At 72.6% G+C, this 54896-nt stretch carries 56 protein-coding genes and 3 pseudogenes (2 of these 59 running past the window's edge); 29 read left to right on the top strand and 30 right to left on the bottom strand.

The features are described 5' to 3' along the window. Together IG99_RS22650 and IG99_RS47750 are read right to left on the bottom strand one after the other, a co-directional pair. Window positions 1-200 carry the 5' end (the start) of a hypothetical protein gene (locus IG99_RS22650; protein ID WP_037676799.1) on the bottom strand. It extends 1207 nt beyond the left edge of the window, so the window shows 200 of its 1407 coding nt (coding positions 1-200); the start codon lies at window positions 198-200; the stop codon falls past the left edge of the window. A gap of 57 nt (window positions 201-257) precedes the next feature. Continuing rightward, window positions 258-725: pseudogene (locus IG99_RS47750) on the bottom strand (hypothetical protein); the annotation flags it as partial. 235 nt (window positions 726-960) lie between these two features. On the opposite strand from IG99_RS47750, the gene IG99_RS22645 reads away from it, so the two are divergent. Together IG99_RS22645 and IG99_RS49645 are read left to right on the top strand one after the other, a co-directional pair. Further along, on the top strand, window positions 961-1452 hold the full coding sequence (locus IG99_RS22645) for a DUF1360 domain-containing protein (RefSeq protein ID WP_037676676.1): 492 nt from the start codon (window positions 961-963) through the stop codon (window positions 1450-1452). Window positions 1453-1470: 18 nt separating this feature from the next. Then, complete coding sequence (locus IG99_RS49645) at window positions 1471-1641, top strand: hypothetical protein (RefSeq protein WP_199815577.1); 171 nt, start codon at window positions 1471-1473, stop codon at window positions 1639-1641. 67 nt (window positions 1642-1708) lie between these two features. Here the strand turns inward: IG99_RS49645 and IG99_RS22640 are convergent, their stop codons facing one another. The 6 genes from IG99_RS22640 to IG99_RS22615 are packed head-to-tail and all read right to left on the bottom strand — an operon-like array spanning window position 1709 to window position 8177. Then, window positions 1709-2200, bottom strand: coding sequence for a hypothetical protein (locus IG99_RS22640; protein WP_037676674.1), 492 nt, complete (start codon window positions 2198-2200; stop codon window positions 1709-1711). Continuing rightward, the gene (locus tag IG99_RS22635) at window positions 2197-4617 is read right to left on the bottom strand and encodes a molybdopterin oxidoreductase family protein (RefSeq protein ID WP_234311920.1); all 2421 of its coding nucleotides are present in this window, start codon (window positions 4615-4617) and stop codon (window positions 2197-2199) included. Before IG99_RS22635 ends, IG99_RS22640 begins: the two co-directional genes overlap by 4 nt. Continuing rightward, complete coding sequence (locus IG99_RS22630) at window positions 4607-5641, bottom strand: glycosyltransferase family 9 protein (protein ID WP_051865773.1); 1035 nt, start codon at window positions 5639-5641, stop codon at window positions 4607-4609. The genes IG99_RS22635 and IG99_RS22630 overlap by 11 nt, the downstream gene beginning before the upstream one ends. A gap of 33 nt (window positions 5642-5674) precedes the next feature. After that, window positions 5675-6637 carry a glycosyltransferase gene (locus IG99_RS22625; RefSeq protein WP_037676673.1) on the bottom strand — a complete coding sequence of 321 codons (963 nt, stop codon included), beginning with the start codon at window positions 6635-6637 and terminating at the stop codon, window positions 5675-5677. Further along, window positions 6634-7638, bottom strand: coding sequence for a glycosyltransferase family 9 protein (locus IG99_RS22620; protein ID WP_037676672.1), 1005 nt, complete (start codon window positions 7636-7638; stop codon window positions 6634-6636). The genes IG99_RS22625 and IG99_RS22620 overlap by 4 nt, the downstream gene beginning before the upstream one ends. Then, window positions 7635-8177, bottom strand: coding sequence for a D-glycero-alpha-D-manno-heptose-1,7-bisphosphate 7-phosphatase (locus tag IG99_RS22615; RefSeq protein ID WP_037676670.1), 543 nt, complete (start codon window positions 8175-8177; stop codon window positions 7635-7637). Before IG99_RS22615 ends, IG99_RS22620 begins: the two co-directional genes overlap by 4 nt. A 279-nt stretch (window positions 8178-8456) precedes the next feature. Between IG99_RS22615 and IG99_RS22610 the strand changes: the two genes are divergently transcribed. Continuing rightward, window positions 8457-9020 carry a hemerythrin domain-containing protein gene (locus IG99_RS22610; protein WP_037676796.1) on the top strand — a complete coding sequence of 188 codons (564 nt, stop codon included), beginning with the start codon at window positions 8457-8459 and terminating at the stop codon, window positions 9018-9020. A 135-nt stretch (window positions 9021-9155) separates the two neighbouring features. On the opposite strand, the gene IG99_RS22605 is transcribed toward IG99_RS22610, so the two are convergent. From IG99_RS22605 to IG99_RS22585, 5 genes are all read right to left on the bottom strand, one after another. After that, window positions 9156-9695: a hypothetical protein gene (locus IG99_RS22605; RefSeq protein WP_037676669.1), complete on the bottom strand. Its 540-nt coding sequence runs from the start codon at window positions 9693-9695 to the stop codon at window positions 9156-9158. A gap of 199 nt (window positions 9696-9894) precedes the next feature. Continuing rightward, window positions 9895-10641, bottom strand: a complete 747-nt coding sequence (locus tag IG99_RS22600; protein WP_037676668.1) for a metallophosphoesterase family protein — start codon at window positions 10639-10641, stop codon at window positions 9895-9897. Then, window positions 10638-10919: a BON domain-containing protein gene (locus IG99_RS22595; protein WP_037676666.1), complete on the bottom strand. Its 282-nt coding sequence runs from the start codon at window positions 10917-10919 to the stop codon at window positions 10638-10640. The genes IG99_RS22600 and IG99_RS22595 overlap by 4 nt, the downstream gene beginning before the upstream one ends. After that, window positions 10916-11578: a nucleotidyltransferase family protein gene (locus tag IG99_RS22590; protein ID WP_051865770.1), complete on the bottom strand. Its 663-nt coding sequence runs from the start codon at window positions 11576-11578 to the stop codon at window positions 10916-10918. Before IG99_RS22590 ends, IG99_RS22595 begins: the two co-directional genes overlap by 4 nt. 111 nt (window positions 11579-11689) lie before the next feature. Next, a complete protein-coding gene (locus tag IG99_RS22585) occupies window positions 11690-13408 on the bottom strand; it encodes a tetratricopeptide repeat protein (RefSeq protein WP_037676665.1) in 1719 nt (572 codons plus the stop codon). A 93-nt stretch (window positions 13409-13501) separates the two neighbouring features. Here IG99_RS22585 and IG99_RS22580 point away from each other — a divergent pair, with 93 nt between their 5' ends. The 6 genes from IG99_RS22580 to IG99_RS22560 all read left to right on the top strand — a co-directional run bounded on the left by IG99_RS22580 (window position 13502) and on the right by IG99_RS22560 (window position 18753). Further along, the gene (locus IG99_RS22580) at window positions 13502-14281 is read left to right on the top strand and encodes a maleylpyruvate isomerase family mycothiol-dependent enzyme (protein WP_037676664.1); all 780 of its coding nucleotides are present in this window, start codon (window positions 13502-13504) and stop codon (window positions 14279-14281) included. An 18-nt stretch (window positions 14282-14299) separates the two neighbouring features. Continuing rightward, window positions 14300-14542 carry a DUF6055 domain-containing protein gene (locus tag IG99_RS49640; protein ID WP_051865767.1) on the top strand — a complete coding sequence of 81 codons (243 nt, stop codon included), beginning with the start codon at window positions 14300-14302 and terminating at the stop codon, window positions 14540-14542. A 31-nt stretch (window positions 14543-14573) separates the two neighbouring features. Continuing rightward, entirely contained in the window at window positions 14574-14897 is a 324-nt protein-coding gene (locus tag IG99_RS49635; RefSeq protein WP_051865764.1) for a hypothetical protein, read from the top strand. Between the two features lie 435 nt (window positions 14898-15332). Beyond that, window positions 15333-15998, top strand: coding sequence for an LAETG motif-containing sortase-dependent surface protein (locus tag IG99_RS48820; RefSeq protein ID WP_158973223.1), 666 nt, complete (start codon window positions 15333-15335; stop codon window positions 15996-15998). Between the two features lie 375 nt (window positions 15999-16373). Next, window positions 16374-18080: a C40 family peptidase gene (locus IG99_RS50425; protein WP_037676662.1), complete on the top strand. Its 1707-nt coding sequence runs from the start codon at window positions 16374-16376 to the stop codon at window positions 18078-18080. Between the two features lie 139 nt (window positions 18081-18219). Next, a complete protein-coding gene (locus IG99_RS22560; RefSeq protein WP_037676661.1) occupies window positions 18220-18753 on the top strand; it encodes a DoxX family protein in 534 nt (177 codons plus the stop codon). Here IG99_RS22560 and IG99_RS22555 read toward each other — a convergent pair. Further along, window positions 18746-19933 (bottom strand): MFS transporter, encoded by a 1188-nt coding sequence (locus IG99_RS22555; RefSeq protein WP_037676660.1) that lies wholly within the window; start codon window positions 19931-19933, stop codon window positions 18746-18748. The two genes, IG99_RS22560 and IG99_RS22555, sit on opposite strands and share 8 nt — an antisense overlap. Before the next feature lie 38 nt (window positions 19934-19971). Between IG99_RS22555 and IG99_RS22550 the strand changes: the two genes are divergently transcribed. Next, a complete protein-coding gene (locus IG99_RS22550; protein ID WP_078947835.1) occupies window positions 19972-20565 on the top strand; it encodes a CGNR zinc finger domain-containing protein in 594 nt (197 codons plus the stop codon). 73 nt (window positions 20566-20638) lie between these two features. Continuing rightward, complete coding sequence (locus tag IG99_RS22545; RefSeq protein WP_037676659.1) at window positions 20639-21319, top strand: lipoprotein; 681 nt, start codon at window positions 20639-20641, stop codon at window positions 21317-21319. Window positions 21320-21326: 7 nt separating this feature from the next. Here the strand turns inward: IG99_RS22545 and IG99_RS22540 are convergent, their stop codons facing one another. Further along, entirely contained in the window at window positions 21327-22172 is an 846-nt protein-coding gene (locus tag IG99_RS22540; RefSeq protein WP_037676658.1) for a DUF72 domain-containing protein, read from the bottom strand. Window positions 22173-22380: 208 nt separating this feature from the next. Here IG99_RS22540 and IG99_RS22535 point away from each other — a divergent pair. The 3 genes and pseudogenes from IG99_RS22535 to IG99_RS22525 all read left to right on the top strand — a co-directional run. Next, window positions 22381-23370 (top strand): annotated as a pseudogene (locus tag IG99_RS22535) (GAF domain-containing SpoIIE family protein phosphatase); the annotation flags it as partial. A gap of 99 nt (window positions 23371-23469) precedes the next feature. Continuing rightward, window positions 23470-26190: a SpoIIE family protein phosphatase gene (locus tag IG99_RS22530; RefSeq protein ID WP_078947834.1), complete on the top strand. Its 2721-nt coding sequence runs from the start codon at window positions 23470-23472 to the stop codon at window positions 26188-26190. Window positions 26191-26296: 106 nt separating this feature from the next. Continuing rightward, a complete protein-coding gene (locus IG99_RS22525; RefSeq protein WP_037676656.1) occupies window positions 26297-27661 on the top strand; it encodes an FAD-dependent oxidoreductase in 1365 nt (454 codons plus the stop codon). A 165-nt stretch (window positions 27662-27826) separates the two neighbouring features. Here IG99_RS22525 and IG99_RS22520 read toward each other — a convergent pair whose 3' ends face one another. Next, window positions 27827-28843 (bottom strand): hypothetical protein, encoded by a 1017-nt coding sequence (locus tag IG99_RS22520; protein ID WP_037676655.1) that lies wholly within the window; start codon window positions 28841-28843, stop codon window positions 27827-27829. Further along, window positions 28840-29220 carry a PadR family transcriptional regulator gene (locus IG99_RS22515; RefSeq protein ID WP_037676654.1) on the bottom strand — a complete coding sequence of 127 codons (381 nt, stop codon included), beginning with the start codon at window positions 29218-29220 and terminating at the stop codon, window positions 28840-28842. Before IG99_RS22515 ends, IG99_RS22520 begins: the two co-directional genes overlap by 4 nt. A 326-nt stretch (window positions 29221-29546) precedes the next feature. Here IG99_RS22515 and IG99_RS22510 point away from each other — a divergent pair, with 326 nt between their 5' ends. Further along, the gene (locus IG99_RS22510; RefSeq protein ID WP_078947833.1) at window positions 29547-30692 is read left to right on the top strand and encodes a hypothetical protein; all 1146 of its coding nucleotides are present in this window, start codon (window positions 29547-29549) and stop codon (window positions 30690-30692) included. Window positions 30693-30696: 4 nt separating this feature from the next. On the opposite strand, the gene IG99_RS22505 is transcribed toward IG99_RS22510, so the two are convergent. After that, window positions 30697-31383 (bottom strand): maleylpyruvate isomerase N-terminal domain-containing protein, encoded by a 687-nt coding sequence (locus tag IG99_RS22505; RefSeq protein ID WP_051865758.1) that lies wholly within the window; start codon window positions 31381-31383, stop codon window positions 30697-30699. Between the two features lie 107 nt (window positions 31384-31490). Here IG99_RS22505 and IG99_RS22500 point away from each other — a divergent pair, with 107 nt between their 5' ends. From IG99_RS22500 to IG99_RS22490, 3 genes are read left to right on the top strand one after another with little or no spacing between them, the layout of a single operon-like run. Beyond that, window positions 31491-32027 (top strand): 2Fe-2S iron-sulfur cluster-binding protein, encoded by a 537-nt coding sequence (locus IG99_RS22500; protein WP_037676653.1) that lies wholly within the window; start codon window positions 31491-31493, stop codon window positions 32025-32027. Then, window positions 32024-33016 carry an FAD binding domain-containing protein gene (locus tag IG99_RS22495; protein WP_037676652.1) on the top strand — a complete coding sequence of 331 codons (993 nt, stop codon included), beginning with the start codon at window positions 32024-32026 and terminating at the stop codon, window positions 33014-33016. Before IG99_RS22500 ends, IG99_RS22495 begins: the two co-directional genes overlap by 4 nt. A gap of 23 nt (window positions 33017-33039) precedes the next feature. Then, on the top strand, window positions 33040-35142 hold the full coding sequence (locus IG99_RS22490; protein WP_037676650.1) for a xanthine dehydrogenase family protein molybdopterin-binding subunit: 2103 nt from the start codon (window positions 33040-33042) through the stop codon (window positions 35140-35142). A gap of 49 nt (window positions 35143-35191) precedes the next feature. Here IG99_RS22490 and IG99_RS22485 read toward each other — a convergent pair whose 3' ends face one another. Further along, entirely contained in the window at window positions 35192-36490 is a 1299-nt protein-coding gene (locus IG99_RS22485) for a hypothetical protein (protein WP_051865756.1), read from the bottom strand. 243 nt (window positions 36491-36733) lie between these two features. On the opposite strand from IG99_RS22485, the gene IG99_RS22480 reads away from it, so the two are divergent. The 3 genes from IG99_RS22480 to tgmB all read left to right on the top strand — a co-directional run bounded on the left by IG99_RS22480 (window position 36734) and on the right by tgmB (window position 38442). After that, window positions 36734-37042: a DUF1232 domain-containing protein gene (locus IG99_RS22480; RefSeq protein WP_037676649.1), complete on the top strand. Its 309-nt coding sequence runs from the start codon at window positions 36734-36736 to the stop codon at window positions 37040-37042. Window positions 37043-37247: 205 nt separating this feature from the next. Next, a complete protein-coding gene (gene tgmA, locus IG99_RS22475; protein WP_037676648.1) occupies window positions 37248-37439 on the top strand; it encodes a putative ATP-grasp-modified RiPP in 192 nt (63 codons plus the stop codon). 16 nt (window positions 37440-37455) lie between these two features. Beyond that, on the top strand, window positions 37456-38442 hold the full coding sequence (gene tgmB, locus IG99_RS22470) for an ATP-grasp ribosomal peptide maturase (RefSeq protein ID WP_037676647.1): 987 nt from the start codon (window positions 37456-37458) through the stop codon (window positions 38440-38442). Window positions 38443-38548: 106 nt separating this feature from the next. Here the strand turns inward: tgmB and IG99_RS22465 are convergent, their stop codons facing one another. Then, window positions 38549-39406: an alpha/beta fold hydrolase gene (locus IG99_RS22465; protein ID WP_037676646.1), complete on the bottom strand. Its 858-nt coding sequence runs from the start codon at window positions 39404-39406 to the stop codon at window positions 38549-38551. Window positions 39407-39515: 109 nt separating this feature from the next. On the opposite strand from IG99_RS22465, the gene IG99_RS22460 reads away from it, so the two are divergent. Beyond that, window positions 39516-40061 (top strand): TetR/AcrR family transcriptional regulator, encoded by a 546-nt coding sequence (locus tag IG99_RS22460; protein WP_234311919.1) that lies wholly within the window; start codon window positions 39516-39518, stop codon window positions 40059-40061. A gap of 109 nt (window positions 40062-40170) precedes the next feature. Here the strand turns inward: IG99_RS22460 and IG99_RS47740 are convergent, their stop codons facing one another. Both IG99_RS47740 and IG99_RS47735 read right to left on the bottom strand, forming a co-directional pair. Continuing rightward, window positions 40171-40728 carry a hypothetical protein gene (locus IG99_RS47740; RefSeq protein ID WP_037676789.1) on the bottom strand — a complete coding sequence of 186 codons (558 nt, stop codon included), beginning with the start codon at window positions 40726-40728 and terminating at the stop codon, window positions 40171-40173. A 66-nt stretch (window positions 40729-40794) separates the two neighbouring features. After that, window positions 40795-41286 (bottom strand): annotated as a pseudogene (locus IG99_RS47735) (ATP-binding protein); the annotation flags it as partial. 249 nt (window positions 41287-41535) lie between these two features. On the opposite strand from IG99_RS47735, the gene IG99_RS22450 reads away from it, so the two are divergent. Both IG99_RS22450 and IG99_RS22445 read left to right on the top strand, forming a co-directional pair. Further along, window positions 41536-41778 (top strand): DUF397 domain-containing protein, encoded by a 243-nt coding sequence (locus IG99_RS22450; RefSeq protein WP_037676644.1) that lies wholly within the window; start codon window positions 41536-41538, stop codon window positions 41776-41778. Window positions 41779-41889: 111 nt separating this feature from the next. Next, complete coding sequence (locus IG99_RS22445; protein ID WP_037676643.1) at window positions 41890-42810, top strand: helix-turn-helix domain-containing protein; 921 nt, start codon at window positions 41890-41892, stop codon at window positions 42808-42810. 9 nt (window positions 42811-42819) lie between these two features. On the opposite strand, the gene IG99_RS22440 is transcribed toward IG99_RS22445, so the two are convergent. After that, window positions 42820-43638, bottom strand: coding sequence for an SAM-dependent methyltransferase (locus IG99_RS22440; protein ID WP_037676642.1), 819 nt, complete (start codon window positions 43636-43638; stop codon window positions 42820-42822). Between the two features lie 291 nt (window positions 43639-43929). Here IG99_RS22440 and IG99_RS22435 point away from each other — a divergent pair, with 291 nt between their 5' ends. Next, window positions 43930-44817 (top strand): Gfo/Idh/MocA family protein, encoded by an 888-nt coding sequence (locus IG99_RS22435; protein WP_037676641.1) that lies wholly within the window; start codon window positions 43930-43932, stop codon window positions 44815-44817. 50 nt (window positions 44818-44867) lie between these two features. Here IG99_RS22435 and IG99_RS22430 read toward each other — a convergent pair whose 3' ends face one another. Beyond that, window positions 44868-46220 (bottom strand): S28 family serine protease, encoded by a 1353-nt coding sequence (locus tag IG99_RS22430; protein ID WP_037676640.1) that lies wholly within the window; start codon window positions 46218-46220, stop codon window positions 44868-44870. Between the two features lie 220 nt (window positions 46221-46440). Then, the gene (locus IG99_RS22425) at window positions 46441-47220 is read right to left on the bottom strand and encodes an NAD(P)H-dependent oxidoreductase (RefSeq protein WP_037676638.1); all 780 of its coding nucleotides are present in this window, start codon (window positions 47218-47220) and stop codon (window positions 46441-46443) included. A 138-nt stretch (window positions 47221-47358) separates the two neighbouring features. Here IG99_RS22425 and IG99_RS22420 point away from each other — a divergent pair, with 138 nt between their 5' ends. Beyond that, entirely contained in the window at window positions 47359-48207 is an 849-nt protein-coding gene (locus tag IG99_RS22420) for a helix-turn-helix transcriptional regulator (RefSeq protein ID WP_037676637.1), read from the top strand. Between the two features lie 25 nt (window positions 48208-48232). On the opposite strand, the gene IG99_RS22415 is transcribed toward IG99_RS22420, so the two are convergent. Beyond that, window positions 48233-48574: a hypothetical protein gene (locus IG99_RS22415; protein ID WP_037676636.1), complete on the bottom strand. Its 342-nt coding sequence runs from the start codon at window positions 48572-48574 to the stop codon at window positions 48233-48235. 285 nt (window positions 48575-48859) lie between these two features. Between IG99_RS22415 and IG99_RS22410 the strand changes: the two genes are divergently transcribed. Beyond that, window positions 48860-49888, top strand: coding sequence for a PP2C family protein-serine/threonine phosphatase (locus IG99_RS22410; protein WP_234311925.1), 1029 nt, complete (start codon window positions 48860-48862; stop codon window positions 49886-49888). Here IG99_RS22410 and IG99_RS22405 read toward each other — a convergent pair. Then, the gene (locus tag IG99_RS22405) at window positions 49845-52112 is read right to left on the bottom strand and encodes an MMPL family transporter (RefSeq protein ID WP_037676634.1); all 2268 of its coding nucleotides are present in this window, start codon (window positions 52110-52112) and stop codon (window positions 49845-49847) included. The genes IG99_RS22410 and IG99_RS22405 overlap by 44 nt on opposite strands. A 236-nt stretch (window positions 52113-52348) precedes the next feature. Here IG99_RS22405 and IG99_RS22400 point away from each other — a divergent pair, with 236 nt between their 5' ends. Continuing rightward, window positions 52349-52555, top strand: a complete 207-nt coding sequence (locus IG99_RS22400) for a hypothetical protein (protein ID WP_037676633.1) — start codon at window positions 52349-52351, stop codon at window positions 52553-52555. A gap of 232 nt (window positions 52556-52787) precedes the next feature. Beyond that, the gene (locus IG99_RS48810) at window positions 52788-52937 is read left to right on the top strand and encodes a hypothetical protein (RefSeq protein ID WP_158973222.1); all 150 of its coding nucleotides are present in this window, start codon (window positions 52788-52790) and stop codon (window positions 52935-52937) included. Window positions 52938-52947: 10 nt separating this feature from the next. On the opposite strand, the gene IG99_RS22395 is transcribed toward IG99_RS48810, so the two are convergent. The 3 genes from IG99_RS22395 to IG99_RS22385 form a co-directional block, all read right to left on the bottom strand. Further along, window positions 52948-53427, bottom strand: coding sequence for a DUF5709 domain-containing protein (locus tag IG99_RS22395; RefSeq protein WP_037676632.1), 480 nt, complete (start codon window positions 53425-53427; stop codon window positions 52948-52950). Window positions 53428-53508: 81 nt separating this feature from the next. Further along, a complete protein-coding gene (locus tag IG99_RS22390) occupies window positions 53509-54189 on the bottom strand; it encodes a Clp protease N-terminal domain-containing protein (RefSeq protein WP_234311918.1) in 681 nt (226 codons plus the stop codon). Window positions 54190-54289: 100 nt separating this feature from the next. Then, window positions 54290-54896 carry the 3' portion of a glycoside hydrolase family 65 protein gene (locus tag IG99_RS22385; RefSeq protein ID WP_037676630.1) on the bottom strand. Its footprint extends 1739 nt past the window's final position, so only the last 607 of its 2346 coding nucleotides appear in the window; its start codon lies off the right edge, out of view; the stop codon is at window positions 54290-54292.

Genomic DNA, 54896 nt, shown 5'->3' with positions numbered 1-54896 from the left:
GCCGCCTCGGCGACCCGGGAGGACAGCGGCGTGCCCACGACGGCGTGCGCGAGCCGGGTCAGACCGGCGGCCTGCGCGGGCTGGGGGCGCAGCAGCCCGGCGACGAGGGTGCGGTCGAAGGCGTCGACGGCCGCGAACGCTTCGTCGAGCCCTTCGAGGGCTTCGGCGGACGCGTCGACACCGTCGCCGGCTTCTCCCACGCCCTCCCCCGCGCCCGATCCGCGCTCCGGCACCGGCACCGGCACCGGCACCGGGATCGACACCGCCCTGGTCGGCGGGAAGAACTGCATCTCCGGCAGCGGTGCGGTGTCCGGGGTGAGTTCGAGGTAGGCGAGGTGGCGCAGGAACCGGCTGAAGACGGGTGCGGCGTCCTTGGAGCCGGCCGGCGACGGGCGGACCGCGCTGATCCTCTGGAGGAGGTCCGGCGCACTCGGCTCCGCGTCCGTCACGTCCACCCGCAACGAGCGGGCGACGCGCTCACCGCCGTACTGGAGCACCGCCTCGGTGACCAGGGCGCGGATGTGGTTGCAGAACCCGCCCCGGGCACCGCCGCAGGGGCGGTTGTTGTTGGTGCTGCAGGCGTACGCGAACGTTCCCGCCGCCACCGACGAGACGTAGACGCGCTCGATGTCGGAGCCGCTGGACACCACGCCCTGGAGGCGTCCGTCGGCCAGTTCGACGAATGGGACCTTGGCGAGTTTGCGCGGCCGAGCGGGTGGGACCACCCGGGCCGTGCTCGACTTCTCCCAGTCCGACAACGCACCATCTCCTTTGCGCCAGCAGGGGTCGCTGAAGAAGCCCTGGAGGGCATCAGCAAGGGGGCGTTCCGTCACACCGGCGGAACACGAACGAACTTACCGGCGACCACTGACAATGCCTCTGACCTGTGGTTTCCTCCGGGTGCGGTGGGGAACTCGGGGCGCGGCGCCCGGTGGGCGCGTGGGTTTCGAGGGAGGTTCCATGACGGCGGACACCGCACGCTACGACGACGAGGACGAGGTGCCCCTGAAGGGCTACGCGGGACTGGCCGCCACCTTCACGGCCGGGGTCGCCGGGTACGCCCTGGTGGCTCGTCGCCGCGGGGTACGGCTGCCCGAGCGGGTTCCGCCGTGGGACCTGGCGCTGCTGGGAACGGCCACGTTCAAGGCGTCCAGGCTGCTGTCCAAGGACAAGATCACCAGCTTCCTGCGGGCGCCCTTCACCGAGCGGGACTCGGAGGGCCCGGCCAACGAGGTGATGGACGAGTCGCGGGGCGGCGAGGCCCGGCGCGCCGTCGGCGACCTGGTGTCCTGCCCATTCTGCACCTCCGCATGGGTGGCCGGCGCGCTGGTCTGCGGCTACGCCTCCGCCCCCCGGGCCACCCGTCTGCTCTGCGTGGGTCTGGGTGCCGTGACCGTGGCGGACTGGCTCCAGTACGCGTGGAGCTGGACGGAACAGTCGGCCGAGAGCTGAAACGGAAGGAGACCCGTCATGAGTGAACACACCTCGTCCCAGGCCGAGGGCGAACCCGAGGAGGACGACACCCGCGACACGACCGATCACCCGTTTCCGAACCACCCGACGCCCTCTCAGGCCGAGGGCGAGCGCGAGGACTCGGAGGACGACACCCCGACGACATCACCTGAACGCGCTGCACGCTGAAGGCGCTGAACGCTGAAGGCACTGAACGCTGAAGGCACTGAACGCTGAGGCTCTAAACGCTGAGGCTCTAAACGCTGGTGAGCAGTTGCGGCGCCAGCTGTTTGATCATGGTGTTGGTCCAGCGGAGCTGGCGCAGCGTGCGCGGGTGGCAGAAGCTCGCCAGGTCGAGCAGGCGCTCGTCGCGGAGGGCCTGGGCCGCCTGCGCAAGCATCTCCCAGTGCAGGGAGTTGCGCGTGGCGGCCAGGTGCAGGTCGCACAGGTCGTGCAGAAGCAGCAGGCCGGTCTCCGGGCGCCTGCCGAGGGCTTCGGCGGCCTTTTGGCGCAGGGTGGCCAGGGCGCCGGGTGAGGAGTGGTCACGGGGGCCCCGGAGGTCGAGGTCGTAGTGGCGGCCCGTCTCGGCGAGCCGGCCGCCGTGTTCGCGGGACCAGCGGGAGAGGTCGATCGCGACGTGGTGGATCTCGTGGTCGGTGCGGTGGCGTTCGGCCGCCGTCAGCAGGTCGTGCTCCAGCGTGCGCTCGCCGTCGTGCAGTTGGCGCAGCGTGAGGGTGACTCCGGTCATGTGCTGCTCCCTGCGGTGTCGTTCGCGGCGCCTTCGGCGCGGTTCTCACGGCGGGCGACCAGCGAGACGCGGGCCGCGCACGTCTTGAACAGCGGCTGTTTGGAGGCCGGGTCCCAGTCACTGATCGTGGTCTCGTTGGCGGCCCGCCCGGCGCTCTCGTCGCCGGGACGCCAGCCGCCGGGGGTGTCCCAGTAGCCGTAGTGGAACGGCAGGAACACCACGCCGTCGCGCAGGGCGGTGGTCCGCAGCCGTGCGCGCACCGCTCCACGCGGGGTACTGACGCGCACCAGGTCGCCGTCGGACAGGCCCTGCGCGGCGGCCTCCGCGGGGGAGATCTCGGCCCAGACGTCCGGCGCGGCTGCGTTGAGTTCGGGGGCGCGGCCGGTCTTGGTCCGGGTGTGGAAGTGGTAGACGGTACGGCCGGTGATCAGCTGGAGCGGGTAGTCCTCGGAGGCGTCCTCGTGCGGGGGCACGTACTCGGCCGCCTTGATGAGGGCCTTGCCGTCCGGGTTGAGCGAGCGGTACTCGACGGCCTCCGTGGACGCCCCAGTGACCAGGTCCTTGCCGAAGCTCTCGCAGGTGTCGGGGTGCGCGAAGTCGAAGCCGTCGGCGTACAGGCGGGCGGTGCCGTCCGGGGCCTGCTCGGTGCAGGGCCACTGGATGCCGCCGCGCTCGCGGAGCCGGTCGTAGCTGAGGCCGGTGTAGTCGCAGGGGCGGCCGGCGCTGCACCGCTGCCAGGCCGCGAACGCGGACGGCGGGTCGTGCCACTTGATCAGCGGGGCGCCGTCCTTGTCCCGGAAGTCCATGCGGGCCGCGTAGTCGAGGAAGATGTCGAGGTCCGAGCGCGCCTGGCCCGGCGGGTCGACGGCCCGCTCCGACAGGTGCACGGTCCGGTCGGCGTTGGTGAGGGTGCCGGTCTTCTCGCCCCAGGTGGCGGCGGGCAGGACCACGTCGGCCATCTGGGCCGTCTCGGTCAGGAAGATGTCCTGGACGACGACGAACAGTCGTTCCTGGGACAGGATCGAACGGATCCGGGACAGCTCGGGCAGGGAGACGGCCGGGTTGGTGCCGGTGATCCACAGCATCCGGATCGAACCCTGCTCGGCGTAGCGCAACATCTGCATGGCGTGCGTGGGCGGCCCGTAGTGCGGGATGGTCGACGGGGTCACGTTCCAGATGTCCGCGAGCTCGGCGACGTGCTGGTCGTTCTGCCAGTTCCGGAAACCCGGCAGGTCGCCGTCCGCGCCGCACTCCCTGGTGTTCTCCGCGCTGGGCTGGCCGTTCATCTGGAGGACTCCGCAGCCGGGGCGGCCCAGCATGCCGCGCAGCAGGTGCAGGTTGTTGACCTGCACGGCGGCCGCGGTGGCCTGGTGGGACTGGTAGACGCCCTGAAGGACGGTCGACAGGAGCCGCTCGGCACCGCCGATGATCTCCGCCGCCCGCTGGATGGCCGGGGCCGGCACGTCACAGATCCGGGAGGCCCAGCGCGGGGTGCACTCCTCGACGGCGGCCGCGAGCTCCTCGAAGCCGACGGTGTGCCGGTCGATGTACTCCCGGTCGATCCGGCCGGTGCGGATGAGCTCGTGCAGCAGGGCGTCGAGCAGGGCGAGGTTGGTGCCCGGGCGGGGGGCGAGGTGCACGTCGGCCCGCCGTGCGACCTGGGTGAACCTGGGGTCGACGCAGACCAGTCGGGGCGGCCGGGGGCCTTCGAGGCGGTCGAGGACCCGCATCCACAGCACGGTCTGCGTCTCGGCCATGTTGTGTCCGAACAGGGCGATGACGTCGGCGTGGTCGATGTCCTCGTACGATCCGGGCTGTCCGTCGCTGCCGAAGGACTGCTTCAGTGCCTCGCCGGCGGTGGCCGTGCACAGGCGGGTGTTGCCGTCCAGGTGGTGGGTGCCGAGGCCGGCGCGGGAGAGCACGGCGAGGGTGTAGTACTCCTCCAGGAACAGCTGTCCGGTGGTGTAGAAGCCGATGGATCCGGGGCCGCGCTCGTCGAGCAGCTCCTTGCTGCGCGTCACGATCCTGTCCATCGCGGTGGGCCAGTCGCACTCCGCCAGGCGTCCGTTCTCGCGGACGAGGGGCCTGGTGAGGCGGTCCGGGGAGTTGTTCCCCTGCCACCCGTAGAGGTCCTTGGGGCCCAGTCGGCCGCGGTTGACCCGGTCGGTGGTCCGCCCCCGTACGCCGACGATCCGCCCCTCCCGGACGGCGATGTCCATCGCGTCGCCGTTGGAGTGCAGCAGCGAGGCGGACCGCGCCCACCGTTCCACGTCGCCCTCGCCGAGCCCGGGTGCCAGGTGCATGTCGGTGCGGGCCGGCCAGGGGGTGCCGGGGGCGTAGGGGGTTCGGGCTCCCCACGGGTTGTCGATACGGTCCGGGCGGTCGTCCGACCCGGAGGGCAGGGGCTCAGCTGACACGAGCGGCATCTTCCCTCGGTGCTTCGGGTCGTGGCGGGGTCGGTCCGGGGCGCGCCCTCAGCAGGCTCAGTGCGGCCGTGGCGACCTCGTCGACCTGGATCTGCAGGAGGCGTGGGTCGGGGGCGCTGCCGTGCGGGTCTCCGGGTGGGCCCGGCTGCCACAGGGCGATGTGCCGGGCGCGGGGCGGTGGACCCCAGAGGCGGGGCGACACCGGCCCGAAGAGCGTGACCGACGGTGTCCCGTGGGCGACCGCGAGATGCGCGAGACCGGTGTCGCCGCTGACGAGGAGCCGGGCCCCGGCGACGAGGGCCGACAACTCGCCGTACGGCAGTCCGCCCCGCAGCACGTCCCGGTCCTGCAGCTCCGCGCGGTCGGCGACGTCCCGCACCAGCGCGTCCTCCTTCGGGCCGCCCGTGACGACGACCCGGTGACCGGCCGCCCGCAACCGCCGGACGACGAGGGCGTACCGTCCCGCCGGCCAGCGGCGGGCGGCGGACTCCGCCCCCGGGTGCACGATCGCGGCGCCCGGCGCCGGGGAAGCCGTGGCCGGTGGCGGCAGGCGGACGTCGTCGGGGTCGGCGGCGATGCCGTACGCACCGAGGAACGCGCACCACCGCGCGCGTTCGTGCACGCCGGGCCGCCACACCGGGTGCGGGCCGGGCACACCGTACGACCCCGCGTACGCGAGCAGGCGGGGCGGCTCCAGGACGGCGAGCGCGTCGCGGCTTGCGGGGCCGTTGCCGTGCAGGTCGACGGCGAGGTCCGGCGGGGGCCCCGGCCAGTGCTCCAGTGACGGCACCGCGCGGTTCGGCGCGGCAGCCGGCAGGACACGGTCCACGGCGCCGGTGGCCAGAGCGGCCTCCGCCAGCTCCGCCGGCACGGCGAGCACCACTTCGTGCCCCGGGAACGCCCGCCGCAGCCCGCGCAGTGCGGGAACCCCGGCAAGCAGGTCCCCCAGTCCCAGAGCCCGCAGCACGAGCAGCCTGGGTCGGTCGCGCGTGGGGCGGTCAGCCGGCGCGGACACCGGGGGCCCCGGGTCGGGGTGGTGGGGCGGAGGTCATCGGGTGGCCTCCTTGATCAAGCGGTCCCAGTCGTCTCGGAAGCGTCGTTCGCCGTAGCGGGCCCGGGCCGCGGTGCGGGCGGCCTCGCCGGTCATCCGGGCGTGGTCGGCGTCGGCGAGGAACCCGCGCACGGCCTCCTGGAGGACGTCGAGCCGGTTGGAGACGACACCGGCGCCCTCGGGGACCGCCTCACGGACCTCGGTGGTGTCGAGGGCGACGACGGGCATGCCGAGGAACATGGCCTCCAGGAGGGAGAGGCCGAGGGAGGTCCAGCGCACGGGGTGCAGGTAGAGGCGGCAGCGGGCCATCGCCGTGTGCAGTTCGCCCTGCGGGAGGTCGCGGGCGCGGCAGCGTTCCGCGGGCAGGCCCAGGTGGTCGGCGAGCCCTTCCGTCCGCATGCCGAAGACGTCCAGCGGCGCCGCGCGGGCGAACGCGGTCAACAGGTCCGTACCGGTGGTGCGGCCGCGCCGCACGGGCTCGTTCACGACCACGGCGGCGCGTCGCGTCTCGCCGGTCCACCGGTGTCCGGGGTCGATGATGCCGTGCTCGACGACCGTGGTCGGGGCGCGCCCGTTGTCCCACATCAGCCGGTTGAAGTGGGTGACGTGCACGAGGGGGATGTCGCTGCGGTCGGCCAGCGGGTGGCGGGTGTCCACGGCCGACTCGTGGGGAGCGTTGTGCTCGACGTACACGGCGGGCACGTCGGTGCCGGGGCGGCGGCCCGTCCACCGGTGGGCCAGTTCGAGCTCGTGCGGCCGTTGCAGCACCATGAGGTCGATGTCGGCCTCGCGCAGCTCCTCGGGCGTCAGCTCCCGCACCGTCCGGGGCCACTGCCAGGTCCGGGCCCGGCCCAGACCGTCCGGCCCGCGGTCGGGCGTCACGGGGACGAGGAAGGTGTACGGCCCCCGCACGAACGAGGTCAGCCAGGAACCGTGCACGTGCCACACGAGTACGTTCATGTGCTCTCCTTCAGGAGTTTCTGCACCGCGCGCACCACGTCGTCGCCCGTCACCTCGTCGAGGCACGGATGCCCGCGTACGGGACAGTGCCGGGCCCTGGTGTCCACGCAGGGCGCGTACTGGTCGCCGAGCAGCACGCTCGGTACGCCGTACGGTCCCCACCGCTCCGCCGGTACGACCGGTGCGAAGAGCGAGACGACGGGTGTGCCCACCGCGGCGGCCAGGTGGGCGGGGCCGGTGTTGCCGCACACGACGACGTCGGCCGACCGCAGGACACCGGCCAGGGTGCGCGGAGTGGTACGGCCGCCGAGGTCGACGGCCGTGCCGCCGCTGACCCGTCGGGTGAGGTCGCTTTCGCCGGGTCCGCCGGTGACGACGACACGGTGGCCGACGTCGGCGAGCAGGGCGACGGCGTCGGCGCAGCGGTCGGGGCTCCAGGCGCGGGCCGGTGCGCTGGCCCCGGGGTGGACCACGACGTAGGGGCCGTTGCCGGTCAGGGCGCTGGTGTCGGGCGGCGGCAGGACGCGGAGCCGCCCGTCGTCGTCCGGGGGCGGCTCGAAGCCCAGGGCGGCCGCGGTGTCGAGGGCCGCCTCCGCCTCGTGCCGGCCGGGCCGGCGCAGGTGGCGTACGTCGAGGAGGCGGCCGGGGTGGTCGACGCTGTCGGCGCCGATCCGGGGCACGCCCGCGAGCCGCAGGAGCAGGGCCGTCGGCAGGGGGCTCTGGTGGAAGGAGGTGAGGACGAGCGCCACGTCGAACGCGGCCTCGCTCAGCCGCCGGACCAGTGCGTGGACGTCGGCCTCGTCGACCGCGGGCGGGGCTGGGCCCTCCCACGGCGCCTCCCACACGATCACGTCGTCGACGCCGGGCAGCAGCCGGGCGGCGGGTTCGCCGCGGGGGCCGCAGAGCATCGTCACGTGCGTGCGGTGCGCGACGGCGCGTACGGCGGGGCCGGCGAGCAGGACGTCGCCGAAGCTGTCGAGCCGTACGACCAGCGCCCTCACGACCGGTCACTCCCCGGTTCGGCGAGCAGCCGTCGTACGGCCGTGACCAGGTCGCGCGCGACGTCGGGCGCGGCGGCGACCTCCTCGGGGCGGGTCGCGGCGTTGGGGACGAGGACGCCACGGGCGCCCGCGGCCCGTGCGGCGAGCACGTCGGCCGCGATGTCACCGATCACGACGCAGCGGCCGGGTGCGACGCGCAGGCGGCGCGCCGCCTCGATCACGAGTCCCGGCTCGGGCTTGCGGCAGCGGCATCCGGCGTCGGGCGGGTGCGGGCAGTGGACCCAGGTGTCGAGCCCGCCGAGCAGCGCGTCGGCCCGTTCGTTGACGCTGCGGACCTCGGACTCCGTGAGCAGCCCCCGGCCGATGCCCGACTGGTTGCTGACCACCCCGGTCGCGACGCCCGCCGCCCGCAGCAACCCGACCGCCTCCCTGGCGCCGGGCAGCAGCCGTACGAGGTCGGGGTCGCCGTTGTACGGGACGTCCTCCACGAGGGTGCCGTCCCGGTCGAAGAGCACGGCGGCGACGGGTCCGGGGTGCATGCACGGCCTCCATGACTGCGGGTGGGGCTGCCGCTCGGGGCCGACGGCCGGCCGAGAACACGCTCCTTCGTTCGCGTCGGGACATGCCTGGAAGTGGCAGTGTCACGGTGTTCCCCTGCCAGGCGCTTTCACGCATCGCCCTCATTGTGCGAAGACCCGGGCCGGGGCGCGACTCGGGCTGCCCCGGATCGGCCCCGTGTTAGCCCGGCGACGGCCGGGGCACTCGAGGCCGTGGTGACTCCGCCCGGAGTCACCACGTACAGGCTGGAGGTGAAGGACATGGGTCACGGTGGAAACGTCATCGACGAGTTGATGACCGATCACCGCGAGGTCGAGGAGTTCTTCGGCCGGATCGAGGCGCTGCCGTCCGGTCACAAGGACCGCAAGCTCTACGCGGACCAGGCCACCATGGAACTGGTGCGGCACTCCGTGGCCGAGGAGGCCTACCTCTACCCGGCAGTACGGGAACACGTGGCGAACGGGGACGCCATGGCCGACAGGGAACTCGAGGACCACGCCAAGGCCGAGCAGATCATGAAGGATCTGGAGGGCTGTGACGCGGACGACCCCGAGTTCGACCGGCTCATCGGCATGCTGATGTCGGAGATCCGCTCACACGTGGCCGACGAGGAGCAGAACCTCTTCCCGATGCTGCGGGCCTCCTGTCCGCCGGACGCGCTCGACACCCTGGGCGACAAGGTCCGCCAGGCGAAGAAGATGGCGCCGACCCGTCCGCACCCGTCCGCGCCGGACAAGCCGCCGGCCAACAAGCTGCTGGCCCCGGGCGCGGGGATGGTCGACCGGGTCCGTGACGCGCTGTCGGGGCGGGGGAAGCGGGACTGAGGGTGCGCGCGGTGGACGCAGTGGGCGCGCAGTGGTGACGCCGCTTTTCATGGGCCCGTCGGGACGGCCGGCGGGCCCATGGCTGTGTGAGGTCTCGGGTGAGGAACTGGTGCCCTCGCTCGGGGCTGTCGTCGGTCAGGCCACGAGCGCCCGGCCCGGGCCGAGGCAGTCGGCGAGCTGGGCCCGGTGGAGCCCGGCGACGGGGGCCAGCAGGTCGGGGTGGCGCAGCAGTACGGCGGCCTGCCGGTCGCGTTCGTCGGGCGCGACCAGGCGCCGGAACTCGGCACCGGCGTGGGTGGCGTGGCCGCCCTCGGTCAGCGCGGCCAACGCGCGGTCCGCCAGCTCGGGGTCGGTGAGCAGGCAGGCGGCCCAACTCGCCACGACCTCGTCCACCCAGGTGCGCCAGGCGGATTCCTCGTGGTCCGCGGCTGCCTCGGCCGCGTCCGCGCCACTGATCCAGTCGAGCCGTGCGGAGCCTCCCGGGCCGGCCATGCCGACGAGCGCCGCGTCCATCGCCGTCGGGTAGCGCAGCCAGGCCGCGACCGTGACGGCCTGCCGGGCCTGGGCCTCGCACAGCGCGGAGGCGAGGGCGCCGCCGTCGGCCGGGTAGGCGCGGGTGAGCCAGTGGGCTGTCGCCGCGATGACCGGGGAGAGATCTGCGAGATCTGCGCGCAAGCTGGGCCGTCCGGGTGGGCTGCGGGTACGGGGGTTCCGAGAACGGTAGCTTCCGGGTGGGGGGTCGCGACATGGCCCGAGGCCTGTCGGCGGCGTGGCTTCGGCCACATCGCGAAGGTTGTGGGGGCGCGCGTGGCGGGTGGCTCTCGTGTGGCGGGTGCCGGTCGGTCCGGGCCGGTCGCGCGGTTCCCCGCGCCCTTCAGCGGGTTGCGGTGGGCGCTGTTGCGGGGTGCAGGTGGTAGACGTGGAACGCCCTGCCTATGACCGGCTGGGCCACGTTGCGGACCTTCACTCCGCCGGTGGTCATGCCGTGTTCCGTGCCGGCGTGGGCGTGGCCGTGGATCGCCAGGTCGGCGCCGGCGCCGTCGATCGCCTCGGCGAGGAGGTAGCTGCCCAGGAAGGGGTAGATCTCCAGCGGCTCTCCGGCGAGGGTGTCCTCCACGGGGGAGAAGTGGGTCAGGGCGATGCGTACGTCGCAGCCCTCCCGGTCCAGTGCCTCCAGGGAGTCCCGGAGCGCGTCGGCGTGCCGGCGTGAGTAGCGGACGAACTCCTTCATCACCGGCTCACCGAACTCACCGGCGCAGCGCCCCACGAAACCGCCGCCGAACCCCTTGGTGCCGGCCACGCCGATACGACTGTCCCCGCTGGTCACGACCGTTCCCCGGCCCTCCAGGACGGTCGCGCCCGCCTCCTCCAGGACGGCGGCGACCTCGTCCGGGCGGTCGTCGTGGTGGTCGTGGTTGCCCAGAACCGCGACGACCGGTACCGCGAGGTCCTTGATCTCCCGGGCCACCACACGCGCCTCGTCGGGCGTACCGTGCCGGGTGAGGTCCCCGGCCAGCAGCAGGATGTCCGCGCACTCGGGCAGGGTCTCGAACGAGGGGCGCAGCACGCCCTCGCTCTCGGGACCCATGTGGATGTCTCCGACGGCTGCGACCCTGATCACGTCAGCTCCTCCGCGTGGTCGGGCGACGCGGCGTCCGCGACGAGCAGGTCGCTGTACACCGGGAAACCGGCCAGTTCGTCGCGCGCCGCGCGCAGGACGTCGTCCCGGCACTGCGCGGACGGCACGGTGCCGGTCAGCAGGACGGCCTCGCCGCGGGCCTCGACGCGTACGCCCAGCTCGCCGAGGGAGCCGGCGGCCAGGTGGTCGGCGAGGTGCGCGACGCGGTAGACGAGGCTGTCGGGAGCGCCGGCTGGGTGCTCGGTGCCGTGGTCGCTCATGTCTGCTCCTTCCGCGGGTCCTTCTGCGGGGCGACGACGTTCAGGCGTTCCAGGAGGAACAGGAAGGCCGCGGGCATGGGTTCGTCGCCGCGGGCTCTGCGCACCTCCGGCCAGTCGACCTTCTCGCGCAGGGCGCGGGCCACCGGGAGCACCGCCCCGAAGTCGCAGTGGTGTTCGGAGAAGGCGGCGATCAGGCTGCCCACCAGGTCGGTCGGCGACAGCACGGGCATGCGCACCGAGTCGACCGGAATCTCCTGGGCTCGGGTGAGCATCTCCGTGGTGACCGGCCGGTGGGCCAGCTCGAAGATGATGTCGATGTCCTGGCCGAAGCAGGTCGTCTTCAGCAGCCAGTCCTCGGGTGGTGTGCACACGTCCAGGCCGGCCTCGCGCAGGGTGGCCGCGACCGCGTCGGCGTCCTCGGGGCGGACGCAGAAGTCGGCGTCGTGCTGCAGGTTGGTACTTCCGCCGTGCGCGTGGACGGCGACGCTTCCGGCCAGCGCGAAGCGGTGCCCGTCCCGTTTGAGGAGGGCGCCGATCTGCTTGGCGGCCTCCAGGATCGCCTGATGACGGTCCTGGGGCAGGCTCAGTTCCCCGGCCGGTGGAGCCTTCGCATCTGTCGAACGCCTGGCGAGCGTGGTGTCCTCCCCGTACTGCGTCATGGTCACTCCATTCACCGAGTGGAGCGAAGTGCGGTCCGGCGCCGTCCGGACGCCGGACAGCGCCGGTGCACCCTCGGGTACCCGGCGCCCCGCCTTCGACACTGGGCCGCCCTACGCCCGCCCGCCGGTTTCGGTGGGGCCGGATGCGCGGCACCCCTCTCCCACATCCGTCACCGCGGCGCCCGTGACGGCGTCGAGGCGGCAGAAGCAGGACGCCTCGATCGGTACGTCGGCCAGCGCCACGGCGATCCGCAGCTGCTGGGCCACGATCCGGGCCTCCGCCGTCCTGCCCAGCCGGAGGAGGCACTCGTGGAGGCCGTGCAGGGACCAGACGTTGCCGGGGTGCTGGGAGGCGCGGGGCAGGGTGTCGTCGAGGCCGAGGTCGGCACGGTAGACCGCCTCGGCCTCCGCCACGCGTCCCTGTTCGAGGAGGAGGGCGCCGTAGGCGTGCCGAGTCGGCTGCATCCAACCCCACGGCTCGTCGTAGGGGAGGTCGTCGTCGAGGGCGATGGACCGTTCGAGGGCGGCGAAGGCGGCGTCGTGGTCGCCCCTGCGGTACTCGAGTTCTCCGTCGAGCATCGCGGAGGCGATCGCGAGAATGTCGGCGCAGGTGTTGTTGAACAGCATGCGCGTCTCCTGGACCCGGCCGGCGGCCTCGTGGAACAGGGTGCGCTCGGTCTCCGCCTCGGCGACGCGGCCGGTCGCGGAGAGCGCGACACCGCGGGCGTAGTGCCGCATGGCGGTGGTCACGCTGTACAGCTCCGGGTCGGCGGGCCGGGGCAGCTCGAGGACGTCGGTCCAGCGGCCGAAGCGGATCAGGACATGGACCCGCATGGCGAGGAAGGCCTCCAGCCAGTCCGCCATGGGCGGGCTCTGCACCCGCAGCAGCTCCTCCGGGAGGGCCGCCTCCAGCTGGGCGGCGGCTTCCAGGGCGACCTCGCACTGGCCGAGGAACATCGCGCCGTAGATCTTGAAGTGGTGGTTGTGCGCCCGGTACAGGGTGTAGAAGTTCATCGATCCGGCCCGCGCACGGTACTTCTCGTCGGCCGCGATCGCGCGGCTGTTGTCCGCCACCACACCGCGGTAGTCGCCGCACAGCACCTCCAGGTGCGAGGGCATGTGCTGGAGGTGGCCGGCGTCGGGCACCAGCTCGCGCAGCCGGTCGGCGGCGGGCAGAGCCGTCTCGGGGGTGGGCGACATCTCCATCAGGTGGATGTAGAGGTGCAGCACACCCGGATGCCGGGCGCCCGCCGACGTGGTCAGCGCCCGGTCGAGCGCCGCCTTGGCCTCCAGGGTGCGGGCACCTTCCGCGGGCCGTCCGGAGCGAAGGTCCCACAGTTGCCACGGGGTGAGGTTCATGAGTGCGTCGGCGTACAGGGTGGTGACGTCGAGGTCGTCCGGCGCCAGCTCGTGCACGGCGCGCATGGCGTCGGCGTACGGGGCGTTCCAGACCGAGCAGTCCGCGACGGGGCGCGCCCTGGGGTAGCGGGCACGCAGGGCGCCGATCAGGGCCCGTTCCACGGGAGTGGCGTCGGCCGACTTCTCGTGGGCGAGTTCCACGGCGGCGTGGGTGCGCTCGACGGTGCGGGCCAGATCCCGCTCGTCGAAGAACTCCCACGGTTTGTTGTAGTTCGGGCCGAGCGCGTAGGCGATGCCCCAGTGCGCCATGGCGCAGTCGGGGTCGGCCGAGGCGGCCGCCTCGAAGCAGGAGACGGCCTCCTCGTGGTTGAAGGCGTACGTCCAGACCAGTCCGCGGTCGAACCACGTCCGGGCCTCGGGCGAGGAGGTCGTCACGGGGCGGCTGTGGGTGCCGAGGTCGTAGTAGTCCACGCGAGTCTCCTGAGGGTGCGGCCGCCCGGGGCGCCGGGGCGAGGGGCCGGAAATCAATGACCCGGCCTACCCCGCACCTCGTAGCGTGATCCCATGACCCGCTGGAGTCTCGAGCGCTACCGCACGGAAATCATCACCCAGACGGACCTGTTGCGCACGCTGTTGACGGCGGCCGACCCCGCCGCGCGCGTGCCCACGTGCCCCGAGTGGAACCTCCGCCACCTGCTGCGGCACATCGGCGGCGTGCACCGGTGGATCGACACCGTCGTCCGCACCCGCGCCACCGACGAGGTCCCGGACACCCTGGTCAACGAGGTCTTCGGGTACGGCGACGAGGACCTCGCCGAGCTCGGCGCGTGGCTCGGCCTGGGCGCGCGGCGGCTCACCGACGTCCTGGCGGAGGCCGGCCCCGACGCCCGCGTGTGGACGGTGGTCCCGGATCAGCCCCTGGTGTTCTGGGCGCGGCGTGCCCTGCACGAGACGGTCGTGCACCGCGCCGACGCGGCGTGGGCGGTGGGGGCCCGCTACGACCTCGACACGGAGGTGGCGCTGGACGCCCTGGACGAGTGGATGTCCTTCGGTTCCGTACCGGAGACGTACGAGAATGAGGGCGGGGAGCCGCTGCTGGGCCCCGGCCGCAGTATCGGATTCTTGGCCGGCGACGACCCCGCCGGGTCGTGGCGCGTCGACCTCTCCGGCGAGGTCCCGCGGTGGGACCGCGGCGCGGGCGAGACGGCCGTCGGTGTCCGGGGCTCGCTCACCGACCTCGTCCTCTTCCTCTACGGCCGTCCGGTCGCCGACCGGATCGAGGTGCGCGGCGACGCCGGGCTGCTGGAACTGTGGTTGAGGCGGTCGAGGTTCTGGCTGCGTTAGCCCAACAAGATCAGGCTGGTGCCGTCGAGCGACGGCGCGCTGATCAAGCTGCACTTCAAGGGGCACGTCGACACGGCCGCCGGCTCGGGCTGGTCGTACGGGTTCGTCGCCGTCAAGAACGGCACCCCGCGCTGCGGTTCGGTCTCCAGCAGCGCGGACGGGCAGATCAGCTTCCAGACCCAGCCCGGCGAGAAGGACGTCTACCTGGTCGTGACCGGGACCCCGAACTCCGTGCACCACTACGGCTTCCTGGACGGCTAAACCAAGAATTACCGCTACCCGTACGAGTTCCGTGCCATGCGCCACCCCGTCCGGCTACGAGCCCGGCCACCAGAAGCCCGCCGCGACCGGCGGCGGCCACTGGCACTCCAACGGCGGCGGCTGGGTGGACAACCGGCCGAATGTCGCCTCCAGCGTCCACGTCGGCCCGCGCGCCGCGGTCTTCGGCAGCTCGACCGTGACCGGCAACGCCCGTGTCGAGGGCCTGTCGTGGGTCAACTCCGGGGCCACCATCGGGGGCAACGTCGTCGTGAAGGACAACGCGATCGTCCAGGGCGGCGCCAATCTGTCGGGCAACCTCGTGATCTGCGGTGACGCCGAGTTGTGGATCGCGTGATCGTCCGGAACGTACCTGATGTTCAACCCCGACCGCGGCTGCGACGGCCGGGGCGGCGAGAGCGACGTGAACCCGGCGCACGGGACGTTCACGGACGCGGAGCTCGCCATCACCCTCCAGCGCCGCCCTCGCGCGAGCGGGTGGGCCGCCTGTGCGGTGGGGGCCGTCGTCGTGGGGCGTCGATCGCGACGTACATCGGCGGCGGCCCGCTCACGGGCCTGTCATGACGGTGACTTGACCCTCTGCGGACCGGTTCATGACCCACCCTTGACACGGCCGTGATCTGCGAAGATGCCGCGTTGACAGGGAGCTCGACGGGCTTGTAGACGTGTGAGGTTCCCGGGGCACGAGGGGCCGGTGCGCCGGCCCGGGAAAACGCCCCGTCGTGTCTTCAGTGACCTGCGAAGGACAGCTGTGTCCCTATCCCACCGCGCCGTGAAATCGGCGCGCCTCATAGGCGTCTCGACCGCCGCGGCGGCTCTCACCCTGGGCGTCGCGAACTCCGCGCTCGCCTGCGACATCCGCGACTTCTCCGCCGTCGCCACGTGCGACGCAAACGGCAAGGGCGTCATCCGCGTCACGGACACGGACGCGTCCGGCACGCCCGCCGTCATCACGCTCTACGTCAAGATGTCCGTCGAGGGCGAGGACGACCGCGACATCGACACGAAGACGATCGAGCACCCGAACGCCCAAGGCGTCAGCGTCGACTTCGCCTGGGACTGGTCGCCCGACCAGACGTACCGCGTCCACGTCAAGGCCGGCAATCTGGTCGACGAGGACATCCAGCCCCTGCTGACGACGCCGTCCCAGGCCTGTGAGGCCCCGGCGCCGACCCCCACCCCGTCGGCCTCGGAATCGACCCCGGCCGCCGCCACGCCGTCGGCCTCGGCGTCGTCCTCGGACACGCCGTCCCCGACGCCCACGCAGCCGAGCGACTCCCCCGCGGCGTCGCCCCAGGGCGGCAGCGGCTCGCATCTCGCCGAGACCGGTGGCGGCAACGACACCGGTCTGATCGCCGGCACGGCGGGCGCGCTGGTCGTCGCCGGCGGAGGCCTGATCTTCGCCCTGCGCCGCCGTCGCGCCTCCGGCTCCCACTGAGACCGGTACTCCGCGCCACTCAAGGCCCCTTGCGTGAAAGGGGCCTTGAGTGGTTTCGAGGGGCGCGACGGTCACACCTTCCACGAAGTGGTCACAACTGGAGATGCATACGGACCCTACGGTCTGTCAACTCTCCTGCTGAGAAAGAGAAGGCGACGAAGGTCACGTTTACGTATCGGGCATTTGGCGCGTGAATCTTCACACCAGCCTCACATATTGGTTAGGTTGGCGCCCAGCCGCACGGTTCCCTCCGGCGAAAGCGCCGGGTCGCGCGGCCTCCGCCGAATGCAACTGCCCAGCGCAGCACAACCGTAGGGCGCCGTGTCCGAGCCGGTGGCCCCTCGGCAGGCGGAGTACGGAAGGAGTACGGCTTCCATGGCGACGGATCGCAGCCCGCGCACCTCTGGCCTCGGTCTCCCGGAAGGGGACGCGGAGCCGAGCCGGGAGGAGATCCAGCAGCGGATCAACGCTCTGTACAACCGTGCCGAGAGCGACTCCGGGACCTTCAACGCGACCCGTGCCATGTCGACGGCCAGCAGCCTGGCCGCCCCGGCGGGCTCCCGTGACAACGTCGCCCGTCAGTGGTTCGACGTGGCGCGCTCCAAGCTGGGCCCCACCGTGTCCGCCGTACTGCCGCCCGACAGGATGCCCGCCCGCCCGGCCGCGAGCCGTCCCACCAAGGCGCCGGAGCGCACGACCGACGCGCCGCCGCCCGCCCGCGAGCTCCCGGCGGCCCCCGAGCGGCGCGCCGCCCCCGAGCTGTCCGCGCGTACGGCCCTCGCCGCGCTGCCCGCGGCGTCGGGGACCCGGCCGAACACCTCCGCGGGTCCCGCGCCCACCGCACGAGCGCAGCAGTCCACCCCGCGCACCGCGAAGGAGCGCAACCAGCGCAAACTCACCGCGGCGCGGGATCTGTTGGGCCGCCACACCGCACAGCGTCCCTCCCCCGTCGCGGCCCTCGAAGCCGCGCCGGCCACACGCCCCTGGGACACGGGAAGCCTGCCCGCCGTGGCGCCCCAGGCGTCACCGACCACTCGGCCTTGGGACACCGGGAACATGCCGACGGTGACCCCCCAGCCGTCCTCTGCCACCCGGCCCTGGGACACCGGGAACATGCCGACGGTGACCCCACAGCCGTCCCCGGCCACCCAGCCCTGGGACACCGGGAACGTACCCGCCATGACACCCCAGGCGTCTCCGGCCACCCGGCCCTGGGACACCGGAAACGTACCGACGGTGACCCCCCAGCCGTCCCCGGCCCCGCAGCCCTGGGACACCGGGAACGTGCCCGCCATGGCACCCCAGGCGTCACCAGCCACCCAGCCCTGGGACACCGGAAACGTACCGACGGTGACCCCCCAGCCGTCCCCGGCCCCGCAGCCCTGGGACACCGGGAACGTGCCCGCCATGGCACCACCCCAGGCGTCACCAGCCACTGGGCCCTGGGACACCGGCTCGCTCCCCGTCGCCCCGGCCCTCTCAACGCCCGCCACCCAGCCCTGGGACACCGGCGCGCTGCCCGCCGTCCCCGCCCAGACCGCACCCCCCGCCCAGACCTGGGACACCGGGAGCCTGCCGGTCACCCAGCCTGCCGCTGAGGCCTGGCGGACGCAGCAGCCGGCCCCCGCCGGTCAGCCGTTCGCCCCCGCCCCCGCTGCCCCGCTCCCTGTCTCCGCGACTCCCGCGGTCTCCGCCCCTTCCGTCGGCGCAGCGGAGTCGGCGTACCAGGGGAAGGCCGCGAGGGCGCTCGACTTCGCCCGTGCGCAGGTCGGCAAGCCCTGTGTGTGGGGTGCCAACGGGCCGACGTCTTACGACTGCTCCAGCCTCACCCAGGCGGCCTGGCGGACCGCGGGCGTGGCGCTACCGCGTTCCGCGCAGGAGCAGGCCCTCACCGGCACGGCGATCCCGCTCAGCGACCTCCAGGTCGGCGATCTCGTCTTCTTCCACGACGCCGGTCACGTCGGGCTCTACGCGGGTAACGGCATGATGATCCACGCTCCGAGCCCGGGCGCGTACATACGCGAGGAATCGGTCCTCCACGCCGGCGAGTCCGCGGTCCTCGGCGCGGTGCGACCCGCTTGATCCCCAGGCGTCGGTGAGGGGGCGGGGAGCGGAAGGCTTCCGTCAGGGCCCCACCCGGGCCCGCGGTCCACTGAATGGTCCCGGCTCGTGTGGGAACCCGGTGGCCCCTGTCCCCTTACCTACACGTCTGGAGAGGGTCATGAGTCTGTTGCGTCTGGTCGGCCGCCCCATGCTCGCCTCCATGTTCATCAGCGGCGGCCTGAGTTCCGTCCGCGAGCCCGAGGCGGTGGCGCCGGTCGCCGAGCCCGTCGTGCGTCCCGTCACCGAGCGTGTGCCGGTCGTGCCCGACCGGACCGAGGAGGCGGTACGGCTGAGCGGTGCCGTCCAGGTGGCGGCGGGCTTCCTGCTGGCCACCGGGCGTCTCCCCCGGCCGGCCGCCCTCGCCATCGCGGCCACGCTCGTGCCCACCACCTTGGCGGCCCACCGCTTCTGGGAGGTGGAGGACCCCGACGACCGCGCCCAGCAGCGCATCCACTTCTTCAAGAACCTCTCCATGCTCGGCGGCCTGCTGATCGCGGCCGACGACACCGCGGGCCACCCCTCCCTGCTGTGGCGCTCCCGCCACGCGGCCCACGACGTGCGCCGCGACGCCCACCTCGTACGGCGTTCGATCCGCGCGACAGCACGACCGGCGGCGGCAGCGGGTGGCGTCAAGGCCAAGGTGTTCAGCTGACGGCCGACCGCGTGGCGCGGGTGTCTCGTCGTCCGCTCCGGGTCATCGTCCATGCCGCCACGACCTGGAGCGCGGCCGCCGACAGCAGTGCGGCCGGGAGGGACCACACGGCGAGGGGCCCGGCGGCCGCCGCTCCGACGGCGAAGCCGGTGATCTTCGCGCTGGCGCCGGTGGTGGAGACCTGGCCGCGCAGACGCTCGGGTGCCTCCCGGTGCCGGATGGCGAAGAGAGCCGTGAGCTGGGGTCCCTCGCCGACGCCGGCCAGCAGCGCGGCCGCGACGACCGTGCCCGGCTGTCCCGTGGCGGCCGACGCCAGTGCCGCCGCCTGGAGCAGCGCGCCGGCCCGGATGGCGGTCTCGGGGGTGAGCGTGCGAGGCCGTATGGCCAGTACGGCGTTGGCCGCCAAAGCGGTGACGGCCGTGCAGGAGAGCAGCAGGGCACCGCGCCCCGCCCCGCCCAGGAAGCGTTCTCCCAGCAGGGGGAGACAGGCCGTCAGCATGCCCTGACCGGCGCAGGAGACGACCGAGGAGACGGTCGCCCGGGCGAGTCGCGGATTCCCCACGATGCATCGCACGCCGGCCACCAGCCCCTGTCCCGCGGGGATGCCCGCTCCCGGTTCGCCCCGCTCCGGAAGCCGCCAGGCCGCCGGCACCGCCAGCCCGATCAGCACCACCGACACCGCCACCGCCGCCGACGCCCCCACCGCCTCGGCCACACCGCCCGCCAGCGCCGGTCCGGCCAGGCCTGCCGAGCCGTACGTCATCGCGTCGAGGGTGTTGGCCCGGGGCAGCCGTGCGCCGGGCGCCACGCGCGGCAGCTGGGCCGTCCAGCCGCCCGACAGCGCGGGCGCCGACAGGCCGGTGAGCACCGCGACGAGGACGGTCACGCCGAACGGCAGGGTGCCGAGTCCCGCGAGGACCCCCATGAGGCCCGCGGCGTAGAGGACGAGGGCCAGTGACAGCAGTCGGCCGGGACGCTCCGCCCGGTCGAGCAGCATGCCCAGCACCGGGCCCCCGACCGCCGCCGCGCCGGTGACGGCCGCGAGCAGGGTCGACGCCTGCGTGGCGGACCCGGTCAGGGCGAGTCCGGCCAGGAGCAGCGCCGGCCCGGACATGTCGTCGCCCGTACGGGCCGTCATAGCACCGGCCAGGTACGCGCTGAGTGCGTAACGCCTCTTCATCGGCGGGACGTTACGCACGTAACTCAAAAGCCCGCAATATGCGTTACATTGCGCCTGTGCCCTCCCCCGCCTACGACTGGTCGAGCCGGCACTCCGTGCTGACCATGGCCCGCCGCACCGCCGCCCTCCTCAATGTCCTCTCCACCGAGGACGGCCCCGATCCCACCGCGATCGCCGAGGTGCTGCTCGCCTACGGCGAGACGGGCCCGGTCGACCTCGCGGCACGGGACGTCGACGGAATGCGGACGGCCGCCGCCCTGCTGCGTCAGGTCTTCACCGCCGACGGTGTCGACGGCGCTGCGGAGGTGCTCAACCGGCTGCTGCGCGACCACACCGGACCGCTGCGCCTCACCGCGCACGGAGGCCGTACGCCCTGGCACCCCCACCTCGACCTGGACGACGACGCCCCGTGGGACGAGTGGCTCATCGCCTCCTCCTGCATGGCGCTGACCGTTCTCCTCTGGGACCGTCAGCTGCCGCCCGGCCGGGTCTGCGCGTCGCCGAGCTGCCCGAACGTCTTCATCACGCAGGGCGCCGGGCCCGAGCGCCGCTACTGCTCACGCCGGTGCGCGACCCGCGAACGTGTCGCCGCGCACCGCCGCGCCTCCCGCTCGTCCCCGGCACACCGGTGAATCGCGGCCCGCTCGTGTCAGTGCCGTCGGATACAGTCCCTCCCTGGCCGCAAGGGAGTTCGGGGTGGGGAGCATGTGGCGTTGGGTGGCCGGGATGGCCTTGCTGGCGGGGGTTCTGGCGGGATGCGGGGCCGCGGGGGACGCCGACGAGACGGCGAGCCCCCGGTCGGCGCCCGCGAAGGCGACCGATGCCGCCGGTGCGAGCGGTGCGAGCGGTTCCGCCGGTGCGGCGGCCGCGAGCGGCGGGACGCTCGGCGGGCCGGGTACGGCGTGCGAACTGCCCGTCTCCTTCGAGACCGCCGCGCGCTGGACGGCGGAGGCGGTCCGGTCCGGCGGGGGCTCGGCGGGCTCCGGCGGTACGGAGGAGCAGCCGCAGGAACTCCTGTACCAGGGCCCGGTCGCCCTGGCCTGCGAGGTCGACGCCAAGCCCGCCGGGCACATCGGCTTCCTGCGCGTCTACACCGGCAAGCCGGGCAACGCCGACGCGCGCGGCGTGCTGGAGGCGTTCGTTGCGGCCGAGAACGGGGCGAGCGAGGAGAAGTACCGCTCGTTCAAGGCGGGCGGACTCTCCGGTGTGGAGGTGGAGTACCTGTACACCAGCGAGATCCTCGACGAGACGAAGAAGGAACACGCCCTCGCCGTCGCCACCGCCGACGGCCCCGTCGTGCTGCACCTCGGCGGGATCGACACCGAGGAGCACGCGGCCATGCTGCCCGCGTTCGAGCTGGCGAAGCGGACCCTGCGCACCGTCTGACCACCGGTCAGCCGGCCAGGAGGTCGCGCATGCGCTCGGCGGCCCGTACGGCGGCCGCTCCGCAGCAGTTGTTGAACAACACGTGCAGTTGTCCGACCCGCTCGGCGAGGCCGCGCAGCCTCGGCACCCATTCCTCGAGCTCGTCGTCGGTGTAGTCGTGCCGGAACCGGTCCTCCTTGCTCCCCGTCCCCCAGGCCGGGCTGCGCCCGTGGAAACGTACGACGGCCACCCGGGAGGAGGTGACGGGGGTGACCGGCGGGATGGAGGTGGGCAGCGTCCGCGCCATGTCCACGGCGACGGCCGAGAAGCCGTGGGCACGGAGTAACGCCCGGGTCGCCTCGGCCTGTTCGTCGCGCCACCACGCGGGGTGGCGGAACTCCACGGCGACGGGCCAGCCCGCGGTGCGCTCGGCGCACTGGGCGAGGAACCCCTCCGCCAGGGCCCCGGGCCGGAACCAGGGCGGGAACTGGAACAGCACCACGCCGAGCTTCCCGGCCTCCCGCAGCGGTTCGATCCCGTCGGCGAAGCGGGCCCAGACCTTGTCCAGCACCCACGGGTCCCGGGCGTCGGCCGGCAGCCCGCCGGGCAGCAGGGCCGGCCGGGTGGGGTGACCGGTGAGCAGCGAGAACGCCTTCACGTCGAACACGAAGCCGTCCGGGGTGCGTTCGACCCACAGGCGACTGTTGCGGGCCGAAGGCAGCGCGTAGTAGCCGGAGTCCACCTCCACGATGCCGAACCTGCCCGCGTAGTACCGCAACCGCCCCTCGGCGTCCCGCTGCCCCACCGGGTACCAGCCGCTGCCGACCAGCGCCCGGTCGGTCCACGAACACGCACCGACCAGAATCTCACCCATGGCGCTGCGCGTACCCCGGGACGCCTCGCACGTGCCCCCGGTCCGGGCCGGAGTGCGGCGGCCCGGACGGCCCCCGGCACCCAGCGCCCGACGTTCACGCACGGTGACGCGCGGGGCACGGTGGCGGAGCCAGGTGGTTCTCCCGGTGCGCGGCCGGGTCCCGGTGGCGCATTCTTGCTGTGTCGCCCACCCGGCGGCGCACGGATGAGGTAGGGCCATGTTCTTCGACTCGATGCGCCAGCCGCAGACCGCCTACCCCGACATCCCCCTCGACGCGACCGTGGGGGCCCGCGCGTTCCTGCCCCTGATCGCCTCCGGGCGCCCGGTCGGCACCTGCATCCTCGGCTTCGAACGCCCCCGCGGCTTCAGCACCCAGGAGCGCACCGTGCTCACCGCCGTGGCCGGGCTGATCGCCCACGCCTTGGAGAAGGCGCAGCGCTACGAGACCGAGGCGGCCCTCGCGCGTGGCCTGCAACAGGCGCTCCTCCCGCACCGGCTGTCGGCGCACCCGCGGGTGAAGACCGCCGGCCGCTATCTGCCGGGCACGCAGGGCATGGAGGTGGGCGGCGACTGGTACGACGTGGTGGAGACCGGCGGGTCCCTGGCCCTGGTCATCGGGGACGTCCAGGGGCACGGTGTGCAGGCGGCCGCGACCATGGGACAGCTGCGCAGCGCGGTCAGGGCTTTCGCGGTGGGCGACCATCCGCCGGACGAGGTGATGAGGGGGACGAACCACCTGCTGATCGACCTGGACCCCGGTCAGTTCGCCAGCTGCTGTTACGTGCGCCTCGACCCCCTCGCCGGCCTGGCCCGGGCCGCCCGGGCGGGTCACCCGCCGCCCCTGCTGCGGCGACCGGACGGGCAGACGGAGCTCGTGGACATCCCGGGCGGTGTCGTCCTCGGTGTGGATCCGCACGCCCGCTACCCGGTGACCGAGCTGCACCTGGAGCCCGGCGCGATCCTGGCCCTGTACACCGACGGTCTCGTGGAGCGGCCCGGCGCGGACATCGACGACGGCATCGCCGCGCTGCGGACGGCCCTGTCCCGGGCCGGTGGCGACGAGGGCCGCTCGGACGGTCGCTTCCTGGACGGGGTCGCCGACCGGCTCACGACGGCGGCCCGGCACGCCGTGGACCGCCCGGACGACATCGCGCTGCTGCTGGCCACCCGCCCCACCGCGGCACCGTCCGACGGCTGAGGAGCGGCCAACCGGCCATATAGGGAGGGTCGGAGAACAAAGTGTGACCCTGTGTGACGCCCCTCGCCTCATTCCGCGTGGCAGTGTAGACATGGGCACATGGTCCGGATAACGGGTCGACCCGGGTCTCGGCCGACCCGTCTTCCCAGCCCCCCGCATGCCGCGCGCCCCCATGCCCGCGGCCGCGGGTCGCTGAGCGGGCGCAGCGTCGCCGGACAGGTGTTCTTCCTTCAGGTCGTCATCGTCCTGCTGCTCGTCGTGGCCGCGGTCGTGGCGCTGGTGCTCCAGGTACGGCACGACAGCAGGGTGGAGGCGCGCAACCGCTCCCTCGCCGTCGCCGAGACGTTCGCGAACGCGCCCGGCACCCGCGAGGCGCTGAGCAGCCCGGATCCTACGGCCGTCCTGCAACCGAGCGCCGAGGCCGCCCGCCAGGCGGCGAAGGTCGACTTCATCGTCGTCATGGACCCCGACGGGATCCGGTACACCCATCCCAAGCCGGACCGCATCGGCAAGAAGTTCGTCGGCAATCTCGCACCTGCCCAGGCCGGCGGGACCGTGACCGAGGAGATCAACGGGACCATAGGCCGACTCGTCCAGGCGGTCGTGCCGGTCAAGGATGCGGACGGGAAGGTCGTCGGTCTGGTGTCGGCCGGCATCACGACGGCGCGCGTGGGCGGCACCCTCGACCGCCAGCTGCCGCTGCTGCTGTTGGCCGCCGGTGTGGCGGTCGCCCTGTCCACGGCGGGAACGGCGCTGGTGAGCAGGCGGCTGATGCGGCAGACCCACGGCCTCGGACCGCACGAGATGACCCGCATGTACGAGCACCACGACGCGGTGCTGCACTCGGTGCGGGAAGGGGTGATCATCGTCGACGCCGAGGGCGGTCTGCTCCTCGCCAACGACGAGGCGCGCCGGCTGCTGCATCTGCCCGACGACGCGGAGGGACGCGGGGTAGGGGACCTCGGTCTCGACCCCGCGATCGCCGAGCTGCTCGCCTCGGCACGGGTCGCCACCGACGAGGTGCATCTCGTGGCCGACCGGCTCCTCGCGGTCAACCAGCGGCCCACGACCCTGCGCGGAGGCCCGTCCGGCAGCGTCGCCACGCTCCGCGACTCCACGGAGCTGCGCGCCCTGTCGGGCCGGGCGGAGGCGGCCCGGGAGCGCCTCGATCTGCTCTACGACGCCGGTGCGCGCGTCGGCACCAGCCTGGACGTGACCCGGACCGCCGAGGAGCTGACGGACCTGTCCGTGCCGCGCTTCGCGGACTTCGTCGCCGTGGACCTGTACGACGCGGTGCTCGCCGGTGAGGAGCCGGAGCCGGGTGCCGGGCTGCGGCGTACCGCGCTGGACGGCATCCGCAAGGACGCTCCCCTGTATCCGGCGGGCGAGAGGCTGCGGTTCGTGGCGTCGTCGCCGCAGGCGCGCAGCCTGGAGAGCGGCGGGCCGGTGACCGAGCTGCACCTGAGCCAGGCCGCCGGCTGGCAGGCCCAGGACCTGGAGCGTTCCGCGCAGGTGGTGGAGTACGGCATCCACTCGCTGATCACCGTGCCGGTGCGGGCCGGGTCCCTGGTCCTGGGTGTGGTCAGCTTCTGGCGGTCCGAGAAGCCCGAGGCGTTCGACGCGGAGGAGGTGGCGCTGGCGGAGGAGCTGGTCGCGCGGGCGGCTGTCTCCATCGACAACGCGCGCCGCTTCACCCGCGAGCACAGCATGGCCGTGACGCTCCAGCGCAGTCTGCTGCCGCGCAGTCTGCCCGAGCAGAGCGCCCTGGACATCGGCTACCGGTATCTGCCGGCGCAGGCGGGCGTGGGCGGCGACTGGTTCGACGTGCTGCCGCTGTCGGGGGCGCGGGTGGCGCTGGTGGTGGGGGACGTGGTGGGCCACGGACTGTACGCGGCGGCCACCATGGGGCGGCTGCGGACGGCGGTGAGCAACTTCTCCGCGCTGGATCTGGCGCCGGACGAGCTCCTGTCGCTCCTCGACGAGCTGGTCGGCCGTATCGACCAGGACGAGCAGGACGAGGGCGGCAGCGCGCCCATCACGGGCGCCACCTGCCTGTACGCGGTGTACGACCCCGTATCGAGGCGCTGCACCATCGCCCGGGCGGGGCATCCGCCGCCCGCCGTGGTCCGTCCCGACGGCAGCGTGTCGTTCCTCGACGTCCCGGCCGGGCCTCCGCTCGGCGTAGGGGGTCTGCCGTTCGAGACGGCCGACGTGGAGCTGGAGGAGGGCAGCCGGCTGGTGCTCTACACGGACGGGCTGGTGGAGGACCGTGAGCGGGACATCGACACCGGTCTCGAGATGCTGCGCTCGGCCCTGGCGTCGGGCGGTTCCTCGCCGGAGGACACCTGCCGGGCGGTCCTGGACGCCCTGCTGCCGTCCCGGCCCAGCGACGACGTGGCGCTGATCGTCGCGAGCACGCGGGCGCTCGGGTCCGACCGGGTGGCCGAGTGGGACGTGCCGATGGTTCCGGCGGCCGTGGGCGAGGTGCGTGCCGCGGTGACGCGGAAGCTGGCGGAGTGGGGTCTTGAGGAGCTGACGTTCACGACGGAGCTGATCCTGAGCGAGCTGGTCACCAACGCGATCCGCTACGGTGCCGATCCGGTGCGGGTGCGGGTGCTGCGGGACGGCAGCCTGATCTGCGAGGTCTTCGACGGCAGCAGCACCTCGCCTCATCTGCGTCACGCCGCGATGACCGACGAGGGGGGCCGCGGGTTGTTCCTCGTCGCGCAGTTGGCGGACCGCTGGGGGACGCGCTACACCACGACAGGCAAGATCATCTGGGCGGAGCAGCCACTGCCCCGGGAGGCGCGCGACTCATAAAAGCGCCTTATGAGTCCATAGGTCGGACCCGCGTACCGACTTAGGCTTGCCTTAATTTAGGCTTCCCGACGAGTCGTCCTGTTCATCGCTCGAAGGGAACCTGAACATGTCGCGCCCTCTGCGGGTAGCCATCGTCGGAGCCGGCCCCGCCGGGATCTACGCCGCCGACGCGCTGCTCAAGTCCGAGGCGGCCGCCGACCCCGGTGTCTCCATCGACCTCTTCGAGCGCATGCCCGCCCCGTTCGGCCTGATCCGTTATGGCGTCGCCCCCGACCACCCCCGGATCAAGGGCATCATCACGGCGCTGCACCAGGTCCTCGACAAGCCGCAGATCCGCCTGTTCGGCAACGTCGACTACCCGACCGACATCAGTCTGGACGACCTGCGCGCCTTCTACGACGCGGTCATCTTCTCCACCGGCGCCACCGCCGACCGTGAGCTGCGCATACCCGGCATCGAGCTCGACGGCTCCTACGGCGCCGCCGACTTCGTCTCCTGGTACGACGGCCATCCGGACGTGCCGCGCACCTGGCCGCTGGAGGCCGAGAAGGTCGCCGTGCTGGGTGTCGGCAACGTGGCCCTCGACGTGGCGCGCGTGCTGGCCAAGACGGCCGACGAGCTGCTGCCGACGGAGATCCCGGCGAACGTCTACGACGGCCTGAAGGCCAACAAGGCGCTGGAGGTCCACGTCTTCGGCCGACGCGGCCCGGCGCAGGCCAAGTTCAGCCCGATGGAGCTGCGGGAGCTGGACCACTCCCCCAACATCGAGGTCATCGTCGACCCCGAGGACATCGACTACGACGAGGGCTCGATCGCGACCCGACGCGGCAACAAGCAGGCCGACATGGTCGCCAAGACCCTGGAGAACTGGGCGATCCGCGACGCCGGCGACCGGCCGCACAAGCTGTTCCTGCACTTCTTCGAGTCGCCCACCGAGATCCTCGGCGAGGACGGCAAGGTCGTCGGCCTGCGCACCGAGCGCACCGCCCTCGACGGCACCGGCAACGTCAAGGGCACCGGCGAGTTCAAGGACTGGGACGTCACCGCGGTCTACCGGGCGGTCGGCTACCTCTCCGACAAACTGCCCAAGCTGCCCTGGGACATCGAGACCGGCACGGTCCCGGACGAGGGCGGCCGCGTCCTTCAGGAGACCGGCGAGCACCTGCAGTCCACCTACGTCACCGGCTGGATCCGGCGCGGCCCGGTCGGCCTCATCGGCCACACCAAGGGCGACGCCAACGAGACGGTGGCCAACCTCCTGGACGACCACGCGAACGGCCGTCTCCAGACGCCCGCCTCCCCTGCCCCCGAGGCCGTGGACGCGTTCCTCACCGAACGCGACATCCGCTTCACCACCTGGGAGGGCTGGTACAAGCTCGACGCCGCCGAGAAGGCCCTCGGCGAACCCCAGGGCCGCGAGCGCGTCAAGATCGTCGAACGCGAGGACATGCTCAAGGCGAGCGGGGCGTAGGGGACTTCGCGGCGGGGGCACGGCACTGCCGCTCCCGCGCCGCACCCGCATCGACCGGGGCCCGGAAAGCCGACCATGCTTTCCGGGCCCCGTCATGTCCAGGGCGGCGGACCGCGCCGACCGCGCCCTCCGTGCGGCGCCGGTCGACACCGACCGCTCGTCATCTCAGGTGTCCCGCCGGGTGAGTTCACGGCCGCCCAGCACACACAGCGTCGCGGTCAGCAGGGTCAGTACGGCGGCCTGGCCCACGGCTCCACCGAGGAACACCGCGGGGAGTCCGGCGTCGCGCCACGGGTACACGGCGCAGACACGCAGCGCGAGGAGCAGCAGGCCGAGGGCGGCCAGGGCGAGGGCACCGCCCGCGTGTCCCGCCTCAGGGCCGGAGGCACGTCGCGCGGGCCACATCAGCCAGGCGAGGGCGCCTACGAGGAAGCAGGTGACGGGCGCCCACGCGGAGTCGACCCCGTCGGGCAGCAGGACGACCGACGCGCCCATCACCACGCAGCAGGCCAGCAGGACCAGCCCGGGCGTGCCGGCGGGAAGGGACGCCGGGGGCGCGTCACGGTGGTGGGCCACGGACAGGGCGAGCACCGACAGCCAGGCCAGCAGCGCCGAGGCGGTGGCGAAGGCGGGCTCCGGCGGGAGCGAGTCGGAGACGAGGGGGCCGAGGAGCGGCCAGAGGGTGGGCAGCGCGGCCAAGCAGGACGCGACACGTGCCGGCCGCCGACGGTCACGCAGCAGCGCGAAGTAGGCGACCGTCCACAGCAGGGGCAGCGTCCACTGGGCGACCTCGACGGCGCCGGACGACGGCCCGTGCCCGGTGAATCCCGAGACGAACAGCCGCCATTCCGCCGCCCCGCGCGTCGACGACCAGGTCAGCGCCAGGACGCGGTCGACCAGCGCGGCGGCCGCCTGCAACAGCACGGCGAACAAAGCGAAGTGACGGGCCGCCGACCCGAGCAGAGCGTACGGATGGGGCGCGCCGGGCGCGCCCACCCTGCTGCGCACCGCGAGGGCGACCACGCCGGCCACCTCCCCCCACGTGGGCCGGCTCTGGTCCTGGGTGTCCCGGTCGAGGTCCCACAGGTACGTCTCGACCATCTCGTCCTCGCGCGCCCGCCGGTAGTAGGGGGGCAGCAGCCGCAGCACGGCGCGGTAGCGGGCCTCCAGCAGGGTGGTCATGCGAGACCTCCGGCGAGTCCGGGCGCGGTGGGCGGTACGGTGCCGGCCGGCCGGTTGCCCTCGGAGGCCCGACGGCCCTCGGCGATCCGCCGCTTGGCCGCGCCGGCGCCGGCCGCCATCCGCTCCGCCTCGGCGGCGAGCGCCTCTGTGCCCTCCTCCGTGAGGCGGTAGTAGCGCCTGAGCCGGCCCTGCTGCACCTCTTCTCGGTCCAGCACGATCAGTTCGTCCGCCGTGAGCCGGTCGAGCACTCCGTACAGCGTCCCGACCCGCAGTTGCACTGCCCCGTCGGACAGTTCCTCGACCTCGCGCAGGATGCCGTAACCATGCCGGGGCTGGTCGGCCAGCGCGGTCAGAACGAAGAACGCCGCCTGTGTCATGTTCCTCGGTGCCATACGACCAGGATATATCGGCTGCCGATATATTCAACAAGGCAAGGCAAATGAATGAGGGCAAGGCGGAGTGACGGACAGGGCCCGTCCCGATGCGGATGGTGGACGGACCCTGTCCGCGCAGCCGATTGTGCGGGCCGGACCGGATCCGTGACACGGGTGAACGGTGGTCGGCTCGTGCGAGCCGCGCGCTCCCCGCACGCGCGCCGCACGCCCCGAGTGCGCGGTGGCGGTCACACCCCCCACTTGATCGCGCCGGGGCGGCCGTGACGATACTGGGACCCGCACGCTGTTCCCACCCCACAGATGGACTCATGTCAACGTCCCCCAGCGCCCGCCCTTCGATCCCCTCCACGGTGTGGCTGGCTCGCGGCCGCCACACCGATTCCGCCGCGGAGGACCTCGTCAGACCGCACCTGCGGCGGCTCAAGGACGACCAGGTCCTCCAGGACTGCCAGGAACTGCCCGACGAGGAGAGCCCCGGGGGCCGAAGCGTCTTCGAGGCGCGCTGGCTGGTCGCCGACACCGTGACAGTACGCGCCCGGCTGACGCTCATGGACGCTCCGGACACCGGCCCGGACACCGGCCGGGAGTGGACGCTGGTGGCGGAGGCGGAGCGGCCGTGGGACCAGCAGTGGCCCTCTCCCCACACCATGTTCTGGCCCGAGGGGCAGGACGCCGCGCCCGGTCGGGAGACCGTCACCGGGCTGCGCCTCGCGGACGTCAACCCCCTGCCCACCGATGAACAGGACATGCGGCGCGTGTTGCGCGCCGCACAGCGCGACGGCTGGAACATCGACGTCGTCGTCCACGAGGCGATGACACCCGACGCGGTGGGCCGCCGGACACTGACCCCGTTCCTGCCGCCGGGGCTGCGCCACCGCGTGGTGGAGCACCGTGCCTCCCCGCACCAGCTGCGCGCCGTGAACTACGCCCTGCGGGATTCCGGTGTGGAGGTGCCGCGCGGCGGCGCGGCCGTCCTGCCGGGCACCCCGGCCCCGCCCGACTCCGACGGCGGCGATCTCACCGTACGGACCGTCTTCCTGGACGGCTCGGAGCCGACCGCGCTGGTGGACGCGGTGCGCCGCTTCGCCGGGCTGCCGAAGCCGCTCCCGGACGGCGCGCAGGACGCGCTGGCCACGCTCCGCGAGGACTGGCGGCTGCTGACGCTGGAGGAGGAACTCGCCCGCGAGCGCAGGCTGGTCGCCATGTACGCGGAGGCGCTGGAGGCCATGACGCGGTCCCGCGACCTCTACCGGGAGGCCGCGGAACGGGCCAACGAGGCGCTCGCCGCCTACCGCGAGTCCGGCGGCGCCGCCGACTCACCACCGCCGACGCCGGACGGCAAGCCCGCCGCCTCCCCGCTCCAGCAACTGACCCGCACCTTCGAACGCCTCAAGTGGCGCCCCGCCCCCTCCCCGAGCGGAACCGGCGAGGCCAAGGAGACACCCGAGAGCTAGAGCCTCAGCAGAACAGCGGGAAACGGTCGGCGTCCGCCCCCAGAGACCCGCGTTCCCGGTCCGTCAGCGGCAGGCGGCCCGTGCCGGCGCGGGCGTAGTGCTCGTCGCTCCAGTTGACGGGTACCGGGCGGCCGAGCAGGCCGTCCAGGGTGGCCCGTACCACCGCCAGGGCGGCCGGCGGCGGGCCCGACACGGTGGGCAGGCCGATGACCAGGTCGAGGTGGTGGACGGCGGCCTCGACGGTGAGCGTGCTGATCAGATCGCCGGCGGTCAGGACGTGGCCCTGGGTGGCGACGAGGGCGTCCGGGCGAGCCCCCGCTGCGGCGTGGACGGTGGCCGCCGCGGTCTCCAGGTACAGACCGCTCAGTTGGCCGAAGTCGAGGAACATGCTCGCCGCGACCCGGTTGTAGCGGCGGCCGTTCGCGGCGCCCACGGGGTCGGGCCGCCAGTCCTGCCAGTAGCTCACGGCATCCCGGTCGGGCGGCCCGGCGGCCGGCGTGTGCAGTGCCACCAGCGCGCGCTGGGCGTCCGCGACGAGGTGGAAGACGAGATCGCGCACCGCCCAGCCCGTACATCCGGTGGGCTGCCAGGACTCCTCGTCGCCGAGCGGGTCGACGATCTCCGCCAGCGCCTCGTAGGCGGCGCGCAGTGCCTGAGCCTGATCCGACGGAACGTTCGGGGTTTCGGGCATGTCGGCCAGCTTAAGGACTCTGGTGCGCCGGAACGGGTGTCAGGTGGCGCTGCGTGGATACGCGGTCCGCACGGTACTGCTCCGCCCGTCCCGGAAGGTCGTCCCGCATGGGCAGCCACAGCCACGGCCACCACTCCGACGTCACGCTGCGCGTCAACGGCAAACCGCGCACGCTGACCGTCGACCACCGGCGCGTCCTGCTGGACGTCCTGCGCGACGACCTCGACCTGCCGGGCGCCAAGAAGGGCTGCGACCACGGGCAGTGCGGCGCCTGTACGGTCCTGGTGGACGGGCGGCGCGTCAACAGCTGTCTGCTCCTCGCCGTCTGTCTGGACGGCTGCGACATCACGACGGTCGAGGGGCTCGCCGGCGACGGCGAGGAGCCGCATCCGCTCCAGCGGGCGTTCCTCGAACGGGACGGCTTCCAGTGCGGGTACTGCACCCCGGGCCAGATCTGCTCCGCGCTCGGCGCGGTCGCCGAGGCCGAGGCGGGCCACCCCTCGCACGTCACCGATCCCGCCCTGCCGTCCGGCCGGCCCGTGCCGCTGGACCGGGACGAGATCCGGGAGCGGCTCAGCGGCAACCTGTGCCGCTGCGGCGCCTATCCGCGCATCGTCGAGGCGGTGGAGGACGTGATCCGGTGAAACCCTTCGCCTACGTACGGCCCGGAAGCGTCGAGGAGGCCACCGACGCCTACGCATCCCGCCCGGGCGCACGCTATCTCGGCGGCGGCACCAACCTCGTCGACCTGATGAAGCTCGGGGTGGAGCGGCCCGCGGCCCTCATCGACGTCAGCCGCCTGCCGCTGGACGCGGTGGAGGAGCTGCCCGACGGGTCCGTGCGCGTCGGGGCGACCGTCCGCAACAGCGACCTCGCGGCACACCCCCTCGTCCGCGACCGCTACCCGGCGCTGTCCCAGGCGCTGCTCGCGGGCGCCTCGGGGCAGTTGCGCAACGCGGCCACCACCGGCGGCAACCTGCTGCAGCGCACCCGCTGCCCCTACTTCCAGGACCTGTCCAAGCCGTGCAACAAGCGTGAGCCGGGCAGCGGTTGCGGTGCGCTGGAGGGCGTCCACCGGGACCACGCCGTGCTCGGGCACTCGGACCACTGCGTCGCCACGCACCCTTCCGACATGGCCGTCGCGCTGGCCGCCCTCGACGCGCGGGTGGAGCTCCACGGCCCCGAGGGCACTCGGAGCGTGCCCGCGGCCGGGTTCCACCGGCTGCCGGGCGACCATCCGGAGCGGGACACCGAGATCGAACCCGGCGAGCTGATCACGGCCGTGGTGCTGCCGGCCCGCCCTGCGGGGCTGCCGTCCGCCTACCGCAAGGCCCGTGACCGGGCGTCGTACGCCTTCGCCCTCGCGTCCGTCGCGGCGGTGGTGGAGGTGACGGACGGGGTGGTCGCGTACGCCGGACTCGCCTTCGGCGGGGTGGCCCACCGGCCCTGGCGGGCGCGGCGTGCCGAGGAGGCGCTGCTGGGCGCGGCGCCCACCGTGGCGGCCTTCGAGCACGCCGTCGACCTGGAACTGACCGCCGCGCGGCCCCTGCGGGACAACGCCTACAAGGTGCCGCTGGCCCGCGGTCTCGCCCTCGACGTCCTGGCCCGCCTCACGGCATCCGCCAGGGCCTGAACCGGCATCCCGAGGAGGACTCCATGCCCGAGCCCGCCACCGCGCCGGGCGCTCCCGCCGAGCGTCGGGAAGGGCGCCTGAAGGTCACGGGCAGCGCTCGTTACGCCGCCGAGCATCCCTCGCCCGGCCGGCTCCAGGCCTGGCCGGTCCCGGCGGCCGTCGCACGGGGACGGGTGACGCGGATCGACACCGCGGCCGCACTGGACCTACCAGGCGTCGTGACCGTGCTGACGCCCGACGACGCCCCACGGCTCGCCGAGTCCGACGACGCCACGCTGGCCGTCCTGCAGGACGCCCGGGTGCCGCACCGGGGTTGGTTCGTCGCGCTGGTCGTGGCGGAGTCCCTGGAGGCCGCCCGCGACGGGGCGGCCGCCGTGCACGTCGCCTACGCGGCGGAGGAGCACGACGTCACCCTCACCGAGACACACCCGGCCGGGTACGTGCCCGAGCAGGCCAACGGCGGATATCCGGCGGTACGGGAACAGGGCGACCCCGAGGCCGCGTTCGCCTCCTCCGAGACCCGCGTGGACGTGCGCTACCGCGTACCCCCGCTGCACAACCACCCCATGGAGCCGCACACGACCACAGCCCACTGGGAGGACGGCCGGCTGACGGTCCACACCTCCAGCCAGGGCTCGGGCGTGGTCCGCGCCGTACTCGCCCAGCTGTTCGAGCTGGACGAGGAGCGGATCACGGTCCACGCCGAGCACGTGGGCGGTGGCTTCGGATCGAAGGGCACACCCCGCCCGGACGTCGTGCTCGCCGTGATGGCGGCGCTGCGGACCGGACGGCCCGTCACCGTGGCCCTCCCCCGTCGCTTTCTGCCGGCCGTCGTCGGGCACCGTGCCCCCACCCTGCACCGGCTGCGCCTCGGCGCCGCCCCGGACGGCCGGCTCACGTCCCTCCTCCACGAGGTCACCACCCACACCTCGCACGTCAAGGAGTTCGTGGAGCAGGCGGCGACACCGGCGCGGGTCATGTACGCCGCCGCGAGCAGCCGTACGGCCCACCGCGTGGTCCCGCTCGATGTGCCGACCCCGTCCTGGATGCGCGCCCCGGGCGAGGCACCCGGCATGTACGCGCTGGAGTCGGCGATGGACGAACTCGCCGCCGAGCTCGGCATGGACCCGGTCGACCTGCGCGTCGCCAACGAACCGGAGACGGAACCCGACAGCGGCAAGCCGTTCAGCAGCAGGCATCTCGTCGAGTGCCTGCGCGAGGGCGCCCGGCGCTTCGACTGGGACCGACGCGATCCGCGCCCGCGCACCTGGGCCGAGGGGGACCTGCTGATCGGCACCGGGGTGGCGGCCGCCACCTATCCCGTCATGATGTGGCCCTCGAAGGCCTCGGCCCGGGCACTGCCCGACGGGACCTTCCTGGTGCGGATCAACGCGGCCGACATCGGCACGGGTTCCCGTACCGTGCTCGCCCAGATCGCCGCCGACGTCCTGGAGGTGCCGCTGGAGCGGGTGCGCATCGAGGTGGGCAGCACGGAGCTGCCGGCGGCGTCGCTGGCGGGCGGCTCCTCCGGCACCGCCTCCTGGGGCTGGCCGGTGCACGAGGCGTGCACCCGGCTCGCGGCACTCCTCGGCGACCGCTCCGGCCCGCTGCCCGGCCAGGGCCTGGCCACCGAGGCCGACACGGCCGGCCGGGCCGACGCCGACAGTCCCTACGCGCGGCACGCGTTCGGGGCGCACTTCGCCGAGGTCGCCGTCGACACGGTCACCGGGGAGACGCGGGTACGGCGCCTGCTGGGCGTGTACGCCGCCGGGCGGATCCTCAACGCCCGTACCGCCCGCTCCCAGTTCGTCGGCGGTATGGTCATGGGCCTCGGCATGGCCCTCACCGAGGGCAGCACCGTGGACGCCGCGTTCGGCGACTTCACGGAGTCGGACCTGGCGTCGTACCACGTCCCCGCGCACGCCGACGTCCCCGACATCGAGGCCCACTGGGTCGACGAGGACGACCCGCACCTCAACCCCATGGGCAGCAAGGGCATCGGCGAGATCGGCATCGTCGGCACGGCGGCCGCGATCGGCAACGCCGCCCACCACGCCACCGGCGTCCGCTTCCGCGAACTCCCCCTGACACCGGACCGGATACTGACGGGTCTAACCGGACGATGACGGTCCAGGCGGCCCAGACGGCCCAGACGGCCCAGACGGCCCAGGGGATTCAGGACCCGCCGTCCGCCGCCCTGGCCCCCTCCGGATGTGCCGCGAGCAACGCGAGGGCGGTCAGAGTGGCGAGGACGGCGGTGAGGGTGGCGAGCCACGGGGGTGCCAGGGTGAGGTGCAGGGCCCGGGACAGGTCTGCCGACCGCAACCGGCCCCGGAACAGCTCCGCCGCGACCAGCACCGCCGGGACCACCACCGCTCCGCCGCGCAGCGGGGCCGCGCACCGGACGGTCAGCAGCAGGGCCAACAGGACGCACAGCACCGACGCGCCGAAGGCGAAGCCGTAGACCTGCAGGGACCCGCCGCCCCGGTCGGTCGGGAAGTGGGCGACACCGCAGAGCGCCAGCGCCGCGACAGTGAGCCAGGTCGGCCAGGACGGCGCCCCGGCGGTGGTCCGGCTCTCGGCACCCGGACGCCTTACGAGCACCGCCTGCAGGATGAGCCGGCGGCCGGCGGCACCCCCACCCGGCCTCGGCGGCGGTCCGGCGGTGGCGCCCCGCACCTGCGGCGCCCACCGTGCCGGGGGCCCGCCGCGTTCCTCGGCGAGCCGCGCTGTCAGCTGCGCGAGTTCCTCCGCGGACCGCCGGGTGGCGGCCGTACGCACCGCCTCCTGCTCGCAGTGGCGCTCCAGCGGGATGCCGTGCGGCAGCGTCATCAGCCGTGCCACCTTCTCCACCGGCCGGTGTTCGGCGGCGGCCCGGACCGTCGCGTCCGCGCTGTCGGCGGACCGGGGTGGCCCGGTCAGCAGTTCGACGAGGCGGGTGATGTCCTCCACCGACCGGTCCGTCCCGGCCGTACGCAGGGCGTCGGTCGCGGCCCGGGTGTATTCGGGCGACTGTTCCAGCAGCGTGATGAGCTCGGCCACCTCCTCCAACGACCGGTCTGCCACGGCGGCCAGCACGAGCTCGACCATCGGATCACCGTCGGCGGGCAGAGTCTCCTCGGCGGTCTCCTCGGCGGTCTCGTCGGCGGGTCCGTCGGCGGACCCTTCGGCTGCCTGTCCGGCGATCCCGTGGGCGGCCCCTTGGGCGGCCCTTTGGGCGGCCCTTTGGGCGGCCCCCGCGGCGGTACCTCGGACAGCGGACCGCCCCACGGTGTGCGCGGTCGGCGTCGCCTGCGCCGCCTCCCCCGCTTCCCCCGCCACCACCGCTTCCCCCGCCACCACGGCCTCGACAGCCGCCGCAGCCTCGGCGGCCCCCGTGCCTTCCGGACCGGACGGCTCGGCGGGCGGGGCGGCAGTCCCGGCCCGGAACGGGGCGGGTGGATTCGGGCCGGATTCGGGAGAGCGGGTCGTCATGTCAGCTCCATGGACGGGGCGCGGCCGCTTCCTGCCCCCGACCTGCGGCACGCGACATGTGTTGATCATTAATACGCTCATGGGGGCGGCTCGCCACCCGGGTGCGCCGCGTGGATGAGAACCGGCCACTGTCGGCGTGGGCGACGCACACGCGGGTATCCCGCAGGCAATACGGGCGCCGTAACCGGGAATCCGACGGGGAGGGGGCCCGCATCCGGCGGCGCAGCGGACCGAGGAGAGCCCGTGGACACGACCACAACAGTGATCGCCGTCGCCGCGGTCCTCGCGGCGGTGGTGCTCGTCGTGGCCGTCGCGCTGCTGGTGCGACTGGTGAACGCCCGACGCGCGTTGCGCCGCGCCGGGCTGCCGACCGGGCCGCGCTGGGTCTTCTGGGGCGCCGTCATCTATCTCGTGCTGCCGACGGATCTGTTGCCCGACCCGGTGTATCTGGACGACATCGGCGTCCTCCTGCTCGCCCTGCGCACCCTGCGCCGCCCGGTCACCGACGCACAACGGCCCACGCCTCTCGGCGGGCCGGGCGAGACAGCCTGAACCTCCGCTCAACCTCTCTGCGCCCCCGACCGTCTCAGGTCCGGGGTGTCGAACTCGCCAATGACTACGGAGCGTAAGGAAACCAACCACCCGTTCGATTCGTATAAGTCAGTGGAAGCCCGGGTGATCCGCCGGGCGGAGCGACGACGCAGCACGACGCGCCATGGCGACGGCTTGGTCGGCGCAGCATGAAGAGGGAGAGACGATGCAACCGTTTGCGCTCAACTACGCACGCCCGGCGGCGGATTTGGAGGTTTCCATTCCGTACGCCTACGACTCCGCACTGCAGTTGAACGTACTTCTCGACGGCCGGATCGCCGCCTCGGACCTCGCGCTGCTGAGGGAACTGGGGACCACCACGTCCACCGCCGGCTCGAAGACCCACTTCGACGACTGAACGCGGGCCGACGACGATGACCGTGTTGATCCTGACCTGTGAACAGGACGTGACGGCGGACATGGTGGTCGTGCACCTCAACGCGTCCGGGGTCCCGGTGGTCCGGCTGGACCCCGCCGACCTCACGGGCGGGGTCGCCCTCTCGGGCGAGTACGTGCACGGCGCCTTCCGCGGCCATCTCTGGTCCGCCGGCCGCCTGGTGGGCATCGACAGCCTGCGGTCCATCTGGGTGCGCAGGCCGGGCGTCCCGGCCTCCCGGGTGCCCGAGCCGTCCGACTGGCTCACCGAGGAGTCCTCACAGGCCTTGTACGGCATGCTGCGCGGGTCCGGCGCGAGGTGGATGAACCATCCCGACGCCGCCCGCCGGGCACGCCACAAGCCATGGCAGCTCCGCCTCGCCCAGCGCAGCGGTCTGCCCGTGCCGGCCACCCTGATCACGACATTCCCGCAGGCCGCCCGGGAGTTCGCGGAGCGCTTCCCGGACCTCGTGGTCAAACCGGTCTCCGGCGCGCATCCGCAGGAGCCGCCCCGTGCGGTGCCGACGAGCCGGGTGGCGCCGGACACGGACTTCGCCGCCGTCGCGTTCGGTCCGACCCTGCTGCAGCGCAGGGTCGCCAAGCGGGCCGACATCCGGCTGACCGTCGTCGGGGACCGGATGCTCGCCGCCCGAAAGGAGACCTCGCCGGACGCGCACCCCGACGACGTCGACGTCCGCTTCGCCCCGGCCGACCTGCCGTGGCGTCCCGCCGAGGTGCCGACCTGCGCCGCCGACGGCGTGCGCAAATACCTGGCGGAGGCCCAACTGGCGTACGGAGCCTTCGACTTCGCCGAGGACGCCGACGGCACGTGGTGGTTCCTCGAGTGCAACCAGTCCGGTCAGTTCGGCTTCGTGGAGGTGGAAACCGGCCAACCCATCGCGCGCACCATCGCGGAGTGGCTGGCGGAGCCGGGCCCGCCGGAGGGGGCCTGCTGCGGGGGACGGAGCGGTACGACGACGTCCTGAGTCGGCTCGTCGGTCCGCCCGCGTTCCTTCGTCCTTACCGGCGCCACCTTGGCCCGACCGCCAACTGGCCCGACCGCCAACTGTTTCCGCCTGCCGGCCCCCTCACTCAGTCAGCGTGCCGGATCGGCTCTGCTCCGGTCTGGACCAGAAAGTCGGTGAGCACGTCGGCAAGCCGTTCGGGCTGGTCCTCAGGGATGAGGGTGGACGAGGCAGCGATCTCGACCAGTCGGCCCTGCGGGTACAACTCGGCCAGGCGGGGGCCGTGCTCACGCGGCATCAGTCTGTCCTCGGTCGCCCAGACGACCAGGACCGGGCGGTCGAACTCACGCAGTCGCTCGCTCCAGGCCAGCAAGGTCCGCCGGTCGGGCGCACCGGTGGCGAACTTGGCGAGGTCCTTGCGAATGGCCTTGCTGAGGGTGGCGGGTGCGAACCAGTCGTCCAGGATCTCGTCAGGGATCCCGCGCAGGCTCATCCCACCGTATCCGGCCCGGTTGTGGCGGAACGCGGGGATGCCCATGAGACGGGTCAGGAGCCAGACGCCGCCGGGGACCCTGCATACCTGGGCCATCGCCTTGGCGGGCCCCGGGGGAAAGTTGTCGAAGGCCTCGCAGGCCACCAGCACCAGGCGCGCGAGCCGCTGCGCCTGCCCTTCCAACACCAGGAACTGGCCCCCGCCCCAGTCGTTGAGGACGAGAGTCACCTGGTCCAGACCGAGCCGTTCGATGAACTCACCCAGGAGCCGGGCGACACCGCGCTGGGACAGGTCGGCGTCCGGGTTCATCGGCCGGCGATGACCGCCGAGGGGCAGCGTGGGCAGGACGCAGCGGTACCCGTCCAGCAGCGGGACCACCTTGCGCCACTGGGTCTCGTTCATCGGCATACCGTGACCGAACACCAGCACTGGTCCTTCACCTCCGGTGTCCTGGTAGTCAACCGGTCCGGACGACAACTCGATCCTCGGCATCGAAGCAACCCCCATTTGATAGATTGTTCTACTGTAATCTTGGAGGCAGGAAGAGTGGAGGGCAATGGGACATTCGGACACTCGAGCCAGGATTCAGGGTGCTGCCGCGATGCTGTTCCGCCGCCACGGCTACGCGGCGACCGGCCTCAAGCGGGTCGCGACAGAGTCAGAAGCGCCGTTCGGCTCGATCTATCACTTCTTCCCCGGCGGCAAGCAGCAACTGGCCGAGGACATGATCCGCACGTCCGGACCGGAGTACGGCCGCATGGTGTTGGCTCTGCTGGACAGTGTGCCGGACCCTGCCGAATCCCTCGTGCACGCCTTCGAGGCAGCCGCGGACGACCTTGCCGCGGCCGACTACGCCGACGCGTGCCCGATCGGGACGGTGGCATTGGAGGTTGCCAGCAGCAATGAGGTGCTGAGGGCCGCGACGGCAGAGGTCTTCGAGGAGTGGGTCCGCGACGCGGCGCAGTGGTTCGGCCGTTGGGTGGTCGACCCCGAGGCGGCGCGATCACTCGCCTGTTCAATGATCATGATGCTTGAGGGGGCGTTCATGCTCAGCCGGGCTGCTCGTGATCCGGAACCGCTGCGGGTGGCCGGCCGATCGATGGCCGCGTTGCTGCGCACGACTGTCGCGCAGGCAGGCGAGGGCTGACTTCGGCGAGCGGGACGGGCGGCCCGACTGTGAGTCTGATGACCGACCAGAACCGCTGCGCAGCAGGAATGGGCTTGACCTTTGGGCAGGCCGCGCCGCCCCCTGCCCCTCACTCACCCAGACTACGGGCCAGTTCCGTGGTCGCCCGGGCCAGCTCCGCGTCCTCCTCGGCGAGCAGACCCGGCAGGACTCCGCGCCGGTCGCGGACGGCACGCCGGGCCGCGCGCTCCCACACGACGGGGTTCTCACGACGGTTGAGCAGCTTGGGGTAGACGGCGGCGGTGCTCTCCCACTGCCGGGCGTCGGCGATGCTCCTGAGCAGCTGGATGATCTGCGGCCGAACGGTCACGTGGGGCAGTTGGGCGAGCTCCCACAGGAAGGGGACGGTGGCGGCGGTGGCCTGCTCGACGACGAAACCGAACTGGCAGATCCGTCTGCGCAGTTCCGTGAGCGCGGTCCGGGCGGTCTGCTCGTCTCCCCAGGCCACGCTGTTGAGGAGGAGGGGGATGGCGTCCGCGGAGCCGGTGGAGTCCTTGATCTCGCTCCAGGGCACCTGCCCGAGCGTCGTCAGGGGCGCGGTGCGGGCCGGCACCTTGGCGGATGTCTCGCGGTCCGTGCGCTGGGTGCTCGGCGTTCCGGTCGGCTTTCCGGTCGGAGCGGGGCGCATGTCGGGGGACCCTTCCACGGCGGTTGTGTCGGGCGAGGGACGGATCGACAACATCGCCCAGACGGTCTTGCCCGCGGGACGTCTGGGGGTCCAGCCCCACCCGTCGGACAGGACCTCGACGATGGCCAGGCCGCGTCCGTGCTCGTCCAGTTCCGCGTCGGCGGCGCAGTCCCGGCGCGAGCCCGGTACGGGAGGGGTGTCGATGTCGTCGGAAACGGTGATCAGCAGATGGCCGGGGGTGAGGGCGAGACCGAGCCGGACGGTCGGCATGCCTCCCTCGGTCCGCGGCGCCGCGTGTTCGGCCGCGTTGGCGGCCAGTTCGCCCATCACGAGCAGCGCGTCGTCCTCGCGGTGTCCGAGCGACCACTGGCTGAGGATGCCGCGGGTGAAGGCGCGGCCCAGGGCGAAACCCTGCCGGTCGCAGGTGATGCGCAGATCGACGGAGACGACGGAGGGCGGTACCCCCTCGGCGTGCGGGCAGGGTCCCTCCTCCGCCTCGGGCGTCAGGACCGCGCGAGGTGAGGTTCGGTCCGTGCCGTTCCCACCCGCCCTCGGCACACCTTCACTGGGCGAATGGGGCGCGTGGGACGCAGGCGACGACACGTCATCTCCCTGATGCGACGTCAGGACGGGGCGGCAACGCCAGGGTTGACGCCGCAGCTATTATCCACGCCGATGGCGCTCGCGTGCAATTGCACGGGAAATTGCGCGAAAATCGGCCGGGCGGCGAGGCAACGGGACCAGGCGCCTCGCACGTCCGGGCCGGCCGGGCGCCCGGTACGGACCACGAACGGCAAGGAGACTGTGGTGCCACCAGTGCGGAACGGAGTGCGGGCGAGCGCGTTGGACGCCTGCTGGATCAAGACCCGGCACAGCAACGCCGAGGGGAACTGCGTCGAGGTCGCCACTCTGACCGACGGGGACATAGCGATGCGCAACTCCCGCGATCCCGACGGGCCCGCGCTCGTCTACACGCCGGCCGAGGTCGCGGCCTTCCTGGCCGGCGTCAAGGACGGCGAGTTCGACCACCTGGTGCCGGGAAGCGGCTGACCCGAGTGGCGGCGCGGCGCCGAACTCGGGGACGTTTACGGGGGGATACGGTGAAGGTTCGCCGAGTGAGATAGAGTCTCCCTCACGTCTGCCGGTCTACGGGGAGCCACGATGTCCGCCGCGTCGCCTCGCATCTCCCGCCTCGAGTCGTACCTCGACCGGTCCGAGCCCGCGCCCACCTTGCTGAAGATGCTGGTCGGTGTGCAACTGGCGGGTTTCCGCGAGGACGCGGGTCTGTCCCAGGACCAGGCGGCCCGCGCCCTCGGCTTCAGCGGGGCGAAGCTCTCCCGCATCGAGTCGGGCAAGGGCCGTCGGCCGCCGACCGAGCAGGACGTGCGGGCCCTGCTGGAGCTGTACGGCACCGAGAGCTACGAGGCCTCGGTGCTGCTCAGGCTGCTGCAGCGGGCCGGTGAGCCGGGCTGGTGGCAGCGCTACGACAAGCGCCTGATGCCCGAGTGGTTCGACCGGCTGGTGGGGCTTCAGGAGGCGGCGGCCACCATCCGCACCTTCGAGATCCAGTACGTGCCCGGCCTCTTGCAGACCGCGGCCTACACCCGGGCGGTGGTGGAACGGGGCCTGCCGAACGCGCCCGCCACCGAAGTGCGGCGCCGGGTCGAACTGCGCATGCGCCGGGCGGAGTTGCTGGCCCGGAAGGACGCGCCGCAGTTGTGGGCGGTCCTCGACGAGTCGGTCCTGCTGCGGGTGCTCGGCGGCAAGGACGTGATGCGCGAGCAGCTCGCGCACCTGATCGACATGGCCCGGCGCCCCAATGTGACCGTGCAGGTGGTGCCCCTGGACGTCACGAACGCCTCGGCACCCGCCATTCCGGTGACCTATCTCCGCTTCGGCGGCATCGACCTGCCCGATGTCGTCTACCTGGAGCACATCAGAAGCGCCAACTTCCTCGAGGACCGCGACGAGACGGAGGAGTACCGCCTCGCCCTGGACCGGTTGGCCGACGAGGCGCTCAACCCGCGTGAGTCGCTGGGTCTGCTGCGCGAGACGATGAAGTCGCGTTATCCCGCGCAGTGACGCCTGCGCCTACGGCAGCCGGCCCACGCCCCCGAACTCGATCCATTCCTGGGTGAGCTGACGGGGTGCCACCTCGCTGTCCGGCCGCCACGTGGACACCTCCACCAGGCCCGGCTCCAGGATCTCCAGACCGTCGAACAGCGCGGCAACGTCCTTCTCCTGACGCACCCGCCCCCAGTGGCCGTGAGTCGCCTGGTCCATGAAGTTCGTGACGAACTCACGCACCTCGGCGTCTTCGCTGACCAGTTGGCACATCAACAGGTAGCTGCCGGGCGCGAGGCGCTCGCTCACCCGCTTGACGACGGCCGACGGTCCGTCGGTCTCGCTGTCGGGGATGCAGTGGAAGACGGAGTTGAACAGCACGGCGACCGGCTGGTCGAAGTCGATCAGCCGCTGGGTCTCGGGGTGGGAGAAGATGGCGTCCGTCTCGCGCATGTCGGCGTGGATGACGGTGGTGCGCTCGTCCTGTTCCAGCAGGGCCCGGCCGTGCACGAGCACCATGGGGTCGTTGTCGACGTAGACGACGTGCGCGGCGGGGTCGACACTCTGGGCGACCTGGTGCACGTTGTCCTGGGTGGGCAGACCGGAGCCGTGGTCGAGGAACTGGCGTATTCCGTACTCCTGCGTCAGGGTCCGGACGACCCGCTGGAGGAAGCGACGGTTGTTGACGGCGAGGCGACGCGTGCTGGGGACGACCTTGTCGAGCTGCTCGCAGGCCGCGCGGTCGGCCGCGTAGTTGTCCTTGCCGCCCAGATAGTGGTCGTACATGCGTGCCGCTGTCGGCACATTGGCGTCGATCTTCGTGGACAGCTGCTTCTCCGAGTGCATCCGCTCCCCCAGCTCCGTGCCACGCCAACTGGACTGGCGTGACTGAGAGTACATCCTAGGAACTGGATGTTCGTCCGTTCCAGCCCGTCAGCACACCAACACACCCAACTTTCATGAAAGTTCAAACGGATACGGGGGCCGCGGGTCCCTCGCCCGTGCCGACGAGGCCGTCGCCGCGTCCGCCACCTGCGGCGCAGGGGCTTGCGTGGCCACCCGGGCGGTGTGCGACCCTCGCCACGACCGGTGTCGCACGCACCGGCCATGGTGAGGAATCTTCGGAGAGGCAGCGGCATGCGCATCGGACTGCTCGGCACCGGTCCCTGGGCCCAGTCGGCCCACGCACCCGCCCTGAGCGGGCACGACGGGCTCGACTTCGTCGGAGTGTGGGGCCGGCGCCCCGACGCCGCCAAGGAGCTGGCGGCGGTGCACGGCGTTCGGGCCTACGACGATGTCGACGCCCTGCTCGCCGACGTGGACGCCGTCGCCATGGCCCTGCCGCCCGCCGTCCAGGCCGGGCTGGCGGTGCGCGCCGCGCGGGCGGGCTGTCATCTGCTGCTCGACAAGCCCCTCGCGCCGACGGTCGAGGAGGGCCGGGCGGTGGTCGAGGCGGCGCGAGAGGCGCAGGTGGCCTCGGTGGTCTTCTTCACCACCCGTTTCCAGCGCGAGGCTGAGGAGTGGATCACCCGGCAGGCGGGCGTCGGCGGCTGGTTCACGGCGCGGGCGCAGTGGCTGGGCTCGGTGTTCACCAGCGACAGCCCGTTCGCGGACTCTCCGTGGCGGCGGGAGAAGGGTGCGCTGTGGGACGTGGGCCCGCACGCCCTGTCCGTGCTGCTGCCGGTCCTCGGCGACGCCCGGCGGGTCGCGGCCGCCGCGCACGGCCCCGGCGACACCGTCCACCTGGTCGTCGAGCACACCGGCGGTGCCACGAGCGCCCTCACCCTGAGCCTCACCGCCCCGCCCGCCGCGGCGGGGGTCGCCGTGGAACTACGGGGTGCGGCCGGGGTGACGCTGCTGCCGGAGAGCTCGGAAGGAGTCGTCCCCGCCCTCACCCGGGCCGCCGACGCGCTGCTCACCGCCGCCGGCTCCGGCCGCCCCCACCCCTGCGACGCCGCGTTCGGCCTGCGGGTCACCGAGATCCTCGCCGCGGCTGAGACCCTGCTGGCCATGGACACGCGCTGAACGAACCCACCCGGCGGGCTCTTCGGTCCCACTGCAAGCAGAGACGGCCGCTATCGGCGGCCGCCTCGGGGCCGGGGTTCGGCGGCCCAGCGGTGCAGCGTGGCGATCACGTCGGCGCGGTCGGCCGGGGACAGGTCGTCGAGGGTGACGTGGTGGTCGGCGTCCGGGGCCCACAGGGTGCGGGAGTCGCGGCCGCCGGGGTGGAAGGGCTCGGCGACGGCGGGGTCCTGGGCACCGTTGAGGAACAGCAGGCGCTCGCCGCTCCGGCGGACCCAGCGGTCGATGTCGGGCATGACGGTGTGGTCGAACCGCATCGGGATGTCGCGCGGGACGAAGCTACGCGGCTGCGTGGCGTCGGGGTACCGCAGCAGGCCGGCCAAGTGGTGGGTGGGGGCGTCCCAGTACCCGAGTTCGGTACCGAGTTGGTAGAAGTACGGGACGTACTGCCGGGCGACGGCGTCGGCGTAGACGGGCAGCAGGGCGGTCTCGTCCAGCCACGCGTAGAGCGCGTCCGCCGAGGCGTGGGCGCCGGGGATGGCGCCGGCGTCCGCCGCCCCGCCGTTCTGCCAGAACATGAACGGGGCCCGCAGGACGGCGATCTCGAGGGCCTTGTCGGCGCCGCCGACGATGCGGAAGGTGTCGCCGGTGGCGGCCGCCCAGTCCTCGTAGCGGGCGACGAGCTCCGCACGGCGCAGCAGGGCCTCACGCTGCACCCGTTCCAGGGCGGCCCGGGTCTCGGCGGTGCCGGCATGGGCCAGATGGCACAGGTAGGCGGAGTCCTCGCGGTCGTCGACGTTGTTGGGGGCGGAGTAGGCCACGGTGCCGTCCACGTCGTGCGGATGGAAGCGGCGGTGGTAGACGGTGGCCATGCCGCCCTTGCTGCCGCCGGTAGAGATCCATGCGCCGGGGTACAGCGTGCGGAAGAGACGGACGACGCGATGATGGTCGTCGGCGGCCTGCCGGACGGTCAGGTGGGCGTAGTCCGCGGTCGGCGGGCGTGAGTCGCCGAAGTAGCGGTGCTCGACCTGGAGTTGGTTGCCGCCCAGGACGACGGTGGGTTCGGTCCGGCGGGGCGTGAGCGTCGCCTCGTACCCGGTGGTGAACAGGACCGTCGGACGGTCGGTGGCGGTGTGGAGCAGGGTCAGGCGCTGCTCGAAGGTGCCGGCCGCGCGGTCGGTGTGGTCGACCGGCTGGCGCAGGCCGAGGACGAAGAAGCGGTAGCCGGGCTCGGCGCCGGACCGCTCCTCGATCACCCGTAGCCCGGGCAGCGCGCGCAGGGCCTCGGCGATGTCGTCGCCTGCCGGTCGGTCACGGCCGGCCGCGTGCGCCGGGGCTGTCAGGGCCAGGCCCGCCGCCCCCGTGACCGTCGACATGAGCAGACGTCGTCTCGTCCAGGTACGCATGATGGGTCGACCTCCCCGTCCGGTGGCCGGTCTCTCCGTGTGCCGCCGGCCGCACGTCCAGTACAGCCGCCGGACCCTTCCGGAAGATCCCACGCGCGGGGGGATCCTCTCCCCCGTGCGGGGGAGGGACCCCGAGGACACCGGCGCTCCGACCGGGACGGTTCGCCGGGGCGCGGGCAGGGGGTCGATGGGACGGGGACCGCGATCCGGCCGTCGACGGTCAACCCCGCACGTGCAGCCCGAACCCCGTGCGGCCCGCGGGCTCCAGTCCCTCCTTCAGGCACAGGGAGGGGATCTCGTAGTCGCCGAAGTTCTGCCGCCGGAACGGGATGGGCTCGGTCGACTCCAGGGTGAGCAGGCGTTGCTCCCAGGCCTTGGCGATGTCGGGGTAGTCCTCGTCGGTCATCCGGTCGGTGCCGTGCAGCACGAACGGCGGCAGCACCTCGATGCCCGGGTAGTAGAGGATGCCGTGGTGGATCGGGAACAGCAGATCGTCGATGGGACCGTTGATCCCGCGAGCGCCGTAATGCGACTCCGGGCCGCCGGCGGTCACCGACAGCAGAGCCCTCCTGCCCGCGAGGGTGCCTTCACCGAAGCGCTCGCCGTACTTGGTGTCGCTGTGCTCGCCGACGCCGTACGCGAAGTGGTAGGTGAACACCCGGTCCACCCATCCTTTGAGGATCGCGGGCATCGTGTACCACCACAGCGGGAACTGGAAGATGATCGTGTCGGCCCACAGCAGCTTCTCCTGCTCGGCGAGGACGTCCGGGGTGAGCGTCCCGGCGTCGAAGGCCCGGCCCGAGTCCAGGGCGACCTTCAGCGGACTTGAGGCGTGGGAGCCGTAGTCCGCGGCGTCCACCACCGCCTTCCAGTTCATCGCGTACAGATCGCTCACCCGTACCTCGTGCCCGGCGTTCTCCAATGTGGACACCGCGAGGTCCTTCAGCGAGCTGTTGAGCGACTGCGGCTCCGGGTGGGCGTAAACGATCAGCGTCTTCATGGGCACTCCTTCGCATCGGGTGCCTTCGATTCTGGGTTCCGCGGCGCCCGGCGTTCAGGGACGCCTCTTCCGTCGGACGGGAGTTCCTGGTACTGGCAGGACCACCTTCGCGGACGACAGCGAGGCCATACTGGGGGCATGGACGATCTTGCGGGCTTCCTGCGGACCCGGCGTTCCCGGGTCGACCCGGCCGCCGCCGGCATCCCCACCGACAGCCGCCGCCGGGTCGAAGGACTGCGCCGCGAAGAGGTCGCGCACCTGTCCGGAGTCAGCGTCGACTACTACGTACGCCTGGAGCAGGGCCGCGCGACCCAGCCCTCCGAGCAGGTCCTCGACGCGCTCGCCCGCGTCCTCGGCCTCGACGAGACCGAACGCGGGCACCTCTACCGCCTCGCCCGGCAGCGCCGCCGCAGCGCGAAGGCGCCGGGCGGGCGGGTCCGGCCGGAGCTCCTGCGCGTCCTCGACCTTGTCGCCGACGCACCCGCGCTGATCATGAATCACCGCCTGGACGTGCTCGCCGGGAACCGCCTCGCCGGGCTCCTCTACGGCCGGCCGATGCCGGGCCTGAACACCGCCCGGCACCTTTTCTTGGAGGAGGCCGAGCGCGGCCTTTACGCGGACTGGGAGAAATGCACCCTCGACGTGGTCGGGCACCTTCGCCTGGCCGCCGGCAAATACCCCGAAGACCCCCGACTGGCCACGCTCATCGGCGAGCTGGCGATGGGCAGCGAGCGCTTCCGCCGCCTCTGGGCGCGTGCGGACGTGCGCGCCCGCACGCATGGACGCAAGGCGTACCGGCACCCACTGGTGGGAGTGCTGGAGCTGCACCAGGAGAACTTCGCACTACCGGACGAATCAGGCATGGAGCTGCTGGTGCTGTCCGCGGCCCCCGGCAGCCCCGCCGAGGACGGGCTGCGCTTGCTCGCGGGTCTGGACGCGGACCGCGGTGGCGCGCAGCCCACGGTGAAGGCTCAGGTCCGCGAGTAACTCGACGACGCCCGCCCACGCCGGGTCACCTCAACCCCCCGGCCCCGCCCTCGAACGGCTCGTCGCTCCACCGGAGCCAGGCCCGGTCCCCCTCGATGTGCAGCAGGAACTCGGGGACGGGGCCGTCCGGGGAGGACAGCGAGACATGGCGCCGGATTTCGTAGTAGGCCGCCTCCCACTCCTCCACCTGCTCGAAGTCGCCTTCCAGCAGGGCGATCTCGCGGGCGAACAGTGCCTCTACGGTGTCGTACGCCGGGCCGGGGACGAAGCTGCCCGACAGCCACGGGAAGTCGGCGTCGTCGATCAGGATCTCCCCGACCTGCCGCTCACCGCTGGACACGCGCCAGACCTGCCCCTCGAACGCCATACGGCCTCCGTCCTCCGCCCTCATGCCGGCGTCAGCATGTCACCCGGCACTGACAGCGCCGTGGACCGTACGGACCGCTGGGTGCGGTCGTTCCCCGGTTCTCCGGACACCCGGCGTGCGGGATCCGGGGCCGTGGAGGAGCGTGGTGGTGTGGGAAGGGTGCGCGTCCTGTCGTCCCTCCGGGAGCGGGAATCGCCCCTCCGGGAGCGGGAATCGTCCCTCCGGGAGCGGGAAGAGGAACGCGAACGGCGGAGCTGGCTTCGGGGTGCGCCGCCGCCACGCTGGGTGCGGGTGCTGCCGGTCGCGCTGGCCGTCGGCGTGTGTGTGGCCACCCTGCTCAGCGACGACCCGCTCGACATCGGCTTCCTGCTCGGTGCCATCCCGCCGCTGGCCGTGCTGTCGTACGGCCCCGTGGCGACCGCGCTGCTGGGTGCCGGTGTGATCGTGATGCTCAACGTGCCGGCGTTCCAGCTGGACCGGCCCGGCAGCACCGATCTGCTGACCGTCTCGTTCGTGGCCGTACTGAGCGTGTTCGTGTCGTTCGTGCGCAGTCGGCGCGATGTGCAGCTGGCCACCGAGCGCGCCGTCGCCGAGGCCGCGCAGCGGGCCGTGGCGCCGCCGGTGCCGGAGCGGGTCGGACCGCTGAGGTGCGCGGGGCTGTACCGGGCGGCGCAGCGCGGGACGCTGGTGGGCGGTGACTTCTTCGACGTGCGCGACGGGCCGTACGGGGTGCGGGCCGTCATCGGTGACGTGCAGGGGCACGGGCTGTCCGCGGTGGCCACGGTCGCCTCGCTGATGGGGGCGTTCCGGGAGGCCGTACTGGACCTGCCGGACCTGGAGGCGGTCGCGGGCCGCCTCGACCGGCGGCTGGTGGTGGACTCGGCGCGGGTGCGACACGCCGAGCTGTTCGCGACGGCCGCGCTGCTGGAGTTCTCCGCCGACGGGGGCACGGTGCGGATCGTGGTGTGCGGACATCCGCCGCCGCTGCTGCTGCGCGCCGGCACGGCCGAGGAGGTCAAGGTGACACCCTGGCCGCCGCTGGGCCTGGGTCTGCCCGACATCACCCCGTACGACGGGCTGAGCGTGCCGTTGCTGGCCGGTGACCGGCTGTTCCTCGCCTCCGACGGGGTGTGGGAGGCCCGGGACACCACCGGCGTCTTCTACCCGCTCCTCGACCGGCTGGCGGGCCTCGCCGACGGCGACCCGGCGGCGACGGCCGAGCGGGTCTGGGCCGATCTGCGGAAGTACACCCCGGAGGTCCGCGACGACGTCACCGTGCTCGTCCTCGCGCCGACCCATGAGCGGCGCCGTTGACGGCGGCGGGGGCCTCGTCGTCGCCCTCGGTGTCGATGTGCGGCAGGATCCGGTCCAGCCACCGGGGCGTCCACCAGGCGTGCGGACCCAGCAGGGTCATCACGGCCGGGACCATGAGCAGGCGTACGACGGTGGCGTCGATGAGGACGCTGACGGCGAGGCCGAGACCGAGCATCTTGACGACGATGTTGTCGCTGAGGATGAAGGCCGCGAAGACGCTCACCATGATCAGGGCGGCACAGGTGATGACGCGGGCGGTGATCTCCAGGGCGTGGGCCACCGACCCCTTGGCGTCACCGGTGCGCAGCCAGGCCTCGTGGACACGGGAGAGCAGGAAGATCTCGTAGTCCATGCTCAGGCCGAAGATGATCGCGAACATCATCATCGGCACATAGCTCTCGATGGGCACCTTGCCGTGGACGCCCAGCGCGGGGCCGCCCCAGCCCCACTGGAAGACGGCGACGACGACGCCGTACGAGGCCGCGATCGACAGGACGTTGAGGACGGCGGCCTTCACCGCGACCAGCAGACCGCGGAAGACGGCCAGGATGATCAGGAACGCCAGGGCGACCACCACACCGATGATCAGCGGCAGCCGGCTCGCGACGATGTTGCGGAAGTCGACCTGGGCGGCGGTGGTGCCGGTGACGTACCCCTTGGCGTCGGTGCCGGAGACCGCGTCGGGCAGGGTGTGGTCGACGAGCCCGTTCGTCAGGTCGGTGGTCACGGCGTTCTGCGGGGACTTGGTGGAGTAGACGGTGGCGATCAGGACGTCCCCGTCCTTGGTCGGCGTCAGCGGGGTGACCGCGGCGGCGTTCTGCACGGAGTTCAGCGTCTGCTGGGCCTTCGAGGCGAGGGCGGAACGCTGGGAGGACGGCACGTCGGTCTGGTCGATGACGACGGTGAGCGGCCCGTTGGAGCCAGGTCCGAACGCGTCGGTCATCAGGTCGAACGCCCGCCGGTCGGTGAAGGAGGTCGGGTCGGCGCCGTCGCCGATGTGGCCGAGCTGGATGGAGAACAGGGGGATGGCGAGGATCGCGATGGTGATCACGCCCGCCGACAGGTAGCGCAGCGGATGGTGTTCGACGCGCTGTGCGTAGCGGTGCCAGGTGCCCTGGGTGACCTGGCCCCCCTCCTCCGTCTCGGCGACGGGGCGGCGCACGTGCCAGCGGTCGACGTGTCTGCCGATCAGTCCGAGCAGGGCGGGGACCAGGGTGAGCGCACCGGCCACCGCGGAGACCACGGTGACGGCCGCGGCGAGGCCGAGGTTTCCGATGAAGTCGACCCCGGACGTGTACAGACCCGCCAGCGCGATGATCACCGTGGTGCCGGAGACGAGCACGGCTCGTCCGCTGGTGGAGGCGGCGTGCCCGGCGGCCCGCACCGGATCCGTGCCGTCGATCAGGCCCTGGCGGTGGCGTGTGATCAGGAACAGGGAGTAGTCGATGCCCACGCCGAGGCCGATCATGGTGGCGAGGGTCGGCGATACGGTGGCGAAGGTGAAGGCGGCGGCGAGCAGCCCGAGGCAGGCGAGACCACCGACGACGCTGATCAGCGCGGTCAGCAGGGGCAGGCCCGCCGCGATCACACTGCCGAAGCCGACCAGCAGCACGATGATGGCCACACCGAAGCCGATCAGCTCGCTGACCCGGTCGTCCGCCGAGGGCCGGGCCAGTTCACCGAGCGGTCCGCCGTACTCGACGTCGACGCCGGCCGAGCGCAGCGGCTGAACGGCCTGGTCGACGCCGTCGAGGTAGCCGCTGCCCAGGGTGTTGGGCTGCTTGTCGAAGCGGATGGTGATGTATCCGGTCTTGCCGTCGCTGGAGACCGGTCCGACCTTGGACGCGGGCGCGGAGAGCGGGTTTTGTGCCGACAGCACATGGGGCAGTTTCTGGAGGTCGCCGACCGTCGTGGACATCTGGGAGCTCACGGAGGACAGCGGCTTGTCGGCGTCCTTCATCACGATCTGGCTGCCGTAGCCGCCGGCCTGCGGATCGTGCTCCTTCAGCACGTCGAGACCCTTCGTGGACTGGACGCCGGGCAGCTGGAAGTTGTCGGAGTAGTTGCCGCCGTAGGTGCGGTCGAGTACCTGGAGGGCGACCAGCGCGACGAGCCAGGAGATGATCACGATCAGGAAGTGGTGGGCACACCACTCTCCGAGCCGCCGCAGCCACCCCTTCGCGGGCTCGTCCGCTCCCCCTGCGCTGTCGCCTGTACGTGCCATGGGCCTCATTACACGTCGGCCCGATCTTCTCGGCATCTCGGGATCCGCAGGGTGTGGGCCTCTGAGGGGGTTATGCAGGGGCTGGGCATGGTACTCCCGCGGGTGCGCGGCGAGCGGCTCCGGAGCGGAGGTGTTACGCCTTCCGGATGCACGGCGCGCTGCCGCGTTGAATGGTGTTAGTGGGCCCGATGGCAGTACCGGGCCGATTCAGCCCTCCGACCCGAGGAGCGGAGATCATGCCGACGTCACAGCCCGACGCGTCCCAGCCCTCCCAGGACCGCACCACCCCGGACAAACTGCTGCACACCCGCACAGGCACCGAAGTGTCTCCGGAGGACATGGTCCTGGCCACCGGCCGGGACATCACCCCGCGCAACCTCGAGTGGGCCCGCCGCAAGCTGGCGGAGGAGGGCCCGGCAGCCATCGAGAAGCTGCTTCCCTAGGAGAGGGGCACGAACCGGGGCCCGGCGAGACGCACGGGCTCCGGGTGGGGGGGACGCCCGGGTCCAGGCCCGTGGAGGCATGGGTTCCGGCCCGGGGACGCATGGGTCCAGGCCCGGGGGACGCAGGATCCAGGCCCGGGGGACGCAGGATCCAGGCCCGGGGGACGCAGGATCCAGGCCCGGGGGACGCAGGATCCAGGCCCGGGGACACAAGGAGCACTACCGCACCCAGGTGCCGCACATCTACGCCGTCGAGCGCCGGGGCCACCGAACTGATCCACTGCGGCCAGTCGGTGATGGGCTGCGGCGGGACGGTCCCTACAAGGTCGCCGCCCTCGACGCCACGAACAAGCTGCGCCGGCTCGACCACATCGGCGACTGAACCACCGCCCTCAGTACTCCTCCGACTCGGGGTCGTCGGGAACAACATGCACGGCGGCCTCCTCGGCGCCCGCGGCTCCGGCGTCGATGCCGACGTCGTCGGCGACCTCCTCCTTGGTGGTGTCGGTGCGCAGTCCCTCGTCCGGGGCGACGAGACGCCCGGCACGGTCGCGGCCCGCCTCGCGGTCGACGGGTTCGCCCTCACCGTCCGGGAGGTCGCCGACACCGTCCCCCGCGGGCACCGTCACGTCGGGCTGCTCGCGGGCCAGCCGCTCGTCGAGGCTCTCGCCGTCGTGCTGTTCGGCGGCCGTGGTGCCGTGCTCGGTGACGCCGAGCGGCTTCTCGGGCGGGGAGTAGCCCTCGTCGAGGGTGTCGTCGTAAGTGCGCTCATCGACGGCGTCCTGGAGGTCGAGCGGCGCCGCGTCCTCCTGCTCCTCGTTCGTTCCCGTGGGCTGGTAGGCGTCGTCCGCCATCGTCGGCTCCGTGCCCATGACTGCCTCCTCTCGGTACGGTGTCCGGTCCCGGGTTTCCCCTCTGCCGTCCTCCAACCTCACAGGTGGCGGTCATCACGCTCACTGGAGGTCGTCCGGCTCGAAGCCGGCCTCCGTCAGGACCGCGGCCGCGACTCCGCGCCCGATCCCGGCGAGACCCACCAGGAGGTCCTCGCAGTCGATCCGCTCGCGGTCGCGCCGTGCGGCGCGGGCCTCGGCGAGGGCGATCGCCTTGCGGGAGTACGGGGTCCAGGCGATGCGTTCGGCGGCCTGCGAGGCGCCGAGGCTCAGCCGGGTGCCGACGCCGCGGTGGACGTCCCGGGCGGCGACACCGGAGGTCTCCAGGAGGCGGGTGGCGCTGTTGGCCTCGGCGGTCAGGCCCCACAGCAGGTGCTCGGTGCCGATGTAGTTGTTGCGGTGGGCGACGGCGGCCTGCTTCACGTGCACCATGGCGGCGCGGAGTTCTTCGGTCATGGTGTCGGGGCCGTAGCGCTTGTGCGGCGCGTGGAAGCGCTGTTGCACGGCCTGCCGGGTCACGCCCAGCGCGCCTCCGATGTCCGTCCACGACACACCGTGCATCCGGCAGTGTTCGACGTAGTCCTCGACCAGGTCGTCGGCCAGGGCCTGGAGTTGGCCCGCGAGTCCGGCGGCGGTGGTCAACAGGGCGAGCCAGTCGGGCTGTTCCTGGCCGCCCGGACGGTGGGCGGTGGCGCAGGTGCGGTCCACTTCGGCGATGAGGTCGTCCAGATCAGGTAGGGGCATGAGGCAAGTACGCCTTGACAGTTCGGGATTGTCAAGGCGAACTTGCCTCTACTCCTGTTCGATCACGGCGGCGGGGGGGGTCGGGAGACGACCGCCCGGATCACTCGCGGGCGTTCGGCCTCCGGTGCGGGGGCTGTTCGGGAGCCTGCCGCTCCTGGGGCGCCGGGATGGTGCGGACGGCCGGGCCGTCGCCGTTGAGCGCCACCTCTTCCCCGTGGTGGCGGATCGTCAGGGGCGGTCCGGACAGCAGGGTGTACGTCGCCTTGTCCGGGCCCATCTCCACCCGTAGCCGTCGGCCGAGGAGCTGGACGGAGAAGGCGAGGCGGCTGAACTTCTCGGGCAGCCGCGGGGCGAAGCGCAGGGAGCCGCCCTCGCGCCGCATCCCGCCGAAGCCGGCGACCAACGCCATCCAGGTGCCGGCCAGCGAGGCGATGTGCAGCCCGTCGCGGGTGTTGTGCTCCAGGTCGCCGAGATCCATCAGGGCCGCCTCGGCCGTGTAGTCGTAGGCCAGCCGCAGATGGCCGGCCTGGGCGGCGACGACGGCCTGGACGCAGGCGGACAGGGAGGAGTCCCGTACGGTCAGCGGCTCGTAGTAGGCGAAGTTGCGGGTGACCTGCTCGTCGTCGAAGTGGCTTCCGCAGGTGTACATCGCCAGGACCAGGTCGGCCTGTTTGATGACCTGTTTCCGGTACAGGTCGAAGTAGGGG

Source organism: Streptomyces griseus subsp. griseus, assembly GCF_000720255.1.
In the GTDB taxonomy this organism is placed as follows: Bacteria; Actinomycetota; Actinomycetes; order Streptomycetales; family Streptomycetaceae; genus Streptomyces; species Streptomyces griseus_I.
This window is presented reverse-complemented; position numbering and strand designations above follow the sequence as displayed.

Excerpts from the sequence above, each read along its gene's own strand:
- IG99_RS22540 (WP_037676658.1), bottom strand. The coding sequence starts at position 22,172 with ATGGGTGAGATTCTGGTCGGTGCGTGTTCGTGGACCGACCGGGCGCTG.
- IG99_RS22485 (WP_051865756.1), bottom strand. The coding sequence starts at position 36,490 with ATGACGACCCGCTCTCCCGAATCCGGCCCGAATCCACCCGCCCCGTTC.
- IG99_RS22465 (WP_037676646.1), bottom strand. The coding sequence starts at position 39,406 with ATGCCGAGGATCGAGTTGTCGTCCGGACCGGTTGACTACCAGGACACC.
- IG99_RS22580 (WP_037676664.1), top strand. The coding sequence starts at position 13,502 with ATGACCCGCTGGAGTCTCGAGCGCTACCGCACGGAAATCATCACCCAG.
- IG99_RS22510 (WP_078947833.1), top strand. The coding sequence starts at position 29,547 with ATGTCAACGTCCCCCAGCGCCCGCCCTTCGATCCCCTCCACGGTGTGG.
- IG99_RS22490 (WP_037676650.1), top strand. The coding sequence starts at position 33,040 with ATGCCCGAGCCCGCCACCGCGCCGGGCGCTCCCGCCGAGCGTCGGGAA.
- IG99_RS22590 (WP_051865770.1), bottom strand. The coding sequence starts at position 11,578 with ATGACGCAGTACGGGGAGGACACCACGCTCGCCAGGCGTTCGACAGAT.
- IG99_RS22555 (WP_037676660.1), bottom strand. The coding sequence starts at position 19,933 with ATGAAGAGGCGTTACGCACTCAGCGCGTACCTGGCCGGTGCTATGACG.
- IG99_RS22520 (WP_037676655.1), bottom strand. The coding sequence starts at position 28,843 with ATGACCACCCTGCTGGAGGCCCGCTACCGCGCCGTGCTGCGGCTGCTG.
- IG99_RS22420 (WP_037676637.1), top strand. The coding sequence starts at position 47,359 with ATGGACGATCTTGCGGGCTTCCTGCGGACCCGGCGTTCCCGGGTCGAC.
- IG99_RS22595 (WP_037676666.1), bottom strand. The coding sequence starts at position 10,919 with ATGAGCGACCACGGCACCGAGCACCCAGCCGGCGCTCCCGACAGCCTC.
- IG99_RS22615 (WP_037676670.1), bottom strand. The coding sequence starts at position 8,177 with ATGCACCCCGGACCCGTCGCCGCCGTGCTCTTCGACCGGGACGGCACC.
- IG99_RS22445 (WP_037676643.1), top strand. The coding sequence starts at position 41,890 with ATGTCCGCCGCGTCGCCTCGCATCTCCCGCCTCGAGTCGTACCTCGAC.
- IG99_RS22505 (WP_051865758.1), bottom strand. The coding sequence starts at position 31,383 with ATGCCCGAAACCCCGAACGTTCCGTCGGATCAGGCTCAGGCACTGCGC.
- IG99_RS22625 (WP_037676673.1), bottom strand. The coding sequence starts at position 6,637 with ATGAACGTACTCGTGTGGCACGTGCACGGTTCCTGGCTGACCTCGTTC.
- IG99_RS22400 (WP_037676633.1), top strand. The coding sequence starts at position 52,349 with ATGCCGACGTCACAGCCCGACGCGTCCCAGCCCTCCCAGGACCGCACC.
- IG99_RS22645 (WP_037676676.1), top strand. The coding sequence starts at position 961 with ATGACGGCGGACACCGCACGCTACGACGACGAGGACGAGGTGCCCCTG.
- IG99_RS22405 (WP_037676634.1), bottom strand. The coding sequence starts at position 52,112 with ATGGCACGTACAGGCGACAGCGCAGGGGGAGCGGACGAGCCCGCGAAG.
- tgmA (WP_037676648.1), top strand. The coding sequence starts at position 37,248 with ATGCAACCGTTTGCGCTCAACTACGCACGCCCGGCGGCGGATTTGGAG.
- IG99_RS22560 (WP_037676661.1), top strand. The coding sequence starts at position 18,220 with ATGAGTCTGTTGCGTCTGGTCGGCCGCCCCATGCTCGCCTCCATGTTC.
- IG99_RS47740 (WP_037676789.1), bottom strand. The coding sequence starts at position 40,728 with ATGCGCCCCGCTCCGACCGGAAAGCCGACCGGAACGCCGAGCACCCAG.
- IG99_RS22460 (WP_234311919.1), top strand. The coding sequence starts at position 39,516 with ATGCTGTTCCGCCGCCACGGCTACGCGGCGACCGGCCTCAAGCGGGTC.
- IG99_RS50425 (WP_037676662.1), top strand. The coding sequence starts at position 16,374 with ATGGCGACGGATCGCAGCCCGCGCACCTCTGGCCTCGGTCTCCCGGAA.
- IG99_RS22545 (WP_037676659.1), top strand. The coding sequence starts at position 20,639 with ATGTGGCGTTGGGTGGCCGGGATGGCCTTGCTGGCGGGGGTTCTGGCG.
- IG99_RS22415 (WP_037676636.1), bottom strand. The coding sequence starts at position 48,574 with ATGGCGTTCGAGGGGCAGGTCTGGCGCGTGTCCAGCGGTGAGCGGCAG.
- IG99_RS22610 (WP_037676796.1), top strand. The coding sequence starts at position 8,457 with ATGGGTCACGGTGGAAACGTCATCGACGAGTTGATGACCGATCACCGC.
- IG99_RS22640 (WP_037676674.1), bottom strand. The coding sequence starts at position 2,200 with ATGACCGGAGTCACCCTCACGCTGCGCCAACTGCACGACGGCGAGCGC.
- IG99_RS22395 (WP_037676632.1), bottom strand. The coding sequence starts at position 53,427 with ATGGGCACGGAGCCGACGATGGCGGACGACGCCTACCAGCCCACGGGA.
- IG99_RS22530 (WP_078947834.1), top strand. The coding sequence starts at position 23,470 with ATGGTCCGGATAACGGGTCGACCCGGGTCTCGGCCGACCCGTCTTCCC.
- IG99_RS22440 (WP_037676642.1), bottom strand. The coding sequence starts at position 43,638 with ATGCACTCGGAGAAGCAGCTGTCCACGAAGATCGACGCCAATGTGCCG.
- IG99_RS22425 (WP_037676638.1), bottom strand. The coding sequence starts at position 47,220 with ATGAAGACGCTGATCGTTTACGCCCACCCGGAGCCGCAGTCGCTCAAC.
- tgmB (WP_037676647.1), top strand. The coding sequence starts at position 37,456 with ATGACCGTGTTGATCCTGACCTGTGAACAGGACGTGACGGCGGACATG.
- IG99_RS22430 (WP_037676640.1), bottom strand. The coding sequence starts at position 46,220 with ATGCGTACCTGGACGAGACGACGTCTGCTCATGTCGACGGTCACGGGG.
- IG99_RS49645 (WP_199815577.1), top strand. The coding sequence starts at position 1,471 with ATGAGTGAACACACCTCGTCCCAGGCCGAGGGCGAACCCGAGGAGGAC.
- IG99_RS22550 (WP_078947835.1), top strand. The coding sequence starts at position 19,972 with ATGCGTTACATTGCGCCTGTGCCCTCCCCCGCCTACGACTGGTCGAGC.
- IG99_RS22525 (WP_037676656.1), top strand. The coding sequence starts at position 26,297 with ATGTCGCGCCCTCTGCGGGTAGCCATCGTCGGAGCCGGCCCCGCCGGG.
- IG99_RS22500 (WP_037676653.1), top strand. The coding sequence starts at position 31,491 with ATGGGCAGCCACAGCCACGGCCACCACTCCGACGTCACGCTGCGCGTC.
- IG99_RS22435 (WP_037676641.1), top strand. The coding sequence starts at position 43,930 with ATGCGCATCGGACTGCTCGGCACCGGTCCCTGGGCCCAGTCGGCCCAC.
- IG99_RS22390 (WP_234311918.1), bottom strand. The coding sequence starts at position 54,189 with ATGCCCCTACCTGATCTGGACGACCTCATCGCCGAAGTGGACCGCACC.
- IG99_RS22515 (WP_037676654.1), bottom strand. The coding sequence starts at position 29,220 with ATGACACAGGCGGCGTTCTTCGTTCTGACCGCGCTGGCCGACCAGCCC.